The organism is Shimazuella soli (assembly GCF_022511585.1).
Lineage (GTDB): Bacteria > Bacillota > Bacilli > Thermoactinomycetales > Thermoactinomycetaceae > Shimazuella > Shimazuella soli.
Window position 1 is genome coordinate 115,344 of sequence record NZ_JAKWBN010000006.1, and the last position, 50,926, is coordinate 166,269.

A 50,926-nucleotide genomic window follows, 5' to 3' on the forward strand; every position below is an offset into this window, starting at 1 on the left:
ATGCTTACAAGCTTCCTAAAAAAGTTCGTCGTCTTGCGATCAAATCTGCTCTATCCAGCAAAGTAGAAGATCAAGACGTAGTTGTTTTGGATGCATTAAAGCTATCTGCTCCAAAAACAAAAGAAATGGTTCAAGTTTTGAAAAACTTGGGTGCTGAAAAGAAAGCATTGGTTGTAACCAATAATTTGGAAGACAGTGCAGTTCGTGCTGTTCGCAATATCCCAGGTGTGAAATTGATTGCTGCTGAAGGAGTAAATGTACTTGACGTGTTAGCGCATGACAAGTTGATCATTACTACTGACGCAGTAAGTCGTGTAGAGGAGGTGTTTGGCCAGTGAAGGACCCACGTGACATAATCCGTCGCCCCATCGTAACAGAAGCATCGACTGCAATGATGGAAGAAGGAAAGTATGTATTTGAAGTTGACATTCGTGCGAATAAATTTCAAATCCGTCAAGCTCTAGAAGCGATTTTTGATGTGAAAGTGGACCGTGTAAACACAATGCGCGTACCAGGTAAAACAAAGCGCTATGGTCGTTACTCCGGTCGGACACCAGAATGGAAAAAAGCAATTGTAAAACTTGCTGAAGGCAGCAAGCAAATTGAAATCTTTGAGAGCTAAAAATCCAAAGAGCAAAGGAGGGAAATAGCAATGGGTATTAAAAAGTATAAACCAACTACACCTTCACGTCGTCATATGACTGGTTCTACCTTTGAAGAGATTACCACTTCTACACCAGAAAAATCTCTTACTACTTCTTTAGTGAGAAAAGCTGGTCGTAACAACCAAGGTCGTCTAACAATGCGTCACCAAGGTGGCGGACATAAACGTAAATACCGCATCATTGACTTCAAACGTAACAAAGATGGTATCCCAGGCAAAGTAGCTACGATCGAGTATGATCCAAACCGCTCTGCTAATATTGCACTCATTCATTATGCTGATGGTGAAAAACGCTATGTATTAGCGCCTAAAGGTTTAAAAGTTGGTATGGAAATTATGTCTGGACCTGAATCCGATATCAAAGTGGGTAATGCATTGCCGCTTCGCAATATCCCAGTTGGTACAGAGATTCACAACATCGAGTTGAAACCAGGTCGTGGCGGACAGTTGGTACGTGCTGCTGGTACTTCCGCTCAATTGTTGGGTAAAGGTGCGCACAAAGGCGAAGAAGGAAAATATGTTATCATTCGTTTGGCTTCTGGTGAAACACGTATGATCCTTGCAGACTGCCGTGCTACCATCGGTCAAGTTGGTAACCTCGATCATGAATTGATCACAGTAGGTAAAGCAGGACGTAGCCGTTGGAAAGGTATTCGTCCAACTGTACGTGGTTCTGTTATGAACCCTAATGACCACCCACACGGTGGTGGGGAAGGTCGTGCTCCTATCGGACGTAAGTCACCTGTGACTCCTTGGGGTAAACCAACTCTTGGCTACAAAACTCGTAAGAAAAACAAGGCTTCGGACAAATTTATCGTTCGTCGTCGTAAGAAAAAATAATAACCTCTTCCTATCCCGCGGAAGGGATCTTTCGTGGGAGCGATATGTTGGATGATTATGGTATGAGAGGAGGCGTATCGCATGGGTCGTAGCCTGAAAAAAGGGCCTTTTGCAGATGCTCATCTACTGAAAAAAGTAGAGGTTTTGAACGAGAAAAATGAAAAGAAGATCGTGAAAACATGGTCTCGTCGCTCTACCATCTTCCCTGATTTTGTCGGTCACACATTTGCTGTTCATGATGGACGCAAACATGTGCCTGTATATGTAAGCGAAGATATGGTTGGTCACAAACTCGGCGAATTTGTTCCTACCCGCACGTACAAGGGACACGCTGGGGACGATAAAAAAACTCGCAAGCGCTAATTATTCTTATGTAAAGAAAGGAGGGTAAACATGAACGTCGTACGCCAACGCAAGATTAAAAAGCTGATTAAAGAACATGACATCGCAAGCGTTGCTGAGTTGACTGAGCGTCTTCAAGATGCAGGTATCAAGGCAACTGAAGAAGCAGTAGCGAAAGATGTTGCAGAACTGGGTCTAATCATCGCTTCTACCAAAGGTGGTACAACGAAATTCGTTTTCCCGCCATTTGCAGTTGCTAAGAACATAAGAATCGCTCCTCGTAAAGTTCGTCTGGTTATCGATTTGATTCGTGGTAAATCGATTGATGAAGCAGCAGCGATTCTAAAATTCACACCTCGTGCTGCATCTCCAGTTATCGAGAAGGTACTGAGTTCTGCTGTAGCAAATGCTGAGCATAACTTTAACCTAAATCAAGGTAACTTAGTTGTAAAAGAAGCTTATGTGGATGAAGGACCGACATTGAAACGATTCATTCCACGTGCACAAGGACGCGCAAGCCGCATCAACAAACGTACTAGCCACATCACAGTGGTTGTATCCGAAAAATAATTTTTCAATAAGGAGGGAAGAACTTTGGGTCAAAAAGTTAGCCCAGTGGGACTGAGAGTCGGGATTATTCGTGATTGGGAATCCAAATGGTACGGTGGCAAAGATTACGCTACACTACTTCATGAAGATATCCGTGTTCGCGATCACATCAAAAAACAATTGAAAGATTCCTCAGTTTCTAAAGTAGAGATCGAACGTGCAGCCAACCGCCTAAACGTATCCATCTATACAGCGAAACCTGGTATGGTTATTGGGAAAGGCGGTACAGAAGTAGAAAAACTTCGTAACCAACTTACCAAAATGACTGGTAAAAAAGTTCACATCAATATCAATGAAATCAAAAACCCTGAGTTGGATGCTTATCTTGTAGCTGAAAACATTGCAAGTCAGCTAGAGCGCCGTGTTTCTTTCCGTCGCGCTATGAAACAAGCAATCGGACGTACCCTTCGTTCCGGTGCAAAAGGGGTTCGTACACTAGTAAGTGGTCGTCTTGGTGGTGCTGATATCGCTCGTAGTGAGGGATATAGCGAAGGTACGGTTCCACTTCATACTTTACGTGCTGATATCGATTATGGTTTTGCAGAAGCACATACCACTTATGGTCGTATCGGAGTAAAAGTATGGATTTACCGTGGTGAAGTACTGCCTACCAAAGGGAAAAAAGGAGCAGTCGAAGGAGGCGAGTAACGCATGCTAATGCCAAAAAAGGTCAAGTTTCGTCGTCCTCACCGTGGTAAAATGCGTGGGAAGGCGAAAGGCGGAACAGAAGTTGCTTTTGGTGAATACGGCCTGAAAGCATTGGAACCATCTTGGATTACCAACCGTCAAATTGAAGCAGCGCGTATTGCGATGACTCGTTATATCAAACGTGGTGGGAAAGTATGGATTAAGATTTTCCCAGATAAGCCAATTACTCAAAAACCTCTTGAGGTTCGTATGGGTAGCGGTAAAGGTTCCCCTGAAAAATGGGTAGCTGTTGTAAAACCTGGTAAAATCATGTTTGAATTGGCGGGAGTACCAGAGGAAGTTGCACGTGAAGCAATGCGTCTAGCAGCTCACAAACTTCCAATCAAAACAAAATTTGTAAAACGTGAAGCAGGTGGTAACGAATGAAAGCAGCAGAGCTAATCGAGTTGACCACCACTGAGATCGAACAAAAACTGACGCAGTACAAAGAAGAATTGTTTAACCTACGTTTTCAATCTGCAACAGGGCAATTGGAAAACCCAAACCGCTTGGGTCAAGTACGCAAAGACATTGCCCGTTGTAAAACGGTCCTTCGCCAGCGTGAACTGGATAGCGAAAGGAGGAATCAGGGTTGAGCGAACAACGTACAACACGTCGGAAAGTACGTGTCGGTAAAGTGGTCAGCGACAAAATGGATAAAACAGTTGTAGTTGCAGTTGAAACCTACAAAAAGGATCGTCTGTACGGCAAACGCGTAAAACATACCAAAAAGTTTAAAGCCCATGATGAGAACAACCAAGCCAAAACAGGTGACATCGTAAGAATCATGGAGACTCGCCCATTATCGAAAGATAAAAATTGGCGTCTCGTAGAGATTGTAGAAGAGGCTGTCATCATCTAAGGAGTTCTCTTAAGGAAGGAGGAAAGACCGATGATTCAACAACAGACACGTCTTCGAGTTGCAGATAACTCCGGTGCAAAGGAAATCATGTGTATCCGTGTGTTAGGCGGATCGAAGAAGTCTACTGCTGGTATCGGTGATATCATCGTTGCTTCGGTGAAACAAGCTACACCCGGAGGCGTTGTTAAGAAAGGCGATGTAGTGAAGTGCGTAGTAGTGCGTACTGTTCGTCCAAACCGTCGTCCTGATGGCTCCTATATTCGTTTCGATGAAAATGCAGCAGTCGTGATTAAGGATGACAAAAGCCCACGTGGTACCCGTATCTTTGGACCAGTTGCCCGTGAGTTACGTGATCGCGACTTTATGAAGATTATCTCCTTAGCACCAGAAGTGCTTTAAGGACAGATCGTGAGAGATAAGGAGGTGCGCGTAAGTGAAAAGCGAAAAACGCCCCAATAAACTTCACATCAAAACTGGTGATACGGTTATCGTGATGCGTGGGAAAGAAGCTCCATACTTCCAAGATGGCAAAAAGGTGTACACGAAAGGTCGTGTCATCAAAATGCTTCCTAAAGAAGGTAGAGCACTTGTTGAGGGAGTCAACATGGTGAAGAAACACTCCCGTCCAACACAAGCAAATCCTCAAGGTGGAATTATCGAGAAAGAAGCACCAATCGATGTATCCAACTTGATGATCGAAGACCCAAAAACAAAACAACCAACCCGTATTGGCTATAAGTTTATCGAAGGTAAAAACGGTGAACAGAAAAAAGTACGGTTTGCGAAAAAGTCAGGCGAAATCCTGGATAAATAGTATGAGGAAGGGAGGTACATTCCTTGACTGCTCGGTTAAAAGAACAATATACAAATGAAATTATTCCATCTTTGATGAATAAGTTTGAGTACAAGTCTGTTATGCAAGTTCCAAAAGTGGAGAAGATCGTTTTGAACATGGGTGTTGGTGAAGCTGTTCAAAACTCCAAAGTGTTGGACAACGCAGTAGAAGATATGACAGCTATCGCTGGTCAAAAACCAGTGATTACTCGAGCAAAAAAATCAATCGCAGGTTTTAAACTTCGTGAAGGCATGCCAATCGGAGTAAAAGTTACCCTACGTGGTAAGCGTATGTATGATTTCTTAGACAAATTGATCAACATCTCGCTGCCTCGTGTCCGCGACTTCCGTGGTATTTCCCCTAAATCTTTTGATGGACGTGGAAACTATACTCTAGGGGTTAAAGAACAATTAATTTTCCCAGAAATCTCGTACGATAAGGTAGATAAAGTGCGCGGTATGGATGTAGTTATCGTAACTACTGCTAACACCGATGAAGAAGCATTTACACTACTTTCTGAAATGGGAATGCCATTTCGTAAATAAATGAGGCAAAGGAGGGAATCCGTTGGCCAGAAAATCGATGATCGTCAAATCACAGCGTAAACCGAAGTTTGAGGTACAAGGGTACACTCGTTGTGAACGTTGTGGACGTCCTCACTCTGTATTACGCAAATTTCGACTATGTCGTATCTGTTTCCGTGAATTGGCCTACAAAGGGCAGATTCCCGGCGTAAAAAAAGCAAGCTGGTAATGCTTCTGAAAGGAGGGCTCACACATGGTGATGACAGATCCCATTGCGGATATGCTGACTAGAATTCGTAACGCAAACATGGTTCGCCATGAAAGTGTTGAACTACCTGCTTCTCGTGTGAAACGTGAGATTGCAGAAATTCTAAAACAAGAAGGATTTATTCGCGATGCTGAATACATTGAGGATAGTAAACAAGGAATCCTTCGTATCTTCTTAAAGTACGGTACAAACAACGAAAAAGTAATCACTGGTCTAAAAAGAATCAGTAAACCTGGACTTCGTGTATATGCCAAATCTAATGAAGTACCTCGTGTGCTGCGTGGACTTGGAATCGCGATTCTATCTACCAATAAAGGAATCATAACCGACAAAGTAGCACGTCAACAACGCGTTGGTGGAGAAGTGCTAGCATACATCTGGTAATGATGGAGGTGAACCAAACATGTCTCGTATCGGGAAGAAACCTATTACCGTACCTGCTGGTGTAGAAGTAAACCTAGAAGGCAATCAGTTGACGGTAAAAGGCCCCAAAGGTACATTGGTCCGCAATTTGCACGCTGATATGAAGATCAATATCTCAGATAACGAGTTATTGATTGAGCGTCCTAGCGACAATCGTACACATCGGGCACTGCACGGAACAACTCGTAGTATCATCTCCAACATGGTGGAAGGTGTATCTACTGGTTTTGCGAAAACACTTGAACTAGTCGGTGTAGGTTACCGTGCATCCAAAAAAGGATCAAATATAGTATTAAACGTTGGATATTCTCATCCAGTTGAGATTACTCCAATTGAAGGTATCGAACTAGATGTTCCTACCCAAACACAAGTTGTTGTCAAAGGTATTGACAAAGAAAAAGTCGGTGCTATGGCAGCTAATATTCGTTCCGTTCGTGAACCAGAGCCTTACAAAGGCAAAGGGATTAAATATAGTACAGAACGAATTCGTCGTAAAGAAGGTAAAACTGGTAAGTAGAATTTTTAAATCAGAAGGGAGTGAACCAGACCGTGATTCAAAAAGAAGATCGCAATCAAAAACGGAAAAAGCGTCACCTTCGGGTTCGGAAAAAACTTTTTGGCACGGCTCTTCGTCCTCGCCTCAATGTATTCCGTTCATCCAAGAATATCTATGCACAACTTATTGATGATGAAGCAGGCGTAACCCTTGTTTCGGCTTCTACGGTTGATAAAGAGTACCAAGGTGCAGGTGGCGGAACTGTTGAAGCAGCAAAAAGTGTCGGTGAGTTAATTGCCAAACGTGCTATCGAAAAAGGATTCAATAAAGTTGTGTTTGATCGTGGAGGATACCTCTATCATGGTCGTGTACAAGCCTTAGCGGATGGGGCAAGGGAAGGAGGTCTTGACTTCTAATGAAACAGAACAAAGGTAATAGAAGAGATAGTGCACAGTCCGAGTTCACTGAAAAACTTGTCAACATCAATCGTGTAGCGAAAGTTGTAAAAGGTGGACGTCGTTTCAGCTTTAGCGCACTAGTTGTTGTTGGAGACGGAAAAGGACGAGTTGGCGCTGGCATCGGTAAAGCTGCAGAAGTACCAGAAGCAATCAAAAAAGGTGTAGAAGCAGCGAAGAAAAACTTGATCACTGTTCCTCTAACTGGAAACACGATTCCTCATGATATCGTAGGACGTTTTGGAGCAGGGAAAGTTCTTTTGAAACCAGCTAGTCAAGGTACCGGTGTTATCGCTGGTGGTCCTGTGCGTGATGTTTTAACAGTTGCTGGTGTTGGTGATATTTTGACGAAATCAACCGGTTCCAATAATCCAATTAACATGGTGCGTGCAACGCTCGCTGGTCTTTCTAATCTAAAACAAGCAGATCAAGTTGCAAAACTACGTGGCAAAACTGTTGAAGAGCTACTCGGATAAGGAGGGATAACCGTGGCAAACAAATTAGCGATTACCCTCAAACGGAGTATGATTGGGCAGTCGGAGCGCGTTCGGGTAACCCTTCGTACATTAGGCCTAACCAAACGTGAACAAACTGTAGTCAAGCCAGACAATGCTTCGATTCGAGGTATGGTAAATAAAGTTGTTCATCTTGTAGATGTAAAAGAAGTAACGGAATAATAGCATTGACTTAGTACAAGAGGAGGTGCAAAGCATGAAATTAAACGAGCTAAAACCAGCACCTGGTTCTCGCAAAGAGTCAAGACGTGTAGGTCGTGGAATGGCTTCTGGTTCTGGTAAAACTTCTGGTCGTGGACATAAAGGTCAAAACGCTCGCTCAGGTGGTGGAGTTCGACCTGGTTTTGAGGGTGGTCAAAATCCAATTTACCGTCGTTTGCCAAAACGTGGATTTACTAGTCCGAATCGCAAAGAGTATGCGATCGTAAATCTTGATACTTTGAATCGTTTTGCTGAGGGTACAGAAGTTACTCCTGAGCTACTCACAGAACTTGGTGTTGTCAAAGATACGAAGTCTGGAATTAAGATTCTTGGAAATGGTGAGCTTCAAGTAAAGCTTTCTGTTAAAGCTCATAAGTTTTCCGAAACTGCAGCTGAGAAAATCAGAGCCGCTGGCGGAGCAACGGAGGTAATCTAACATGTTTGCGACCCTTGGTAACATTTTTAAGGTAGAAGATCTCCGCCGTCGAATACTATTTACTCTTATCATGTTGGTAGTTTTTCGGATTGGTAGTTTTATACCAGTTCCAAATACTAATCCAGCTGTGCTTCAGCAACTTGCTGATAAAAGTCAAGGAGTATTCGGCCTGATCAATGCTTTTTCTGGTGGAGCTTTTCGTAATTTCTCTATCTTTGCGATGGGAATTATGCCTTACATTACTGCTTCGATTATTGTTCAGCTACTCACGATGGATGTAATTCCTGCATTTGCTCGTTGGGCAAAAGAAGGAGAGACAGGTAGACGTAAAATTACACAAGTTACACGTTATTTTACGATCGGTTTGGCGTTAATCCAATCCATTACTTTGTCCTTGGGATTTGATCGTCTGCTAGGAAGTGGATTTATACAAAATCCTAACTTTTGGACTTATGCACTTATCTCTCTTACACTTACTGCGGGTACAACTTTCTTGATGTGGTTAGGGGAGCAAATTACAGAAAAAGGGATTGGGAACGGAATCTCTATTCTTATTTTTGCTGGTATCATGGCTAGCATCCCTAATCATATCAGTCAGGTATACAGTAGCTTGTTTACCAAGAATGCACCTATTGCCATTGGTGTAATAAAAACTGTCGGATTACTTGTTGTAATTGTGATTGTCATCGCGGGCGTTATTTACATCCAACAGGGTGTACGTAAAATTCCAGTCCAATATACCAAAAGAGTTGTTGGTCGTAAGATGTACGGGGGTCAGTCGACACACTTGCCATTTAAAATCAATGCTGCTGGTGTTATCCCTGTGATCTTTGCACTTTCCCTCTTGCTTTTCCCACCTACTATTGCGAGTTTCTGGGCGGGAAATGCAGTAGCGGACTGGATTCGCGTCAACTTTGACTATACGCAAGCTCCACTCGGTATGATTCTTTATCTGCTTCTCATTGTTGGGTTTACGTACTTTTATACTTTTGTACAAATTAACCCAATGCAACTTTCTGATCAGATGAAGAAAAATGGTGGTTTTGTTCCTGGTATCCGTCCTGGTAAAGCGACAGAATCTTATCTCACAAAAGTATTGAATCGCCTTACGCTTCCAGGGGCATTCTTCCTTGCAGCAGTTGCTATTCTTCCAGTCTTTATCATTTCTATCTCAGGTCTTCCACAGTCTGTACAGATTGGTGGTACATCCCTTTTGATCGTTGTAGGGGTAGCACTTGAGACGATGAAGACGATCGAGAGCCAACTAATCAAGCGCCACTACAAAGGATTTATGAACAGCTAAGACAAAGAAATTGACATACACATGCGACCATAGGTCGAACTTGATACGTGTGGCCGTCCTTCCGGAGGGATGAGATGTGAATATCATACTGATGGGATTACCCGGTGCAGGAAAAGGAACACAAGCAGCGCTTATTGTTGAGAAACTGCATATTCCTCATATTTCCACTGGGGACATGTTTCGTGCCGCTGTAAAAGAAGAAACACCTCTTGGAGTAGAAGCTAAATCTTACATGGATCAAGGGGCTTTGGTCCCTGACCGTGTGACGATTGGTATCGTCCGGGACCGGTTAGGCAAAGATGATTGTGAGAGTGGTTTTCTATTAGATGGATTTCCACGTACTGTTCCACAGGCGGAAGCACTTGATGAGTTACTTTCTGACCTAGGTAAAGAGATCGATTATGTTATCTATATTGAAGTATCACAACAAGAGCTGATCAGTCGTTTAACTGGACGCCGTATTTGCAGTAATTGTGGGACTACATTCCATCTTCAGTTTGCTCCACCTAAAGTAGCTGGAGTTTGCGATCGCTGTGGTGGTTCTCTTTACCAGCGTGAAGATGATCAAGAAGAAACTGTAGCGAAACGTCTACAGATCAATCAGGAACAAACAGAGCATTTGATTCGTTACTATACTGCAAAAGAAAAGTTAGTACGAGTTGATGGTGAACAACCGATAGAGCAAGTAACGGAAACTATCTTCTCTAAAATTCGGAGTAGAACTAGATGATTACCATAAAATCAGCGAATGAAATCGAAAAAATGCGCCAGGCAGGTAGGTTAGTCGCCCTTACGCATCAAGAATTGAAAAAATATATTCATCCCGGCATTACAACGATGGAATTAGATCAGCATGCAGAGAAGTTTATTCGTAGTTTTGGAGCAACGCCATCCTTTAAAGGGTATAATGGCTTCTCAGGAAGTGTGTGCACTTCTGTAAATGAAGAACTGGTGCATGGAATTCCAGGTCCGAGAAAGCTAAAAGATGGAGATATTATTTCAATTGATATCGGTGTGTATTATGAAGGTTTCCATGGTGATTCTGCTTGGACATATCCAGTTGGGACAATTTCACCTGAGGTTTCCCGTCTTCTAGCAGTGACAGAAGCCTCATTATTCGAAGGGTTAAAAGTACTGAAGGCAGGTATACGTCTTGGTGATATGGGCAGCCGCATTCAAGCAGTAGCGGAAGATGCTGGTTTTTCTATTGTTCAAGAGTATGCTGGACATGGTATTGGACGTGAGTTGCACGAACAACCTACTATTCCAAACTATGGTATTGCTGGACGTGGACAAAGAATAAAAAGTGGGATGACACTGGCGATTGAACCGATGGTGAATATGGGAAGTCGATATGTTCATACACTTGATGATGGATGGACGGTAGTGACTGATGACGGTTCTTGGTGCGCTCATTTTGAGCATACTACCCTGATCACAGATGAAGGCTATGAGATTCTTACCCTAGCAGAAGGTGACTTCGAATGAAGGCCTTACACGAGGCAGCAAGTCGAATTCATTTAGGGCAGATAATAATGGTCTTATCTGGACGGGAAGCAGGAAAAAATGCTGTCGTTGTTCGTTTAGATGATTCTTATGTTTGGTTAGCAAATGGGCAAGAACGCAAATATGCTAACCCAAAGCGTAAGAATAGACGTCATATACAACCAACGAGATTTATTGCAGATGAAGTAAGTGATGCGATACAGTCTCATGGATTTGTAGATGATGCGAAATTGGTGTTTGCCCTAAATCAGTACAAAAAGCTGAATTTGAAGGGGGGGAAATCTGCAACAAAACATAGGAAATAACCTATTAAAAACAGGTTAAAAATGGCTGTAGCTTGACTAAGGTGCATGATTAGGTTAACTTAGTTGTGATCTGAAAGTCATTTTAGTCAAAAGGACTTTCTCATTTGAGGCGATGAGGTAAAGCTCAGCTATTTGCTATGTTTTCGTGGCAGAGTAACTCTATTGGCCAAAGAAGATGTGATTGAGGTTATGGGTGTTGTAAGAGAGCCCCTGCCTAACGCCATGTTTAAAGTGGAGTTAGAGAACGGTCATGAAGTGCTCGCTCATGTATCGGGTAAGATTCGCATGCACTTCATTCGGATTTTGCCAGGAGACAAAGTGACAGTTCAACTTTCTCCATACGACTTATCCCGTGGGCGTATTACCTTTCGGCATAAATAGTCTAAAGTTAGAGGATCAGAGACTAGATGTTCATTTTAGAAAAGATTCTACTTTGATTCCTCTAAAATAGGAGGTTTGGAGAAGTGAAAGTTCAGCCATCAGTTAAACCCATCTGCGAAAAATGTAAGGTTATTAGACGCAATGGAAAAGTCATGGTAATTTGTGAAAATCCAAGGCACAAACAAAAGCAAGGTTAGGAGGTGTAGAGATAGATGGCACGGATAGCAAGTATTGACTTACCTCGTGAAAAACGGGTAGAGATCGCTCTCACCTACATCTATGGTATCGGTCGCCCAAAAGCTAATGAAATTTTGGCTGCGACAGGCATTAATCCAGATACTCGTGTACGTGATCTAACAGAAGAGGAAGTATCCCAACTACGTACTTACATTGATAAAAATGTAGTGGTAGAAGGAGACCTCCGCCGTGATATTGCACTTAACATCAAACGTTTGATGGAAATTGCATCTTACCGTGGTATTCGCCATAGAAGAGGTTTACCTGTTCGTGGTCAAAGTACCAAAACCAATGCTCGTACACGTAAAGGTCCACGTCGTACAGTAGCGAATAAGAAAAAATAATAAGTAAGGAGGGATACTTGTGGTAAAACGTAAAACATCCAACCAACGTGTGAAACGTCGTGTGAAAAAACACGTTGAATCTGGCGTGGTACACATCCGCTCCACTTTTAACAATACTATCATCACGATTGCTGATCCACGTGGTAATTCCATCGCTTGGGCTAGTGCTGGTACCATGGGCTTCAAAGGTAGCCGTAAAAGCACACCATTTGCAGCTCAAATGGCTGCAGAACAAGCTGCAAAAACAGCAATGGAAAGTGGCATGAAAAACGTAGAAGTAATGGTTAAAGGCCCAGGAGCTGGACGTGAAGCAGCGATTCGATCATTACAAGCTGCGGGATTAGAAGTGAGCTTGATTAAAGACGTAACTCCTATCCCACACAATGGTTGTCGTCCACCAAAGCGTCGTCGTGTATAAGCGTGTCGTGCCTGTTGGTTTATTTTACCGGTAATTTGTGTATAATGGATGAGACAAGTTCTGATCTGTTTATTTATTAAATACCGAATAATGCCCGGAACGCGACGTTCTAAAAGGAGGGGCCGTATGATAGAAATTGAAAAACCTAGGATCGAAGCAGTTAAAATGAGCGACGATCATCGATACGGAAGATTCGTGGTGGAACCCCTAGAACGTGGATACGGAACAACATTGGGTAATTCGCTGCGCCGTATCTTGCTCTCCTCTTTACCCGGCGCTGCTGTCACATCTGTGCAAATCGATGGGGTATTGCACGAGTTTTCCACCATTGCGGGTGTGGTAGAGGATACAACGGAGATTATTTTAAATCTAAAAAAGCTATCTCTGAAGATTCATTCCGATGAGGAAAAGGTTTTAGAAATCGATATTGAGGGCGGTTCTGGGGGAAGAGCTGTTCTTGCTGGAGATATCCGTGCGGATAGCGATGTAGAAATCTTAAATCCAGATCTTCATATTGCTACGCTTGCAGGGGATGCACACTTACATATTCGTATGACTGCGAATCGTGGACGTGGATATATTCCTGCTGAGCGCAATAAGTCAGAAGACATGCCAATCGGAGTTATCCCTATTGATTCTATTTATACACCAATCGACAGAGTGAACTTTCAAGTTGAGAATACACGTGTTGGACAAGTTACCAACTATGACAAACTGACATTGGAAGTTTGGTCTGATGGTAGTTTGCATCCAGATGAAGCAGTCAGCCTTGGTGCTAAAATCTTAAATGAGCATCTTATGTTATTTGTTGGTTTGACAGAAGAAGCACAAGGTGCAGAGATTATGGTTGAGAAAGAAGAGGATAAGAAAGAGAAAGTGATGGAGATGACCATCGAAGAACTTGATCTATCTGTCCGTTCTTATAACTGCTTAAAACGTGCTGGCATCAACACCGTACAAGAGCTAACTCAAAAATCAGAAGAAGATATGATGAAAGTGCGTAACTTAGGACGTAAATCGCTAGAAGAAGTACAAGAAAAGCTAGTGGAACTCGGACTTGGATTACGTGAAGAAGATTAATCCTAAGTAGCGGGGGAGGGAAAAAATATGGCATACTCCAAGTTAGGACGTAATAGTAGTGCGAGAAAAGCACTTCTTCGTGACCTTGTGACAGACTTGATTCTAAATGAAAGAATCGAAACAACCGAAGCAAAAGCTAAGGAACTTCGTTCTATCACAGACAAGCTGATTACACTTGGAAAACGCGGCGATCTCCACGCTCGTCGTCAAGCAGCAGAGTTTGTTCGTACCAATCGTTCCTACACAGAGAACGAAGGGGAAGAAGCAACTCATCATAAAAACGTTGATGCAGTTAAAAAATTGTTTGAAGATATCGCACCACGTTACCAAGAGCGCAATGGTGGGTATACTCGTATCTTGAAACTAGGACCACGTCGTGGTGATGGTGCACCAATGGTTTTTATTGAACTTGTAAAGTAAAAAAGAATTGACAAAGGGGAGGGCAGGATCGGACCGGTCCACCCTTTTTTGTTAGAAAAAGTTATATGACTCTATAATGCCTACAAGCTTATCCATCGACAATGTTTTCTATTTCGGATAAAAAGTATAACTTTATCTGTTAGCATGAATGGATAAGCTTTTGTGGGTTGTTTTTCTTGATTAGGAGCGTTTTTATGGGAACGGAAATTACATTAAAAGATGTATGGTTTCATTACTATCCTCAAACAGAATCCCGTGAAAATTGGGCAGTTCAAAATGTGAGTTTAGATTTTCAACAAGGCGAATATGTCAGTATCATTGGTTCCAACGGATCAGGAAAATCATCTTTAGCTTGTCTCTTAAATGGGTTATTTATTCCAACTGAGGGAGCATTTTGTATTAATGGGCAGCCTATTACTACGGATCAAGACCGCTGGGAATTAAAACGCAGAGTGGGCATGATTTTCCAAAATCCAGATAACCAAATTGTTGCACCCTCCGTTGTAGACGATATTGCTTTTGGTCTAGAAAACCTGGGAGTAAGCCGAGAAGAAATGAAATATCGTATTCCTCTTGTTTTGGAGCAAGTTGGTCTATCAGGATTAGAAAAAAAAGAACCACATCATCTATCAGGCGGGCAAAAACAACGTCTCGCTATTGCAGGTATTTTGGCGATGCAACCAGATGTCATCATATTCGATGAATCTACATCGATGTTGGACCCAGATGGGAGAAAACATATCCTTCGACTGATGGATGAATTGCATAAATCGGGTATTACTATTATCCATATTACCCATCAAGCTACTGAGGCGTTTCTTGCTGAGCGGCTGATTGTGATCCATCAAGGCCGAATCATGATGGATCAAAGTAGTAAAGAATTATATGCAAATGCGACTCTACTAGACCAATGGGGGTTAGATGTACCAATTGGTATTTTGCTGCACCAAGCATTACGAGATAAAGGTTGGAAACTTTCAGAGAAGATGGAGAGTGAAGAACAATTGGTGAGTGAGTTATGGACATCCATGTAAATGACATATCATATGTGTATCAGAAAGGGACACCTTTTGAAGAGGAAGCTTTGTCAAATCTCTCCCTCTCCATACAACATGGGATTATACAGGCGATTATTGGGAAGACAGGTTCAGGGAAATCAACTTTAATCGGGCTTTTATCTGGTTTATTGCGTCCCTCTAAAGGAAGTATTACAGTCGGTGAGGATAAAGTTACTGCAACCACTAAAAAAATTCCTTTTCGCTCTAAGGTGGGCGTTGTTTTTCAATATCCAGAGCACCAATTATTTGCGGAGACTGTTTACAAAGATATTTCCTACGGACCTACGAATCAAGGTATCCCAGCTGAGGAAATAAAAAATCGAGTTTATCATGCTATAGATTTGGTTGGATTGGATGAATCGTTACTTGAGAAATCCCCCTTCAGTTTAAGCGGTGGACAGATGAGAAGAGTTGCACTTGCAGGTGTTCTGGCTATGGAACCATCTATTCTTATACTGGATGAACCTACAGCCGGTTTAGACAGAATAGGCAGTGAGCAACTCCTGAGTCTTATTCATCATTTACATCAGCAAAAACAAGTAACCATTATTTTGGTTACCCATCAAATGGATGAAGTAGCGAGACTCGCAGGTCAAGTTCTTGTTTTAGAGAAAGGACAAGCTGTTTTTAACGGTTCTCCAGTTGAGTTGTTTTCAGAACGGTCAAGGCTGGATAAACTTGGTATGGAACCTCCAAGCCTAACAAAACTAATTGATCGTCTTAATGAGCGTATTCATCCGCCTATTCCTACTTCTTTATTTGAACTCGACCAGCTTGTTGCTCATTTAGAGCTTCGAAGGAAGGTGGGAAATAATGAGTAGGATTGTTATCGGGCAATACATCCCAGGGGACTCTTTCCTGCATCGGCTTGATCCAAGAGCAAAACTCCTCTTTGTTTTTCTGTTTTTCTTTCTCATTTTTTTAGCAAATAATATATCTACTTATCTCATACTCTATTTATTTGTCGCTATTTGTATCCTTTTATCGCAGATACGAGTACGTCTCTTTCTTGGATCTATCAAACCGGTCTTGTTTATTATTATTCTTACCTCTATCTTGCATTTGGTCATGACCAAAGGGGGAGCAGCACTTCTTACTACACCTTTATTTACCGTATATGAAGAGGGAGTACGTCAAGCTGCTTTTATCTCTTCCCGGTTTCTCATCCTGGTAGTTATGGCGTCTATATTAACATTTACGACATCATCACTCGATTTAACAGATGCTTTAGAACAATTACTAGAACCACTGAAAAAAATTCGTGTACCTGTTCACGAATTAGCACTGATGATGTCTATTGCGCTGCGGTTTATCCCTACCCTGTGGGAAGAAACAGAAAAAATCAAGAATGCGCAGCTCGCTCGTGGAGCGAATTTGGAAAGCGGTAATATTTTTAAGCGTCTAGCAGCCTATATACCTATCTTTATCCCATTGTTTCTCTCTTCTTTCCGCAGAGCAGAAGAGCTAGCGATGGCAATGGAAGCACGGGCTTACCGTGGCGGGATTGGTAGAACCAAATATCGATTGTTGCAGTATAAGGGAAAAGATTATAGTCTAATCGTGATCTTTCTCCTGTTAGTAATCATGATAGGATGGCTTCGTTCATGAGAAAAATAAAGATGATTATCGCTTATGATGGAACGGATTTTTCCGGTTTTCAACGGCAACCGGGTCGCCGTACGATCCAAGGCGTTTTAGAGGAAACTCTGAGTAGGATACTGAAAGAAAACATCATTATTGAAGGCTCAGGCAGAACGGATGCAGGCGTACATGCTTTGGGGCAGGTATGTCACTTTATCACGAGTAAACCCATCCCGGCAGAACGCTTTCCTTATATACTTCGACACTCGTTGCCGCCAGACTTGATCATCAATAGCAGTGAGGAAGTAGAGATGGACTTTCATGCCCGGAAAAGTGCTCACTGGAAGACCTATCGTTATCAAGTTGAAACACAAGCAGTTCCCAGGCTTCATATGAGGCGTTTTGCATATCACTATCCTGTTGACGTCGATCTGAAGGCGATGAAACAAGCAGCTGAATATTTGCTGGGACAACATGATTTTACTTCTTTTTGCTCAGCAAAAACAGAGATAGAGGATAAAGTACGTACTGTTTATGATGCAGCAGTTTGGGAAGAAAATGGGTTTCGTTATATAGAAGTTACAGGAAGTGGCTTTCTTTATAATATGGTGCGAATTATCGTGGGCACCCTTCATGATGTGGGAAAAGGAAAGATCAAAGCACTTGATATTCCATCTATTATAAACGCATGTGACCGCCAGGCAGCAGGCTCTACGTTTCCACCAGAAGGACTGCATCTTTTGAAAGTGGGTTACCAACCTATAGCAAAGGATTTTCTTTATGTAGAATAAACAGGAATCCCTTGATTTTATATTTTACGTACATACTATTTTCACTAATAGATGAATGTTTTGATCATTCCTATACTATATAATTGTGTTAAATGGAAATCTTACTACTAGATGGGCTATTATTATACTACTTAATCGCACTTTTTCCACAACTTTTATCATTTATAGATAGATAGGGAGTGTGAGCACATGAACCTAAAAAAATGGCGTGTAGGCTTATTGAGTGCAGCAGTGGGAGTTGCAGGTCTGTTTGTAGGAATTTCGGATACACATGCAGCAAATTATCAGTTTGATGGAAAAAGTCCAGTAGCTACCCATTGTAATAAAACTGGAGTTGCGGAAAAAACAAAACCTTTTTCCTTGAAACTAAAAAATGGACAAAAAGTAACCGGGAAAATATACCTAATGTACAGTACAAAATGTAAAACAGCTTGGTCCTATGTTAAATTGGATAAATCCCTCCCCTCCAACATGGAAATAAATGGTATTGTAAAACGCAAAAACGATAAGAAAACTTACTCCTGTTACTCCAAAGGTGGCAATGGCATGATCGAACCAGGGCAGAGAAATTGTTATAGTGCGATGGTATATGATTATAAACCAAACACTTCTTATGCAAGTGCAACTGCCTATTCTCCAAAAGGTTTTTATAATACAGGTAAACCTCTAGATAATACTGATCCTTATTAAGATAAATATATTTTTTTAGAGAAGGGTACTAGATAACTAGTACTCTTTTTTATATTGCATTTTGATATATCCTTAATCTAATACTTGTAGGTATAATGGAACATTAAAGGTAGTTCACATCTTAGTGAAAATAACTTTAGGAATATTCAGTAAGTAATTTCCCTTTGTTTAACCTAGTATCTCTTTTATTCTATTACGATGCTAGGGTAACGCTTCACATTTTGATGAAACAATTTACATTTTGGAAACATTCTGTATCGCTTTTGGAAAACTTTGTCCTTTAATCTATAGGTACAAAGGAATGAAAATAAGAGTAAACAGACAGTCTTTTATTATCCAAAAGATAACATGACGGTGGATCATCCACCTTTGAAATTGGAAATTATGAACTTATGTTTGAGTTTAATTGTTATGGAAAGTGTGTGGACTCAGGCAAGCCAACACCAACAGTTGTAAAGGTTAATATTACTCAGAAAACCGGTTCATAAGCTATTTTCCAAATCAAAGGCTTGAGTATAAAAACTCAAGTCTTTTCTATAAAGAGTCATTTTCTTTATTTCACCTTTATTTGTTATTTTCAGAATAAGGACAATATTCATTTGGGAGTAGAGAGATTATGCAGACAAAAGTTTTAATAGCGGATGACGAAAGCAGTATTACGGAGCTCCTTTCTTATGCTCTCCTAAAAGAAGGTTTTCAGGTAGAAGTAGCCTCAGATGGAGAAGAAGCTTACGAAAAAATGTTGCAATTTCAACCGCATATGGCAATTTTAGATGTGATGATGCCAAAAATGAGCGGGTTTGAAATTTGTCAAAAGATAAATGCTGATAAAAATGTAGGCATTATTTTAATTACCGCAAAAAATGATATTTCCGATAAAGTAGTAGGTTTAGAGCTTGGGGCAGATGATTATATCACTAAGCCGTTTGACATTCGGGAAGTATTATTGAGAGTGAAATCCCTTTTGCGTCGATTATCTCAACAGCCGTCTGTTACAAATAATGAAATCTATCGAATATCAAATTTAGTAATTGATAAAACAGGACGGAAAGTTACCATTGGAGGCAAGCATATAAGCATTACACTCAAAGAATTTGATTTATTGGTTTTGTTGATGGAACATACGGAAAGGGTTTTTACCAGAGAAGAGTTGTTGGACCTAGTATGGGGAATGGATTATATTGGAGGAACTCGAACCGTAGATATTCATATTCGGCGATTGAGGCAAAAACTTGGCCAGCCTTATGACCAATTACTCCAAACATTGTATGGCGTTGGGTATAAGATAGCGGGGTTGGACATTCATCATGAGACATAATTTAAAATTAAAAATAAGTACTTTCTTAGCCCTTCTTTTGCTTACAACAATTGGGACGTTATGTTTTTTTATCATAGGAGAAATAAAACAAGACCAGCAGCAAAAGCAAAAAGCTTACTTATTGGAACAAAGTGGGATTGCCAATGAGTATATCGAACAGGTCATCCAATCTGATCCAACTTATCAGAATAATATGAGTTTACGGTACTCCATCCTGAAAAAAAAGAAAAGCGAACTAATTTCCTATCTAGAAGTGAAAACTTCAATGAAAGTATTCCTTTATTTAACCAATGAGCGTGCAGAATTAGATATGGATCTACCCTTGACTTCTTCCAAGGTACAAGATCAGAAGTTACTGCAATATGCAAAAAATAATCAAATAGCATTACTCAGAGAAGGAAACAGTTTGTATTATGCAGCTCCACTAAATAATGGTTATGATGGTGTTATTGCTTTTGTTTATGAGGTAAAGGATGATCAAGCTCTTCTCCAAAAGATAAAACTTTTATTTGTTCAAGTGGGATCAATTGTTTTGCTTATCAGTTTCCTCCTTGCATATCTTTATTTCGCTAAAATAGCCAATGAGATTTTGAAATTAAAAAACATATCCGAGCTGATAGAACAAGGGATATTTTGCTCTTTTTCTATCACAAATCGATCAGATGAATTAGGAAAGTTAAGCCGTGGTATGTATTCCATGAGTAAGAAAATCGAAGAAAATATAGTGGATATGCAGCAAAAACAAGCATCATTAAATCTGGTAGTGAAAAAATTAAAGCATTTGGAAAGCCAACAAAAGACGTTTATCGGCAATATCACTCATGAATTTAAAACACCATTGACTGTTATTTTAGCTTATATGGATTTACTGGAGATGTACGAACGTGATCCGACCTTAATCCATAAAGCTCAAGAAAATGTAAAGAAAGAAGCAAAACGATTGTATGATTTAGTAGAAAAAGTATTGCAATTAGCCTCATTTGAGAAATATGATTTTGAATTACACCAAGAAAAGATAGATTCGCGGGACATACTAGAGGAACTAGTCGAACGTATTCGGGGGAAAGCACAAAAATTTGAAGTACAAATTACAACCGAGCTCCAACCAGCTTCTTTGTTTCTTGATAGGGAAAGCTTTACATTGATTTTTATAAACTTACTGGACAATGCGATCAAATATAATGTTTCCGGTGGTACAGTTACCCTAACTAGCAGCATAAGGGATGATTCTTTGATGATAACCGTTACAGATACGGGCATTGGTATCCCTCCAGATGCAAGAGACAAAATATTTGAAGCATTCTATACGGTGAGCAAAGATCGATCGAAAAAAACAGGAGGGACAGGATTGGGTCTAGCATTAGTGAAGCGATTGGTAGAGGATCAACAGGGAACGATTACAATTGATACAAATAAAGAAGAGCAAGGGACAGTGGTGGAGATTATATTTCCTCTATACAACGACAATGAGAATCAAACATAATAAGGGAGTTATTTCGTTGAAAAGAAGAAAAATTGGAGTAAAAACTTGTCTACTTACCACTTTCTTTTTCTTATTGTTATCCGGTTGTGGACCCAAACCGGGTGAGATTGAAGTATTGGAAAACAAGGATACTTCCTATAATAAATTTTCGTTACAAAGGATGGATACCTACAAAAAAATATACGCAGTAGATTGGATCACTGATAACCTTTTTTTAGATTCTCGTTTTCGTTTGTATAATGTGAAGACCAATAAAGCTCATTTTCTTGTTCATGATCGTAATGCAAGAGAAGCATTGGTTTCTCCTAATAAGAAATATTTATTTTATCGAATTAGTAAGTTTAACCAAGCTGGGAACTATTATATTCTTAATCTGCAAACGAAGAAAAAAATAGTCCTGCCAATAAAAGAACAAGTCTGGGAGCCGAGTTGGGTAAATAACGAAACCATTCTATTTCTAACTAATCAAGGAGATGCGTATTATGTGAATACTTCTGGAGAGGTTACGAAGATAAATCATTCTTTTCAAGCCACAGGGGATGGGGTGGAAGATCAAATATTTGAACTAATCCAAGTTGGAGAGCAATTTTTCTATTTAGATGGATATAAGTTGATGGTTTGGAGCCGAAATACGAATCAAACAAAACACTTGATGGATAATATTGTTGACTTAGTATTGTCTCCAGATCAAACCAAACTTGCTTTCATAAAACAAGTACCAAAAGATCCAAGAGATTACGATAAAGAGGGTTTTATTGGTTATGAAGTGTTGATGGTGATGGATGTGAAAGGAAGTCGCCAGAAAGTAGTAGCACAAGGGGATTCGATTCTTGGACTGAATTGGTCTGGTGATTCAAAGAAATTGAGTTATCTCATTTCGAAGAGTAGTGCTACAAACCAATCGGAGTTATATATAGCAGATATCATAGGAGGAGATATAACGTTACTTGCCACTAATATTGGACCCTATTATAAGCAAATGGAGTGGAATCCTTCTGGCAATGGTCTTCTTGTAAATAGCCTATTTTATGATGCTGATGAACCACACCCAGTCTTGTATATTCTTCATCTCAAAAGCAATGATAAATCATTTCAGAGATACTAGGATGTGTCTGAAAACAGATCTCAGACCCCCTTATGAGGCTTACCATAACCCATAAATATCGATGAACGAATTTGTCAAAAATCCTTAATTGCAACCATTCAACTACATCAGATCTAAGTTCATTAATCGTTATCGATATTTTGTGCAACCAAATCAGTTGATTTTAAGTCGAAAAAGTGACGGAAACAACACTGGAAAAGTGGAAAAACTACTTGATATTACTGGATTTTCGTCCTTTTAGACTTATGGGTAACGATAAGCTCATGAGGGGGTCAAACAGCATGGCGTACTTTCTGTGCTGTTTGGGGGGAGTATCAAAACAGATCGATCTCAAGAAGTGTGGTGTGTTAAGTGATGGATTCATAGACGTATACTTGTTATCAAAGAAAATTCGTATTCCCTCCAACTCTCTCAAGAGGGGATCTGGCAGATTCCGATTAGAAGTTTTCAAACACAACCTAGAAATACTTGATATTCTATTTATCTAAACTAGGACAGGAAAGCTTTTCTCATCAATTTCAAAGTCTTGTATCTTTGGGGATTTCATTGACAATCACCCCTTTATTAGGGTATGATCGTATTTGGTATTTTCCGCTAGCCCCGTGGAAAATCATGTTCGGCAAAAAAGGGATTTCCCAAATAGATATGAACCTTCTAACCCTTTGCTTCGAGGGATAGAAACCTACTTTATTCAAGGAGTGAATACAATGCGCACCACTTATATGGCTAAGCCACAAGACGTGGATCAAAAGTGGTATGTGGTAGATGCAGCAGGTAAAACACTCGGTCGCCTAGCAACTGAAGTAGCTACCTTGCTTCGTGGAAAACACAAACCAACTTACACCCCTCATATTGATACTGGAGATTTTGTTATCGTTATTAACTCTTCTCAAATCAACTTAACTGGTAAAAAGCTAGAACAAAAACGTTACTATCGTCACTCTGGATTTCCAGGTGGATTGAAATCAATCACCGCTGGAGACCTGCGTGCTAGCCGCCCAGAACGAATGATTGAACTAGCTGTAAAAGGAATGCTTCCTAAAGGACCTCTTGGTCGCAGTCAGTTGAAAAAATTAAAAGTATACGCAGGTAGCGAACATCCTCATCAGGCTCAACAACCTACCCCGTATGAGCTACGTGGTTAATAGAAGGAGTGAAAATGTAAATGGCACAAGTACAATATCGCGGTACCGGACGCCGTAAAGAATCCGTAGCACGTGTACGTCTTGTAGCTGGTGATGGTCGTATCGTCATCAACGGACGTAGCATTGATGATTACTTCAATCTAGAAACCCTAAAAGCAATCGTTCGTCAACCATTGGTATTAACAGATACAGCTGGTCGTTACGATGTATTGGTTAACGTTGACGGCGGTGGATACACTGGTCAAGCTGGAGCAATCCGTCATGGTATTTCCCGTGCGCTTCTAGAAGTGGATAACGAGCTTCGTCCAGCATTGAAAAAAGCAGGATTCCTAACTCGTGACCCAAGAATGAAAGAGCGTAAAAAATATGGATTGAAAGCTGCACGTCGTGCACCTCAGTTCTCCAAACGTTAATGATCGAAACAAAGACTTCCAATCACATGACTGGAAGTCTTTGTTTATATGTGTTTTTGTTGTTAGACTGGTGAGCTGATGTTGTCTCTAATCTGCTTCTTTATTTATTTCTACTTTAGCAGTTGGCTTCTAGCGTAATTTTGTTAAATTGCGCAGAGTATCCTCATAGTTATAAAAGAGTTCTTTCATACCTTCTATAAACTCTTGATTTATATCTTCAAATTCTTCCATATTTACCCCATGATTTTTCTGGAAAGAAACTTTCCCTTGCTCCAAGTTAAAAACAATTTTATCCCCTTGTTTTATTTTCAGATGTTGTAAGACTTCTGCTGGCAAAGTTATTCCAAGGCTATTGCCGATTTTTGTCACTTTCCTCTCTACTTCTACCGTTGACACTTTGTCTCATTTTCCTTTCCTTCATTATTTATTTATGTATTCATCTGATCACTATTGATTTCATTGTTATTACAATTATACATGGTATTTTGTTTCTGTAAATGAAAAGCAGTATATTTCTACCAGTTTCTATTTTACCTATCGTCCGATCAAGTATGAGAACCTTTCATTCCATCCAAACTAACCATACGATATCTGTTTAAGGAGATTTTCTATGAAAGTATTAGGGATCTGGCTACTTTTATTCGTCTGTTGTATTTCTTTGAGTGTAGGCTTGGACATTCTGATAGGAAAATCATTTTGGCAAGCTATTGATAGCTTATGGACTTCTTTTAGTGTAATGAGAAAAGGGGAAATGAGCATATTTGCCCTCTTTCTATTCTTAAATCTTATCATACCGTATATAAACTACCGTAAAAGCAAAAAAATCTAATCCTAGGTTTTTTTTAGAGAAAAGTGTTTTCGGAGTAAAGAAACACATAACATAATGATTGGAATTCCCATCTGCATCGGAATATGGACATAATAAGGGACAATATCAAGCCCTTCTTTGAAGTGTTCCGATGTATTTTCCGCGATCACACACGATAATATCAAAATGATTGTAGCAAGTGGAAGGGCTACTTTTTTGTGAGGAATTTTAAATAGATCAGCACTTCCGATTACAGTTGCATAAGCATAAATAGTGATTTTGAAAAAACCTCCCATCACAAGAATGATACAAGCTAAAATATCTAATCTTTGAATAAAGGAATGGAAGGAATGGATGGAGACTTCCCCCATTGTTGTGAGGAGAGGAAATGGAGAACGGCTCACCATCGTTCCACCTAAAGCAGCAATGTCCATCGCAATGGTGAAGGAGATGACAATGCCAGCGATTATCATGGCGATAAAGCAATAGTGAAATCCTTTTTTTTCATTATTTAAATATGGAAATATCATGGTAAAGGCAATCATTTCTCCAAATGGAAAAGTAGCAACTATAGGAAAGGCAGTATTTGCTAATATTACCGATTTGCAGTGATTTCACATGCAGATTAGGACTTTTCAACCGGCGGCGAATTAAGGCTTGGTTGGTTTGGATGGATTCTGTGAAACTATCTTTTGGACCTCGGATAACAGTTTGTGATTGAGGAGGACTTACATCGCGAACGTTACCACCGGCTACACTAAGCACAAGTGCACAATCCCATCCATCACCTAAGACGACTAAATATCCAGATAGCAGGGATTTTATTGTTTGTTCTATATCAATGAGTTCTTTCGTGTCTCCAACTGAGATAATATCTTTTAAAGTTTCCATTGTATCGAGTTCTACGGATTTTTGCTTCAAGTACGTATTTTCCATCTTTACTGCCTTTAGAACAGACTTAATATCCTTTTCATCTACGAGTCCTGAGATATAAAGAAATGCCAATTGATGTTGAAGAAACGTCAATTGCTGAATAACTAAGTCCGAGCTATTTCCTAGAAATTCTTTTATTTTTGTTATATTGGAGATTAAGCTGTTTTGAATTGACTTAGAATTATAATCTTTGTTTTTCTGGAAACTTATATTTTCTGGGCACATGGGACGAGTTGCTCCATTTCTTTTATCTGGGTATTTTTAACATGAGATGGAAAGAGTTATTTTATACGCCAAAAATGAAATGAAATAAAACTACTATTGCTTTGTTTATGGTTAATGTTGAAACATCACAATAAATAGAATACCTATTTATTGTTGACGAAGCTGTATTTCATTTGTTAACAAAAATTCTTAGTATAAAGATGTTTTTGAATAGGATTGTAGTGTAATCTAAAATGTAAAGATAAAATAATGTAATAGGAGGTGTAGTGATGTACAAGCTAATGATTATCTTCAAGGAACCAGAAAATGCAGAAGAATTTGAGCAATTTTATTATGATGATCTTATTCCAACAATTGTGAATGTGGATGGGTTAGAAAGAATGGAACTTACCAAAATCAGGGTTCCTCTTGGATTTACGCGGGACACGCCAACCCCTTTTGATCTTCAGATTGAAATGTATTTTCAAACCAAAAAGTCATTTGAATTTTTCTTAAACGAAAGTGAGATTGGACAAGAATTTCAAGAAAAGTTATCGTCATATAGTGAACCAATCTATACATTTGCTTGGGGCCAAACAGAAGTAATTAGTAAGTCAGAGATAGTCTCCCGCTACAATGACTTTGTGATTAACTTAACTTCCTAATAGGCAGCAAAGGATGATGATAAATGATAAAAATGGAAGCATTGTTTCATACCCCCGCTGACAAAGCATTGTTTAAAAAGCAGATTCAGGAAGAGTTTCTTCCAAAGCTCTATCAAATGCCATACATAGAAAAAATTGAACTGACTCCCTTTTCAGATACCCCTGATGAACTCCAAGAACAATTTCTAGATCATCCCATTTATTATCAAGTTGGTATTTTTGTGAAAGAAGAAGATATAAAGAAATCGTTTGAGACAGAAGCTGGTATAGCTCTTGCCCAATATTTGAGATCTATGGGAGCAGGAGTAACTACTGCATATGGAGATACAAAAATTTTTTATCGCTGGGATTTGGAACAACTAAGAGGATAACTCTTGATTATTTTCATATATTTTGTACTTTTCATTCCTTTTACCTTAGAAAACACCTTTTCGATCGAAAAGGTGTTTTTTGCGTAATCAGAACTATGGATAAAGATTTGATCATACATCTAAAGTGATCAAACAAAAAAAGAGGGATAAAGATGGACAAAGCGAGACTAAGCGCGAATAATCAGATTACCTTGCCTGAAACCATTTGCGATAAGCTTCAACTTGAACCGGGGGATGTATTGGATTTTCTGGAAAATGAACAGGGAGAAATTATTATTAAAAAGGGAGCACGAATAGAGGGTTTATTTGCCGTTTTAGATGAGATAAATCATGAAGCACAGCAAAAAGGAATAAAAGAGAGCGATCTATTGGATGAGTTGTCTATAGTGCGGAGGAACAGACGCCTTGGAAAAGAATAAAAAACTCCGTGTCTATGTTGATACCAATATCTTTATCTCTTTGCTTGCATTTAAAAGCCAAAGAATGCGCCATTTTTTAGAAGTGGTGCAAAGGAAACACACTTTATTACTGTCTACAGCTGTTTTAGATGAGATTGATGAAGTATTGTCGAGAAGATTCCCAAAAGCGATACCTTTAGTGAGTCGAATGCTCCGTTATCTTCAATATGAATTGATCCCCACTCCTGCTCCTAATGATTCCATATACAAACAGATTGTAAAACAATTGCCGCCGATCAAAGACCCAGATGATGTCATTATCTTTGTTGGTGCGTGGATTGGTAAATCAGATGTGATTGTTTCCCATGATAAAAAGCATTTTCATACAAAAGAAGTAAAATCTGTATTTACGGTGATGACAGTTTATGATTTTTTGTTAATATATGATGTAAATCCCTAAAATTTACTTATATTGCCATATAAAATAGACAATTACCTATTTTATATGATAAAATAATTCAGTAATAAACAAAATAATCGAACAACAAGGGATGTAATGATGCGAAATTTTACAAAAATCTTAGTTACTACCGCTCTTGCGGTAGGAGTGACGATTACGGGTTTAGCACCATTAACCTATGCTGCTCCATTTACAAAACAAGTAGAACCAGAACAAGATCATAGAACTACTATCTTGCAGACGGAACAGCTGGCTACACAAGGAAAAGCAATCAACAGTGAAGACTTTGCGATAGGTACAAAGGGGCAGGATATCCAAAAACAGTGGGGAAAGCCTGATCCAGAAAGCTCCAGTGAAGATGCATATACGTACAGCAAACGAAACATAGCGTTTTTCTTATCCAATGGTCTGGTTACTCACATCGTCTCCTATGACAAACGATACGAGCCCATCACCTATAAAGAAGTGAAAAAAACATTAGGTGAACCATCCAAAGAAACAAGGGGCGATGATGGTGTTTATACCACTTATGAGTGTGGAAGAAAACTGCTTGTCATCTCTTATTACTACGATAAGACAGGAAAAAATCCAGATACGATAAACCAAGTTGTCGTGATGAATCAATACAAAGATATGACAACTGAAGAAAAACAGCAATATAGGTTGAAATGGCCTTCTTTGTTTAAATGAGAACCCTGAAATGAAAATGGATGAATTAAACAATCCCCCTTCTACTCTAAGAAGGGGGATTTATATGGTATTGCATTATTTACTCGGGGTACAGCATATGAATTAGCTGCACCGTACGGTCCCCGCTGGCCGCGGCCGACTCATCTCGAGGAGGTCGGTCGCGGTCAGCGGTACCTAATCTAGGTCCTTACCGCCCGGGTGTCACCACGGGCTCAACGTCTTCGCATCGTTTCCTTTCGGGTAGATAGCGGATACGTATGATAAGATAATTTTATTATAATTATGAATATACAGATTGTCAATTAATTTATTTTCCTCGAATTTGACTCCACATCGTAACCATATCGATCCAACCTCGGTGTTCGGTAATTCTCCCATCGACTACACGGTATTGACGGTAGAGGGTAACATCAATGGTATTGCCAGTTGGTGCAGTTCCAAAGAACATCCCTTGATGTGTCCCTTTTACATTCATTCTGACCAGCACTTTATCGTCTTTTGCCATGATCTCTTCGATGGTATAGCCTTTACCAGAAAAGGATTCCAATATGGTGGCAGCAAACTTTTTTAACCCTTCTTTCGATTGGTAAGTAAGTTCTTGATAATCCTCCGATAAAAATCGATCGATACAATCAAAGTCATTTTTGTTCCAAAATTGCTCCACAAACGCCCTTACTACTTCTACATTTTGCTGTTCTACTGTATTCATCCAAAACATCTCCTTTGGGTTTTTATTTTTCTATCATTAGCCTTGGATTTGAGGTAAAAGGGTACCAGTGTCAAACCAGCCTTTATGTTTGATTATCTTTCCATCTACTACTTGGAATTCGCGATATTGGGTTATTTGTACTGATTTTTTGGTAGGTGCGTTTCCAGCGAAAACTCCATCATGTACAGCAGTGATGATGATTCTTGCTATTGCTTTTTCTTCTCGGACAAAAACTTCATCAATTTCATATTCTCGATTGGTGAATGCTTCGGCTATTTGCGGAGAGAAAAACTGATCTGTCTCATTTAGTGTGTTTTCATTTGCTCGATCTTGAATAAATGCAGTTACTGGGATGCGATCACTGATCCAGAGAAAACGTCGAAGTTTTGGTTCAACTGTGCAGTGCGGTCTACTTGGGAAGAGGAATCCTCCTTTGAGCTATGGAATCAAGATGAGAAAAAAGCGGAAGGTATCATCTTAGACATTGCCCCTCCGCACAAACTTGTGCTGAGTTTCCGATTTCATTCTTTTCCAGGCACAGAAAAAGACACTCCATCACGCATCACATGGGAAATACAAGAACATGAAGCGATCCCGGGTACCACGCTTGTGACGGTGATTCATGATGAATTTGCACAAGCGGAAAATACAGCAAAGATCTTGGAAAATGGGTTGCCAATTGTCATTTCTGGTTTAAAAACTTTGTTGGAAACAGGGGAACCGCTAGCTAGTAAGGAAAATTCACGGTAGCAAAAAGCCTCTTAGATTCTCCTAAGAGGCTTTTATGTATAGGAAAACAACTATGCTTAGACTCTATTCTGCTGGATAAGGGATAACACCATAGCTGTTAAGTTAATTTCAAAATAGTTCCTCAAAATAAAATGGTTTATTTTATTTTTAGAAGATTATAAAATAAGGGAGCACAGGTAATCCCCTATTGTATTGGCCTAGAAGAAAAGAGAAATCTAGAAAATCTCACCATGCCGCGATCGGCACAACCGAAGATCTACAAGACCTACTCCTTAGGAGCAATGGTGAAACTTCCAAAAATTTCATGGCTGGAAGGCCGCTCAACACAGGCAAGGCGGTCACTGCTGATCCTCAGCATCGCCTCGATCCTGCTATCATCGATGGGACAGCTTGTATTCCCTGGACTGGGAATCAAGCTGGAAAAACAAGGCCATATCTTCCATTTGGGTTTGATCCTTATGGATGTTATGGCTTCTCAGATTGTGTTCACTCTGTTCGTACGGCGTTTGATCAGACGCTGGGGAGCCAAACACCCAGTACAGGTATCGCTACTGATCACTGTGGTACCTAGTGTACTGCTAGTCATCGCAATGCAGTACGGCAACTTGCTCTGCTACTATCTGGCATTTGGCACCTCCCCAGGTATTGGGAGCCTATGCTCAACGATCGTTTCCCTAATGCTTCGCAAGCAGCTCGGTGAAGATCACATCAAGGGAACCAGCCAGATTGGTCTTCTCACAACACTGGCAACGGCTGGCTGCACGTATCTGGGCTTTCAGGCACCTATGTTTATCTGGGTGATCATGAACGCAGTGCTCCAGTGGGCCATTGCGTTCATGCTGTGCTTCTGCCTCCCAGATGCCGACGAACCCAAGGAGCAGTCGCTGAAGGGCATGCTGCGTGATCCAGCAACGCGCATTAATGCCGGAAACTTCTGCATGCTGTTTGTGCTCTACTGTTTTGGCAAGCTGCTGCCGATCGCTGAGGTAGTGGACGAAAAACACGTGGATGTCCTGCTTCTGATGATCTCACTGCTGTCAGGGATGGCTCAGGTCACTTTGAGCAGTTATGTCAATAAGTACCGGTCGATGAGCAGCTGGATCATTCTGATCTGCCGATGCTGCGTGTGGGTTGGTCTTGGTCTGATCCTGTTCAGCGGAGGTTCATGGATTACGATCGGCATCGGTGGCGCCCTTTGGGCCTTGGGGCTTTGCAGTAATTCCATCGTCAGGCACGCGAGCTACGCCAACGCGTCAGACAGGGTGTTGGGCGGCACTCTCCCTAATGTGAACTGGAACATCTCAGGACTCATTGGAGGAGCCTACATTTGGCTCGCGGAGTCTGCCCATGTTTCCCACCGAACTGCTATGGATTGGCTCCTTGTTCCTGCGGGGATTTCCATCTTGTGCGCGGTGGTTACTCGGAAGCTTCACAAATTGCCGCCTAAGGACGAGTAGGACGAGCTGGTGCGACAGACTAAACAAACGAGTAGAAAGGCTGAATATTAGGGGATTGCCCGATGACCCACTAGTCCAACAGGGCTTGGGTCATCGGCAAATATGGTAAGGGTAAACGGCATTCGGTTCAGGCAACACAAAAGCACTCTATATCTTACCTCGACCACTTGATTCCTCCATCAAGTCACCAAAAAGCTCTGTTGTTTCATCTATGTTGTTCTCTCTGTGTTTTTTGGCAATATGTTTTCCTTCATCGATGATTTGTTCAAAGGCATGCTTCACATTTTTCCGATTTTTACGGAATTCTTCTACTAAATCTTCAGTTGGTATTCCTTGTTTCAGTAAATCTTCTAAAATCAGGTCGGAGAAATCAAAGAAGTGATCTTCATCTACAGGACGAATAACTAGTTCACCATCTTTTAAGATACAATCAACTTCCGTTTTGATTTGGAGTTTGTTAAAGAAGGATTGTGGAATGGTAATTTGTCGCTTGGAAGATACTTTAATTCTTTTTCTTTCCATCAGAGAAGCCTCCTCCAAAGAAAAAAGAACAAATTACATATGTTTCTTGTGTTATTATTATTGATCATCAGGCGGTCCTGGGAAGTCCATTTTTTTATCTCCTATCATTTAATCTCAAAAACAATGGGGCAATCTAATCTAATTAATCAGCATCAGGTGGTCCTGGAAAGCTCATTTCTATGTACCTCCCATCATTAATGGTTTTAAAAACAATAATTCATTTATCTAATCAGCATCAGGTGGACCTGTGAAATCCATTTTTACCTCCTATTTTCACTGTAGATTTGATGATACTCATCCAACAGTTCATAGTATTTTGTTCGATTGGAATCTCGATAACAACTAGCAATTTTCAAGAGTAGGTTTCTAATATTTCCTTGTTTTCCAAGTCGCTTATAGTTTTCGAGCGATTCTTCATAAACTTTTCTGGCTTTTTCTATTTTTTCATATTGAATGTAGTAGTCCCCAACACATTCTAATGATTCAGCTAATACTATCTTATTTGAAATTTCCTTCGATTTGTAGATAGCAGTAGTAAACATTTCATATGCTTTTTGAGAAGCGTTAACGTGTTGGTACAATTTCCCCATTTGGATAAAGATTTTTGGAACGAAAAACTTATTTTCCATGTGTGAACCCATTTTTATAGCAGATTGAAAGCAAACTTCTGCATTTTGAATTTCATTTTGTTGTTGGTAACACTCCCCTAAGGCTACCCACAGATAACTAGCGTGATCATACATCCGATTTATTCTAGCCATTATAAGGCCTTCAGTAGCTAGTGTTACCGCTTGTTCAAATCTGGATAGCTTGGTTAAAAGCCTTGTCTTTATTTCATACATACTAAGAATAACTTGTCGACTGTCAATATTATTTCTATTTGCCCATAAATCCTCTATTTCCAGCAATGCTTCCTCATAGCGTTTTAACTCTTCTAAATAGATAACTTTACTAATCAGTAAGTAGTGATAGATATGTTGTTTTTCACCTTCTTTATAAAAACTGTCGAGTCCTTTTGCTGCAAACTCCATCGCTTTATCTGCACAATCTTCATAAAAACTAATTCTTCCTAATGCATGATAACTTGCAGGAATAAAGTTATATTTTCGTAGTTCTGGGTCATCGTTTTCCACAACTTGCTGATAGACTACTTTTGCTTTTTCTTTTTTTCCTTTGCATTCCCAATATCTCGCCTTTAAATACAGTGCCCAAATACGATGGTATTCGCTTTCCGGCTTTATTTTCCGAAGTTCTTCCCATGCTTCATCAGGGGAGACCATGTTAAGGTGGTTTTCAATCGAGAGCAGTTTTAACGCGATATCTACTTCATCTGCTTCGTCGGCTTCCGTTTGGTATTTTTGAATTTCAACTCCAAGTTGTTCGCATAAGAAGATGACTTTTTCCCTGCTGACGGAAACACTTCCCCTTTCCATTCTGCTGATCGTACCAGTGGACAAAAACCCTTCTAAGGTAAGGTCTTCTTGGCGGTATCCTTTTTTCTTTCTCGCTTCTCGTATCTCGGAAGCTAATTCCGCAGTGACATAGAGATGAGTTTTCATATCAACACCTCAAAAAAAATTTTTTGGATAGTTTGTATGACAAACGCTTAATTTTAATGAAGCGTATGCTGTTTACAAAGAAGTCTCATTAAAATTCGGGCTTTTCCCCGGAATTTTAACGGTTTTCATAGGTTATTATTCTTTGTTGGAATTAATTTCATAATTGGTAAAATTCATTATACTATGCGAAGATGTGCTTGAAAATCATATTTTTTAGGAGGTATTTCGATGATTCAATTACAAATCACAGGAGAAGTAGCAGAAGTACAAGCTTTTGTCCACTATTTGGGAGAACAGCCTATGTTTCAAGTAGAGGAGAAAGAAGAAGAGAAGGGGTATGATCATGATTATTTTTCGCTCACTTGCGTGGTGAAAACAAGTCTATTAAAGCCATCTTTGCGGACTGTACATAAAGTGCATCTTGTCACCCCTGATCGAAAAAATATGGTGATTGAGCTGTTAGATGCGAAAGTGAAGAAGGTTGGAAGCAGTGTGACCATCACAGGTCGAAGCTACGATATTTTTACTTGAGATAGAATATTATTCAAATTATAATTATTTTGCCCTCCTATCTGAACAGGAAAGAGAGCTGCAAGAGCTGATGGACGATCCAGAAGAGCGAGTTATCCAACTCGCAGGAGAGTACCGCACTCTCTACAGCGAAATGACTCAAGCTGTTTGTGAACAGCAGAGAAAGATCAATCAGCTTGATGGCAAGGAGCTGACACAGGCACAAACAGACATGCGGAACATGAGCTCGAACTACTTTGTGTGTTTCCGAGCGATCTTTGACGCCATTCCTGAGGATCAGAGAGCTCTTTTTCGGAAGCATGCGTAGTAATCCGCCCCACTCTGCCAGACTGGTGGAGGAGGGGCGGAAACGGGAGATCATTATTTGGAATATTAAAAATAAATCGTAAGTGAAGCATAGCTATGCTATAATTTTTACGAAAGCTCAGTACAAGAGAAAGGCTACCCGTATGAGTGCACCTAGGCTTGTACTTGTAGCAAATCCCGGTGGCGAAGTGAATCCCATGGATGTGACGGAGGAAACTGCCGAAGAAACTCTAGAGGAACTCCGGGAAAGGTTCATCGAGATCCGTGACCGATACGCGGAAGTATGTGAGGCAAGTACTCGCTTGTGCGATCGCATCGGTGATGGTCTTGCCTCTCAAAAAGAGATGGACGAGCTCCAAGCCGGAAAGTTCTCAGATAGAGAACAGGTTTATGAGGACTTCATGAACAAGATGGACAAGAAGCCATACGAAATACAAGCTGCTGTGTTTGGTTGGTGAAAAAGCAGTGTTACAAACGCCAGCCAAAGCACCCCCCTGTCCAAGTTGACGAGGGGGGTGCTGTGTTTTGTGCGTATATTTTTCCCATTCCCTTGTCGACAATGGAGGTAACATGAGACAAGGAGCCGTTACATGGGGAGACTTATTCAGTTTGAGACACTGCGTGCTACATATGAAGAACAACTTCGCGATCGGGCGTTAAACTACTTTCCATGGGATGAGATGGATAACATTAAGAAAACACAGGTGTTTCCAATTGTGCGTTATTGGTCGCGTGTGAAGCAAAATATCGTATTAGAGGCAGTCTATCGATTGGTATATGACGCTTATGTGTGGGGGATGCGGTCTGCAAAAGCAGCTCGTGCTATTCGAATGCGCGAATTTGCTGATGAATCTTGGGAACGTATTTATGCAAAACACTTTACAGAAGAAGGATATGAGTTGGTTAAGTCTTGTATGGCTCAATTCGCTGTTGAGCATTGGCTGGATGAACGAGCACTGACGGAGATATATCTACTAGGGGAAGGACTTGTTATTCATTGGTTTTGCCAAGGTGTAGAAGCAGAGTGCAAACGAAGTCGACATCGATAGTGTGATAAGCCTGTCTTTATATGCATACACATAGGAAATAATAGTGAGAATCTGGGCGGTGAAGATATTGTGGGAGAAACTTCATGAATCGTTGCGGGAGCAAAAGTTTTTGTGGCTGGCAATCTCGTTTCTGTTTGGATTTCTTACCATTCCTATGTGGTTTCACTTGGATTTGCAGCAATCTTGGTATACATGGACGATGCCTTTATCCAGCAAAGTAATTGTGATCGATGCTGGGCACGGTGGAATCGATGGTGGTGCCGTAAGTAGGGAAGGACTAGAAGAAAAAGAAATCACCCTAAAAATAGCCTCATATTTGCGTGACTTTCTTCAGCAGAGTGGTGCGTATGTCGTCATGACACGAGAAACTGATACAGATTTAGCAGGGGAAGGAAATGGGAAGAGCAGATGGAAAGCCAGGGACCTTTCCCAGCGCTTGAATTTTGTAAAACAAGAAAATGCAGATGTGTTTGTGAGTATTCATGGGAATGCCTTTCCCGGAAAGTCACGTGGAGCACAGACTTTTTACAATCCTACTCGTGAAGCAAATAAGAAGTTAGCTACATTTATTCAAAATGAATTAATTCATAATTTGGAGAATACACACCGAGTGGCAAAAGCGAAAAATGATGTATTTTTATTAAAATATTCCCCTGTTCCTACAGCTTTAGTAGAAGTTGGTTTCCTCAGTGATGCCGAAGAAGCTAGATTGTTGGGTGACGAAAAATATCAGCGAAAAATAGCTGCCTCGATCTACTATGGCATTTTAGCATACCACTCAGATATAATGAAAAACGAATAATATATACGAGTGCCCATTTTCCTTTTTGGGTGGAGTTAAAACGAGGTGTCCACTTCCATGATAACGGCAGAGCAAGTATTAGAGGCTTTAAAAGGGGTAAAAGACCCAGAAATCGATCGAAGCCTCGTTGAGTTAAATATGATTCGCAATATCCAAATCGAGGGTACTACCGTTTCCCTCGATGTGATCTTAACCATCCAAGGATGTCCTTTGAAGGTGAAGATCGGGGAAGATGTAGAAGATGCGATCAAAGCTTTGGGAGCTGAAAAAGTTCATGTGACATTCGGTTCGATGACAGACGAAGAACGAGCAGCTCTTTCGCAAAAGCTACGAACTCCTCAGCAACAAACAGGTACTTCAGACTTACTATCTCCAACTTCTAAAACAAAGTTTATTGCAGTTGCAAGTGGAAAAGGCGGAGTAGGGAAATCAACTGTCACCGTAAATCTCGCGGTATCTTTGGCTCGACTTGGCAAAAAAGTCGGAATCATCGATGCAGATATTTATGGATTTAGTGTTCCCGATATGATGGGTATTGAACAAAGACCGGTTGTCATCGATGAAACCATTTTACCTGTAGAGCGTTTTGGAGTAAAAGTCATGTCGATGGGCTTTTTTGTTGATGACAATGCACCAGTAGTCTGGCGCGGGCCGATCCTCGGTAAAATGCTGCGCAACTTTTTTCATGAAGTTCATTGGGGAGAGCTTGATTATTTGCTGCTCGACCTGCCTCCGGGAACAGGAGATGTTGCTTTAGATGTTCATCAAATCATCCCTCAAAGCAAAGAAATCATAGTGACCACTCCTCATGCAACGGCTGCTTTTGTCGCTGCAAGAGCAGGAGCAATGGCACTGCATACAACCAAGCACGAATTGCTCGGAGTTGTAGAAAATATGTCATGGTATGAAACAAGAGATGGCGAGCAAGATTATGTGTTTGGACGCGGCGGGGGGCAAAAACTGGCAGAAGAGCTTGATGTCGAACTGCTGGCACAAATCCCGCTCCGTGCTCCAGATACACTTGATCCTAATGATCCATTGTTCTCTCCATCTATTTATGATGAAAAGCATCCCACAGGGAAAATATATCAGCAACTTGCCGAAAAAGTAATTGCCAAAGCGTAAACAAAAGGAGAACCGATTAATCTCGGTTCTTCTTTTTGTTTATTGGTGCAAAAGCACTCTGCCCTTGTTCTCCACCTTGTCCTCCCCCTTCTTCTCCTTCCCCTTCTTCTCCACCTTTCTCTCCTTCTTTTTTCTGCCCCCCTTCTTTTTGCTGTTCTTGTGAGAGTTTCATCAGTTTATCTTTGATAGTGGGGATTTGCAGGGACTCAGCGATCACTTTCATCACTTCTTTTCGGTATTCGCTGCTTTTTGTTAACTGAAGTAGCTGTTTTTCAAATTCTGGGTCTTTCATGATGTCCATCATCGATTTTTGGTATTCCGGATCTTTCATCAGAGCTTTCATCATTTGCTGCTGTTGTTTTTCTGTCGCTTTGGAAAAGCTTTCAGCTACCTCAGGTTTTGCCATCATCGTTTCTAATTTTTTTTGCATTTTAGGATCAGCAAATGATTTTTGCATCATCGCTTCTATCTTTTGATCATCCATCAACATCTGCTGTTTCACTTCTGGCGTACTGAGTACATCTTGAAATACTTTTTCCCCTTCTTTGGAATGAAGAATATCGAGCATCATTTGTTTCATTTGCGGATATTGAATTTCTTGTTGGGATTGTTGTGATTTCTGGCTGCAAGCTGTAAGACCTATTACGAACAACAGGAGCCAAGTTATATATTTTCGATACATGATAATTCCTCCGACAACACTGTTTACTGCTTAATATGAGATGAAAAAGCTTTGGTTATGCGGAAATATGGGTAATTTCCAATAGTTTCTTTTTGGAGGAATAAAAAAGACCAAAGCATGTCTTTTGCTTTGATCTATGATCTATGAGTATATCATTATATGCTCGGGGCGGCGGGGACAGGGTGTTGCATCCTGTCTCCGCCACCGGACGGAATCTACTGGGGGAGGGAACGGTGGTAGGTGATCATTCGGACGGGTTTCCCCTCCACTGCCATGCGAACCACGGGTTCTCAGTATCGCTGGAAGCCTGAGTCACAGAAGTCGGAAGCTGAGTGGTGTGTCCACCAACGACGTGAAGATCCCGCGTTGTGGGAGCCGGACGCTGAGCGGGATAGCCGCCAGAGACCCGACCATCCTGAGTTGCGGGAGCCGGACACTGAGCGGGGTAGCCGCCATGCATCCGATCAGTCTGCGTTGCAGGAGCCGGACGCTGGGCGGGGTAACCGCCAGAGACCCGACCATCCTGAGTTGCGGGAGCCGGACGCTGGGCGGGGTAACCGCCAGAGACCCGACCATCCTGAGTTGCGGGAGCCGGACGCTGAGCGGGGTAACCGCCATGCATCCGATCAGCCTGCGTTACAGGAGCCGGACGCTGAACGGGATAGCCGCCGGCGACGCGAATATCCTGAGTTGCAGGATCCGGAAGCAGAGCAGTGTTGATGTACCGGCCTTGCATGTTGCCCCGGTGTCGGGAGGGGTCCGGAACCGCCCTTTCTTCCCGAATCCGTTCTTGCTCCTCAGCGTGAAGTTTCTTTCCGGTGTCGTGCAACAGCCTGAGAGTTCCCATCAGCGGGAAGTTGCGCCCCGTCAGAATGGAGCTCCTCACGGTCTTGTTCTTCTGTTCTTTCTGGAACCGGAGCTCCTCCTGGATGTGCATGAGCAGCTCATTGCAGCCGATGAGCAGGTTATGGAGGGTCGAGCCGCTGGTCTTGTTGTGACACAGCTTCCTCAAGTTCTCCCGAGCGAGTGCCAACTGCTCGTCGCTGTTCTGGGGGATGGACTTACATCCGTCCTCGTAGCCCTCGTCGTAGCCCTTGTCCTCTCCCTTCAGGAAGGTCCTCTTCTTGTCGATGAACCATGCAGCGATGAAGGCGAGGAGAGCGACGAGCACCAGGAAGATCACTTGAAGAGGGTTGCTACCCATCTCCCGGATCGATTCCATGTAATCCACTACTGTGTTCCCTTCCGGGGTAGATTTCGCTTATCCTCATTCTACCAAGAAGGATTTTCCAAGAGAATTCCTTTTTTTCTCTAAAGTGAAAATTTTTTTGGAATAGGGTGACATGTGAAAGAGAAGGGGGAATGTGCTACAATCTTAGACGAAGCAAGGGAGTGACGAAACAGTACACGCTTTTGTAGAAAAATAGAAAACAAGTGAAAAGATATACGTACGAAAATTCTTTTCGCAAACAGGAGTTCGTCTTTTTCTGTCGAATAAGGAAGACAGAAAGGAGGAGGAACATGTTTCTCGCATTTAAAACCGAACTCAAACCGACTCCCGAACAATGCACGAAAATCGCCCAAACGATTGGTGTTTGTCGCTTTCTATACAATCGCTTTTTGGCACTGAATGTTGATCGTCATCGAACCGGTCAGTCGTTCATGAGCGGTTATGATTTCGACAAATATGTGAATCACGAACTCGGGGAAGAACAACCTTGGATCAAGCATACTTGTGGTAGTAAAGCAAGAAAAAAGGCAATTATGAATGCACAGACAGCGTTCCAGCGTTTTTTTCAAGGGCTATCTAAAAGGCCGCGTTTCAAGAAGAAACAACGCCAGGATACTGGTGCATATTTTCCCAAAAATAACAAAGGAGACTTACTCGTCGAACGCCATCGGATCAAGGTTCCAACCATCGGTTGGATACGGCTCAAAGAATATGGTTATATCCCAACGGATGAGAAAGTAATTAGCTGCACCCTGACACAAAAAGCAGATCGGTATTACATCTCCGTGCTAGTGGAAGTAGGGAGTACGCCTGCTACTACTGATCTACATGGGTCGGGTCTTGGTGTTGATCTTGGCATTAAAGGCTTCGCCTTCACCAGCAAAGGGGAGTCATTTCGTAACATCAACAAGACTTCCACCGTCAAACAAGACGAGAAACGTTTAAAACGCGCACAGCGCGCGTTATCTCGTAAATACGAAGCAAAGAAACGAGGTGAAAAATCTGCTACTGAAAGGGGAAGCAACATCAGAAAAAACATCCTACGCGTGCAAAAACTGCATCAGCGCCTAGCCAATAAACGCAAAGCATACCGTGCGTGGGTGGTGAGTCAACTGGTGAAAACCAAGCCAGCTTACATCACCATCGAACAGTTACATGTGCGTGGCATGATGAAAAACCGTCATTTAGCAAAAGCGATTGCTGCTCAAGGATTTTATGACTTCCAACAACAACTCCAACAAGCATGTGTAAAATGGAAGATCGAACTAAGAGAAGTCGGATTGTTCTATCCTTTCAGCAAGCTGTGTTCGTGTTGTGGTAGGAAAAAAATCAAACTTTCGCTGTCGGAACGGACTTTTCACTGCGACCACTGTGGCTATAAAGGCGATCGGGATATCAACGCAGCGATAAATTTGGCGCAAGCGCGCGAATATGCGATACTCACCTAACGAGTACGTATATGTGTACCGATGGCTAATCGGGAATTTACGCCTGTGGACAGTTATACAAACTATAGTAGCGAGCTTTTGGCGAGATAGGACTGGTTGAAACAGGAAAAATCTGGACATAGGATGTTTTTCTATGTTTTTAGTAGCAGTGCTCATACATATGACATTAAAAAAATTGTTCTTTTGGATTGTTTCTACCCTGATCGTCGGAGCTGTGCTGTCCATTGTATTGGTTTATGGAATCCGTGCAGTGACAGGAACGAATCTGGGAGAGTTTACTCAGATACTATTGACAGGATTAACATTTGCGGCGGTTGCCGAACTCGGATTTTTCTCTTATTTGGTCTTCAATTGGTTAGCAAAAGGCTTTTTGCGCAATCCAAAGCTCTTTTCGTCGATTCAAATTTTTTTAATCCTCATCCTGCTGTTTAATTTGATTTATTTAAATACAAGTAAATTTGCAGGGTCATCTCTGACAGCTCATTTGGTTGTACCGCTTGTGATTTTGCTTGTTTCTCTAGCAGTTGCTTGGTGGAAGTCAGCAAAAAGTGTTGCCGGGGCATTTGTCCCGACGTTATTTTTTATGGTGGCGGCAACAACATTGGAAGCGATCCCTTCGATCAATTCCAAAGCTGGGGAAGTCCCGTTGCCATTTGTCGTTTTTACTGTATTGATTTTACTCGTTTGTAACAGCTATCAGATTTTACAGCTTTCTTGGCTGGTCACTCGTTCACAAAAAAATAACGAAACTGTTAGAAAGAGGTCCGATTCATAGCGGCCTCTTCTTTTATTTTGCTTATATAATCGGAATGTAGCCGACAAAACCTCCGAAGAGGGGAATTATATGACGAGAAGAAACACATTGCTGATTGGAAGCATGCCTTTTTTAGACGAGAGGGATGCGATGACCAAAGCAATTCAAATTCTAGGTGACTCGCTTATTTCCTTGCCGGATGGGGAGATTGGAGAGAAATCAGAAGAATATCCAAATGGAAATCGGTCTGCTTGGATTAATTCCGTTATTGATAGTTGTCTGAAAGATAAAGAACACTGGGACACACTAAAAGAGGCAGAGCGCGGTTCTAATGGGTTTCCCTTATCATATCAAGATGCCGTGAAATTACAGCCTAAACATTCGGCAGCAGATATAGACCAGTATTTAAATTTTGGATACTTGGATTACTTTAAGCAGAGTTATCCGATATTCCAGCAGTTGCGGACAGAATATGGTTTGTCTGGATTAAAGTTTCAAGTGGGGATCCCAACGGGTCTTGCGCTTAGTTTGATTATGCTGCGGCCTCTTCAAGCGTTCCGTTATCAAGAGGCATTCAACCGACAATTGGCATATGAAGTAAATGAAATGATCCGTATCGCAGAAGATGACGTCATTATTCAGATTGAAGCGCCTGCTGAAATAGCGCTGGCACAGCAACTTCCAAAAATGATGAATGGGATCGCTGTAAATAGTTTACTTTCACTGGTTGAAAAGTTAGATACAACAACAACTATTGGTCTGCATTTTTGTTGGGGAGACCTAAATAATAAAGCACTGACCCATGCGAAAACATTAGATAAAATGGTTCACTTTGCAAATAAATTAATCGAAAAATGGCCGGAGATCTATCGACTTGAGTATGTTCATTTCCCTTTAGCAGAAGGGGAAGTTCCTCCTTCCTTAGAATTGGAGTATTACAAGCCTTTGAAGTATGTTCATCTGCCAGAAAATATAAGATTTGTGGCTGGTTTTATTCATGAAAAGCGGAATTTTGAAGAGTCTAAGAAAATTTTAAAACATATCGAATCCGTTCGCAGTCATACTGTCGATATCGCATGTTCATGTGGATTAGGCCGTAGAAATCCGGAAGTAGCAATATATTTGTTAAAGTTAACTGGGCAATTGCTCGAAGTAGACGGTTTTGGGGTATAAAAAAGAGATGCTGACTTTGTAGTTAGCATCTTTTTTGGCTGGAAGTTTAGTTTACTGATTTTTGCTTAACATCTGACCCTGCTAGTAACTCGGATACTGTCACAAACTCATAGCCTTTTGCTCGAAGTTGGTCGATGATCTGAGGAAGGGCATCTTTTGTTTGGCGGCAGGAGTCACTGGCATGGAGCAAAATAATATCTCCTGGGTGTGCTTTGGTTACAACACGTTTTACAATCTGATCGACACCAGGATTCATCCAATCGCGTGAATCGGTATCCCATTGAATCGATTTATAGCCCAGTTCATCGGCAATTTTTAGTACCCGTTTGTCAAAATCGCCATTTGGATATCGTATAAGATTGAGCTGTTTGAGACCTGTTACCTTTTTTAAAATGCTGTCTGCTTTGGTGATCTGGGTTCTAATCTGTTCGTCGGATAAAGTGCTGTAGTTTTCATGTTTATGACCATGACTGCCGATCTCCCACTTGGCATCGACGATTCGTTTTACGATATCAGGGTGACCTTCTGACCAAGGAGAAGAGAGGAAGAAGGTAGCTTTTTTTATCCCTTTTTGCTCAAGTACATCAAGAATCGGGCCGGTTCGCTCTTCCCCCCAACTGATATCAAAGGTGAGTGCTACTACTTTTTTATCGGTTTTCACACTATAAATCGCAGAAGGTCCATTATTGTCTAATGGGAGAAATACATCAACATTTTGTCGCTCGGCATAGACGATACCCGCTGCAAAAACCATTCCAAGAGCTAGTAAGCCGACTTTTTTTAACTGTTTGGCTGATAGTATCCAGAAAAAGTTCATTTTAAAATTGACCTCCATCCGTTTGTCCTATTTTCATCGTATGGGCGGTCGGGACAACTTATGTCTTTTTCTTGAAAGGATAGAGGTGCAAATTTTCCTTGATCGATTTTCTGAGTGGGATAATAACGAGTGTGAAATGAGATTAAGCCAAATATTGCTGAATAGAATCTTCCCAGCTCCAACCATCTGTCAACATCTGTTTCACAATTTTAGAGATGTTCCGTGCATCATCCATTCCTCGATGGTGCGTTCCTTCTAGTTCCAATTTAAGGTGGTACATGGCACCTTTCATCCCCATTTTCCTCACTTGATAAAAATCACTATGGGCTTCTTTGAGATTGATATGTTTGGTGGAAAAAGGATAGTCTACATGAAACCGCTGACACTGTTGTTTCAATTGTTTTCGATCGTAATGACCCCAAGAACAAAAAATTGTCTGATATTTACTAGATAGCTTTTTTAAATTAGGGATAGCATCTACAAAGGATATTCCTTGATCTACTTGTTCTTGACTAATCGAAGTTAGCTCTGTGCAAAATTCACTGAGAATTGGAAACAAAACAGGTTGAACAAATTGCTGGTATTCTTTCACGATGCTATGTGTTTGAGTATCGAAAATAACCCCGCCAATTTCGATTATTTCACTGAAAAAGTTTCGTGGGGGATTTTTTTGATGGCAAGTAGCTTCTAAGTCGATAATAAATAAATTCATCAAGACACCCTTTTAGTTTTTTATTATATAAAAACACCTCCATCCTCGTATAGATTCAGGTAGGTGTTCTTGTCGATTATTCCTACAAAAGCTCTTTGATTTTATCGGTCATTTTTTCTGGTTCCGTATTTGGGGCGAAGCGTTTTGCTACTTTACCATCCCGATCGACGAGAAATTTTGTAAAGTTCCATTTGATCGCTCCGCCAAGGATTCCAGAAGCCTCCTTGGTGAGGTGTTTGTATAGAGGATGAGCACTTGCTCCATTGACATCTATCTTAGCAAATACGGGGAAGGAGACACCGTAGTTCACTTGGCAAAAGTCTTGGATTTCTTCGTTTGTTCCGGGTTCTTGTCCAAGAAATTGATTACAAGGGAAACCGAGGATTTCTAATCCTTGATCTTTGTATTTCTCATATAGCTCTTGTAAGCCTTTATACTGAGGTGTAAATCCGCATTTGCTCGCAACGTTTACGATTAATAATACTTTTCCGCGGTAGTCGGCGAGTGATTTCTCATCGCCTGTGGCGGTGGTAACGCTGATATCATATATGCTCATGTTATGTAATCTCCTTTTTGGTTGGAATAACTAACTATAGTTTAGCAGAGTAGGAGAGAGAAGCAAAAAAGTAATTTTGAAAAAATGAGAAGTACATCCCTTTTCATTTAGAATGACAAGGGCATATAATAAATATAGACGGATGGTCCGTCTAGAATAGGAGCATCTTTTCTGATGTTGGGAATCCAAATCAATCCGGATGACGACAACGAGGGCGACAGGACCGCGGGCAACCGTGGAAACAACGGAGGCCGCGGCCCCTGGAACGACTGACCTCTGCTCCTCGGCCCTGCTCCCCTATCCTAGTGGTAGGGGAGCAGGGTCCCAATTTTATATCCGTCAGCTTAAACTCATGCTATAATGACCTCTCAGAGGTGATTTCGATGGGCACGAAAGGAACAAAAGTGGTAGCTCGGAATAAAAAAGCTACACATGACTACCATATAGAGGAGACTTATGAAGCAGGGATTGTTCTTACTGGAACCGAGATCAAATCGATCCGAAAAGGAAGAGTAAACCTGCAAGATGCTTATGCAAGAGTGACTAAAGGGGAACTCTTTGTTGTTGGCATGCATATCAGTCCATTTGAACAAGGAAATCGATATAATGTCGATCCTACCCGCACCCGAAAGCTGCTGATGCATAAGAAAGAGATCAATAAATTGATCGGACAGATCAAGGTTAAGGGACTTACGTTGATTCCCCTTGATCTCCATCTGCGGGATGGATTTGCCAAGCTGCAACTGGCTCTTGGCAAAGGAAAAAAATTGTACGATAAACGTGCATCTGCGGCAAAACGGGATGCCGATCGCATGATCGAACGAAAGTTAAAAGAACAAAACCGCTAAGCCTATACAAAAAAGAGTAAAGGTGTTATAATCAAAAGTCGTTATTGCTCTTTTTGATATGGGGGCGTTTTTGGGATTCGACGGGGATGATTGTCCCACGAGGAGCGAGCCGAGGGGCTGCGTATCTCGTTAAATACGCGGAAGCCAATAATAACTGGCAAAAACGAAAATCTTGCTCTAGCTGCCTAATAGTGCAGTTAGGATCCACTTCTCCATCGCCTATGTGGAGCTGCTGGGTCTCAAACTTTAGTAGGCTAGCTGATCGATAGGCCACGATCGATTTAGCGAACTGTAGTGGCTGGTCTGATAAGTCGCCTGTCGCTGGGCAGCTTGTCAGATGAGACTCTAATACAGCGACTGCGCTCGGAGTGCCTCGTGGGGTGGTGTCTTCGGACAGCGGTTCGACTCCGCTCGCCTCCACCATACTATAAGAGAAAACCGTAACCTGATATGGGTTACGGTTTTCGTTATTTATATAAAGTCTTGGATATTCAGGTCCGTCCGGGCATCATGAGGATGTCCGGACGGCGAGACAACGGGAGCTGCCTCAGCGCTCAGGCCGAAGGCGACGGGAACGCCCGCGTCCAGTACTCCGCCGTGAGGAGCTCCTCGACGGGCCGCCTGTTCCGGCGCGCGGACCGGATCTGGTCCTCGACCGTGAGGTCGAACTGCTCCGGGTCGATGGTGGCGCCGGACTTCCGGGCCACGTCCTTGATCTGGGCGATCATGTCGTCGGTCAGTCCGAACACCGTCTTGTCGCGCTCGCTCAGGTTCTGCATGGGTTTAGGTATCCCTTCGGGCTTCTTCGGTTGCTGATATTAAAATTATAACAATTATTATAATTTCGGACAAGGGATACCTGATTTATGAATGAATCAACGATATTATTTTGTTTTCTGCTATAACAAAAGAGTATAACTTTTCCATTTGTTTGCCGATCTGATGGAGAAACTCCATTTTTTCACCTAATGATTTTTGTTATGATAGATTTACCACATACATAGTTTAGTTGATGGATTATAGAAAAGTAGGTGAGAACACAGATGGACCCAATTAGAGAACGAGTGATTCGTCTTTTCCAATATCTGAAAGAGACGAAAAGTCTGCAAGAGAAAATTGTCCGAACCGTCGAGGAATACGAAACTGTTTGGTGGCAGTCTGATCTGATGGGTATGAGCGGAGTAGATATTTATGATATTTATAGTAATGATGAGGTTTGGATGAGCGTTGAGCGACCACATCTGAGCGAAGCTCCTACACCGCCATCAAAATTGCTCGGTTGGATCAGCGATTGGAAGCAGCCAGATAAGAAGCCAAAACCGATTGCGAGCAAAGGAAAAAAAGAGTTCGAAAAAGATACAGAGCGCGTAGAACTTCTGGAGAATTGGCTAAACGATGAGTGGAAACCTTGGGCTGGGGAAGTTGCCTCCAAGTATAAAGTGAAACGTGTTTATGATGAGTTGTTTTCTCTTTATAATCGTCTGCAAGCAGAGGGAGACAGCATAGAAATCGTTTGGGGACACGGCTTGCTCAACTGGGAAATTGGTGATGTGCGTATTTCCCGCCACTTGATCGTCACCCCATTGGAGCTGCATTTTTATCCGGAAAAAGGGGAGTTTCGTCTCGCGTCTACTTCCAAAGGAAGTTATATGGAGACAGATATGCTCACATCTACTTCCTTTACCCATACCAATCAAATTCATGAGTTGGTACAAGAGCAGGGCGGACTGTACTCCCCGCGACAAGAAGATGAGATATCTCCTGTGCTCCAGCGGGTAGTGCATGTGATCAGCCCGGATGGTCGATATTCTTCGGAGATTGGTCCTGTTAATAAGGCGACAGAACGGCCATTTGTCACCTATAGTCCAGCTGTTTTCATTCGTCGTAAAGGGGCACTAGCGTGGGATCAGGAGCTTCGCGATGTCCTCGATCGTTTGCAGGAAGGATACCCCATTTCCCGCGTGCTGTCTCGCTTAGTTTGGTTGGAAGACGAAGATTTATTTACGTTTGAAAGAGAACAAGAAGAAGATCATATATTAAGTGAGCATTTACTTTTCCCACTGCCTGCTAATCAACAGCAAAAAGATATCGTGGAGAAGCTCAACCACGAAGATGGTGTTGTCGTTCAAGGCCCGCCTGGAACAGGAAAAAGCCATACGATCGCTAACTTGATCTGTCATTTGCTCGCTCAAGGGAAGCGGGTACTTGTGACTAGTGAAAAAGAGCGGGTTTTAGATGTATTACGCGGGAAAATTCCACAAGAGATTCGATCTTTATGCGTGAGTTTGCTCGGTGGGGATGCAAAAAGTGTAAAAGAGCTGGAAACTTCCATACGTTCCATTTCCGAACAATTATCTACCAAACAATTGTCTGATTTGGAGCAAAACATCAACGAATTTAACCAAGAGCTGAGAAATGTTCGCAATAAAATCAATGATATTGAAGAACAGATGAGCAAGATTGCGATGATGGATAACCAAACAAAAGAAGTCGATGGCGAGAAATGGACGCCGCTTTCAGCTGCCAAATGGTTGCATCAAAATCGTGAACATAACTGGTTACCAGACTCGATTTCACCAGATGTTGTTCTGCCGATGAGTGGACAAGAAGTACAGGATTTGGTGGAAGGTTTGTCTCATTTTAAAGCGGAAGACCGCATTTCGTTAACAAGTGTACGTCCTGAACTTTCCCAACTTCCAAACCCTATTAATTTTGCTGCATTGATGCAAGAATTGCAGGTTGTGGAACAAAGTGTGGAACAAAATAGAGTGTTTTATCAAGAATGGAATATTTCTGGCTCCGTTGCCCACTTGCTGCCGCCCGCTACACGGGTTGTAGAGGAAGCAATCCTCGAGTTGCAAGAGATTTATCGTGATGCTTGGCAGATGAATATTTTGCAGCAAACAAAAGAAGAACATGATTGGCCAGAGTTGATCGAAGAATTCCGTGATCGTTTGAGTTGGATCAGTGCCTACGATAAAGCTTTGTTAGAGTTTGATGTGGAATTACCAATTGGGAAATCAACAGCAACCATCAAGCAAGATGTGGCATATGTACTGGAAAGAATGAAACAGATGAAGCGCACAGGTCGTGTATTCCGTCGTATTACTGGGCGTCAATACTCGTATTTGTTTAAAGAATGTACCATCAATGGCAAAGTAGCCAAAGAACGAGAAGATTTTGAGATTATCCAAGACTATATCGAACGTAATGATCTGCGAAATCGCGTTGTACTAAAGTGGAACCGTTTGATGGAAGATATCAATGGCCCGATGGTGGAAGCTACTACGCCAAGGTTGGTGCATTTATTGACAGAGTGCTTGGAGCAGATTGAATATTTGTTAGCATGGCCTTCACGTGTAGAACAGCAACTAAGTCCAATCGTAGAAAAACTAGGAGTACCGCAAGTGGATTATGTCCGTATTGAATGGTACGAAGACTTTATTCACGCTCTGCAAGCCCTGCAAGACTATTTCCAGTGGGAAAAACTAAACCAAAACTTCAAGCAGCTGCATCATATTTTAGTAACGGGAAGAGATTCTGAGTATGCTCACCCATATTGGAATGATTTGCTTATGGCTTTGCAAGAAGCAGATACAGATCGCTGGGAACAAATCTATAGCGATCTAGAGCGTCTCGAAAGCCTGCAAACTGTCTATAGTCGTTTCCAAGAGAAATACGAACAACTTCGTAAGTTTGCACCACAGCTTGTTTCCAAAATGGAACAAGAAGAAAACTATCCTTATGCTAACTTTGCTGAAGCTTGGAAATGGAGTCAACTCAAGCATTGGTTGAACCAATTTGCACCGACAAATGACTTGGATTCATTAGAAAAGGAATTGCACAAACATCAAGACAGAGAAGCTTTTATCATTCGTCAGTTAGTTGCAGATGCTACTTGGAAAGAACGGTTGGAGAAAACAACAGAAAGAGAAAAACGCAGTTTGATTTCGTGGTTGCAATTGATAAAGCGGATTGGTACGAGTTCTGATAAACAATTGGATCTTTACCGCAAACAGGCAAATGAGGAACTCAATGTATGTCGTGGAGCTATCCCCGTTTGGATCATGCCAATTCAACGTGTTATCGAAAATATTAAATTAGATGATGATCGTTTTGATGTTGTCATTGTCGATGAGAGCAGTCAGAGCAATCTATATGCATTAAGTGCGTTGCTCCGCGGGAAGAAAGCAGTTATCGTGGGAGATGATGGTCAGATCGTCCCAGATATGGTGGAGTTTGATCGTGAGTTGAATATGGAATTGATTAAACGTTACCTGTATGATATTCCTCAATCCGGCCATCTTGATATTTCAACCAGCTTATATGACACAGCAAACCGGATCATTCATAACAAAGTAATTTTAAAAGAACATTTTAGAAGTGTCCCAGATATCATCCAATTTAGCAACCAATTGAGTTATGACAATGAAATGATCCCGCTGCGACTGCCTAGCTTACAAGATAATCTCACCCCATCGATTGTGACTGTTCCGGTTCAAGTAGACAATCCTAAGGAAAACGCCAAGGGGCTAAATGAACCAGAAGCAATTGCTGTCGTTGAGCAGATTTTAAAATGCTGCAATGATGAACGATATGCCAATAAAACATTTGGTGTTATCTCGTTGGCTGGGGGAGAACAAGCAAAACTGATAGAAGATCGTCTTCGTATGGAGTTAGGGGAGCTGGAAATGATGCGCCGTCATATTATTTGTGGTGACCCTTATCGTTTCCAAGGTGATGAGAGAGATATTATTTTCTTATCACTTGGTGTACTTCCTGGTGTGAAGCCGAAAGCTTTAACTTCGGATGCGGATCGGCGTCAGTTTACAGTTGCTACGAGTCGGGCAAGAGATCAGATCTTTTTATTCCATTCTGTAGAGCTGACAGGGTTATCACCTGATGATATTCGGTTCTCTTTGCTGAAATATAGCCAGAGCATCACTTCTGGTCAAAATACCGAAGCGATTGAAGAGGACAAGCTATTTGCTTCTCAACTGGAGCAAGATGTTTATCAGTATATTGTGGATAAAGGTTATAACGTTAGTGTCAAAGTCCAGATCGGGATTGGAAAGAGTTTAGATATCGTGATTGAAGGAGAAAAGACGAGACTCGCTGTCGAGTGTGATGGAGATAAGCTACTTTCGATGGAGCAATGGAAGCAAGAATTTGAGCGTCAATCTTTACTGGAACGAGTGGGTTGGCATTTCCACCGGATTCGTGGGAGTTATTTCTATCAAGACCCAGAACCCGCAATGCAGGCTGTTTGGGAGAAGTGCAGGGAACTACACATTTTCCCGAAACAATCTTCTGATAGTCGAGAATTAGAAAAAGTATAACTGAAAACTAGGTGTAATCCATTTGGGGTTACACCTTTTCTTCATGAGGGATATCTATTATGGAAGTGAAAATAGATTTTATGATAAAAAGCAAAAAAAGGTGTTGACTATTTAAGTCTGTCCATGCTATATTATTTCTTGTCGCCGCGACAGTAGCGGAGAGACAACAAAAAAGAAGTTGTTCCTTGAAAACTGAAGAGTGAGATCACAAACCTGTTAATTTTTTAAAAGCTAGCAATGAGCAATCAAGCTTTTCTATCATGGAGAGTTTGATCCTGGCTCAGGACGAACG

71 protein-coding genes, 1 other RNA gene and 2 pseudogenes (1 of these 74 running past the window's edge) are annotated in these 50,926 nt (G+C 41.2%); 61 read left to right on the plus strand and 13 right to left on the minus strand.

The genetic code is table 11. The features are described from left to right. The 40 genes and pseudogenes from rplD to rpsI form a co-directional block, all read left to right on the plus strand. Nucleotides 1-338 carry the 3' portion of a 50S ribosomal protein L4 gene (rplD, locus tag MK805_RS13500; RefSeq protein ID WP_240876411.1) on the plus strand. 289 nt of this gene lie to the left of the window's left edge, so only the last 338 of its 627 coding nucleotides appear in the window; its start codon lies beyond the left edge, outside the window; it ends in the stop codon at nucleotides 336-338. Then, the gene (rplW, locus tag MK805_RS13505; protein WP_240876412.1) at nucleotides 335-622 is read left to right on the plus strand and encodes a 50S ribosomal protein L23; all 288 of its coding nucleotides are present in this window, start codon (nucleotides 335-337) and stop codon (nucleotides 620-622) included. The genes rplD and rplW overlap by 4 nt, the downstream gene beginning before the upstream one ends. Before the next feature lie 30 nt (nucleotides 623-652). Continuing rightward, the gene (gene rplB, locus MK805_RS13510; protein ID WP_240876413.1) at nucleotides 653-1,504 is read left to right on the plus strand and encodes a 50S ribosomal protein L2; all 852 of its coding nucleotides are present in this window, start codon (nucleotides 653-655) and stop codon (nucleotides 1,502-1,504) included. 81 nt (nucleotides 1,505-1,585) lie between these two features. Further along, nucleotides 1,586-1,867: a 30S ribosomal protein S19 gene (gene rpsS / locus MK805_RS13515; RefSeq protein WP_028777703.1), complete on the plus strand. Its 282-nt coding sequence runs from the start codon at nucleotides 1,586-1,588 to the stop codon at nucleotides 1,865-1,867. 30 nt (nucleotides 1,868-1,897) lie between these two features. Continuing rightward, nucleotides 1,898-2,077 (plus strand): annotated as a pseudogene (locus MK805_RS13520) (hypothetical protein); the annotation flags it as partial. A gap of 18 nt (nucleotides 2,078-2,095) precedes the next feature. After that, a pseudogene (gene rplV / locus MK805_RS13525) lies at nucleotides 2,096-2,416 on the plus strand (50S ribosomal protein L22); the annotation flags it as partial. 24 nt (nucleotides 2,417-2,440) lie between these two features. Next, on the plus strand, nucleotides 2,441-3,103 hold the full coding sequence (gene rpsC, locus MK805_RS13530; protein WP_240876414.1) for a 30S ribosomal protein S3: 663 nt from the start codon (nucleotides 2,441-2,443) through the stop codon (nucleotides 3,101-3,103). A 3-nt stretch (nucleotides 3,104-3,106) separates the two neighbouring features. Then, the gene (gene rplP / locus MK805_RS13535; RefSeq protein WP_240876415.1) at nucleotides 3,107-3,529 is read left to right on the plus strand and encodes a 50S ribosomal protein L16; all 423 of its coding nucleotides are present in this window, start codon (nucleotides 3,107-3,109) and stop codon (nucleotides 3,527-3,529) included. After that, nucleotides 3,526-3,738, plus strand: coding sequence for a 50S ribosomal protein L29 (rpmC, locus tag MK805_RS13540; RefSeq protein WP_240876416.1), 213 nt, complete (start codon nucleotides 3,526-3,528; stop codon nucleotides 3,736-3,738). The genes rplP and rpmC overlap by 4 nt, the downstream gene beginning before the upstream one ends. Continuing rightward, on the plus strand, nucleotides 3,735-4,004 hold the full coding sequence (gene rpsQ / locus MK805_RS13545; protein WP_240876417.1) for a 30S ribosomal protein S17: 270 nt from the start codon (nucleotides 3,735-3,737) through the stop codon (nucleotides 4,002-4,004). Before rpmC ends, rpsQ begins: the two co-directional genes overlap by 4 nt. Before the next feature lie 30 nt (nucleotides 4,005-4,034). Continuing rightward, on the plus strand, nucleotides 4,035-4,403 hold the full coding sequence (rplN, locus tag MK805_RS13550) for a 50S ribosomal protein L14 (protein ID WP_240876418.1): 369 nt from the start codon (nucleotides 4,035-4,037) through the stop codon (nucleotides 4,401-4,403). Nucleotides 4,404-4,437: 34 nt separating this feature from the next. Then, entirely contained in the window at nucleotides 4,438-4,818 is a 381-nt protein-coding gene (gene rplX / locus MK805_RS13555) for a 50S ribosomal protein L24 (RefSeq protein ID WP_338057510.1), read from the plus strand. A 23-nt stretch (nucleotides 4,819-4,841) separates the two neighbouring features. Continuing rightward, nucleotides 4,842-5,384 (plus strand): 50S ribosomal protein L5, encoded by a 543-nt coding sequence (gene rplE, locus MK805_RS13560; RefSeq protein WP_255724652.1) that lies wholly within the window; start codon nucleotides 4,842-4,844, stop codon nucleotides 5,382-5,384. Nucleotides 5,385-5,406: 22 nt separating this feature from the next. Next, nucleotides 5,407-5,592, plus strand: coding sequence for a type Z 30S ribosomal protein S14 (locus MK805_RS13565; protein WP_028777712.1), 186 nt, complete (start codon nucleotides 5,407-5,409; stop codon nucleotides 5,590-5,592). A 24-nt stretch (nucleotides 5,593-5,616) separates the two neighbouring features. After that, nucleotides 5,617-6,015, plus strand: a complete 399-nt coding sequence (gene rpsH / locus MK805_RS13570) for a 30S ribosomal protein S8 (protein ID WP_240876419.1) — start codon at nucleotides 5,617-5,619, stop codon at nucleotides 6,013-6,015. A gap of 19 nt (nucleotides 6,016-6,034) precedes the next feature. Continuing rightward, a complete protein-coding gene (rplF, locus tag MK805_RS13575) occupies nucleotides 6,035-6,571 on the plus strand; it encodes a 50S ribosomal protein L6 (protein WP_240876420.1) in 537 nt (178 codons plus the stop codon). Between the two features lie 32 nt (nucleotides 6,572-6,603). After that, nucleotides 6,604-6,966, plus strand: a complete 363-nt coding sequence (rplR, locus tag MK805_RS13580) for a 50S ribosomal protein L18 (RefSeq protein WP_240876421.1) — start codon at nucleotides 6,604-6,606, stop codon at nucleotides 6,964-6,966. Further along, nucleotides 6,966-7,481, plus strand: coding sequence for a 30S ribosomal protein S5 (gene rpsE, locus MK805_RS13585; protein WP_240876422.1), 516 nt, complete (start codon nucleotides 6,966-6,968; stop codon nucleotides 7,479-7,481). The genes rplR and rpsE overlap by 1 nt, the downstream gene beginning before the upstream one ends. A gap of 12 nt (nucleotides 7,482-7,493) precedes the next feature. Continuing rightward, complete coding sequence (gene rpmD / locus MK805_RS13590) at nucleotides 7,494-7,682, plus strand: 50S ribosomal protein L30 (protein ID WP_338057511.1); 189 nt, start codon at nucleotides 7,494-7,496, stop codon at nucleotides 7,680-7,682. A gap of 34 nt (nucleotides 7,683-7,716) precedes the next feature. Further along, the gene (gene rplO / locus MK805_RS13595) at nucleotides 7,717-8,157 is read left to right on the plus strand and encodes a 50S ribosomal protein L15 (RefSeq protein WP_240876423.1); all 441 of its coding nucleotides are present in this window, start codon (nucleotides 7,717-7,719) and stop codon (nucleotides 8,155-8,157) included. 1 nt (nucleotide 8,158) lies between these two features. Continuing rightward, nucleotides 8,159-9,460, plus strand: coding sequence for a preprotein translocase subunit SecY (gene secY, locus MK805_RS13600; RefSeq protein ID WP_240876424.1), 1,302 nt, complete (start codon nucleotides 8,159-8,161; stop codon nucleotides 9,458-9,460). Between the two features lie 76 nt (nucleotides 9,461-9,536). Continuing rightward, complete coding sequence (locus tag MK805_RS13605) at nucleotides 9,537-10,190, plus strand: adenylate kinase (RefSeq protein WP_240876425.1); 654 nt, start codon at nucleotides 9,537-9,539, stop codon at nucleotides 10,188-10,190. After that, nucleotides 10,187-10,948 (plus strand): type I methionyl aminopeptidase, encoded by a 762-nt coding sequence (map, locus tag MK805_RS13610; RefSeq protein ID WP_240876426.1) that lies wholly within the window; start codon nucleotides 10,187-10,189, stop codon nucleotides 10,946-10,948. The genes MK805_RS13605 and map overlap by 4 nt, the downstream gene beginning before the upstream one ends. After that, complete coding sequence (locus MK805_RS13615) at nucleotides 10,945-11,271, plus strand: KOW domain-containing RNA-binding protein (protein WP_240876427.1); 327 nt, start codon at nucleotides 10,945-10,947, stop codon at nucleotides 11,269-11,271. The genes map and MK805_RS13615 overlap by 4 nt, the downstream gene beginning before the upstream one ends. A gap of 162 nt (nucleotides 11,272-11,433) precedes the next feature. Then, a complete protein-coding gene (gene infA, locus MK805_RS13620; RefSeq protein ID WP_240876486.1) occupies nucleotides 11,434-11,652 on the plus strand; it encodes a translation initiation factor IF-1 in 219 nt (72 codons plus the stop codon). A gap of 83 nt (nucleotides 11,653-11,735) precedes the next feature. Then, nucleotides 11,736-11,849, plus strand: coding sequence for a 50S ribosomal protein L36 (gene rpmJ / locus MK805_RS13625; RefSeq protein WP_240876428.1), 114 nt, complete (start codon nucleotides 11,736-11,738; stop codon nucleotides 11,847-11,849). Nucleotides 11,850-11,864: 15 nt separating this feature from the next. Then, nucleotides 11,865-12,233 (plus strand): 30S ribosomal protein S13, encoded by a 369-nt coding sequence (rpsM, locus tag MK805_RS13630; protein WP_240876429.1) that lies wholly within the window; start codon nucleotides 11,865-11,867, stop codon nucleotides 12,231-12,233. 19 nt (nucleotides 12,234-12,252) lie between these two features. After that, entirely contained in the window at nucleotides 12,253-12,651 is a 399-nt protein-coding gene (gene rpsK, locus MK805_RS13635) for a 30S ribosomal protein S11 (RefSeq protein ID WP_240876430.1), read from the plus strand. A gap of 126 nt (nucleotides 12,652-12,777) precedes the next feature. Next, nucleotides 12,778-13,731 (plus strand): DNA-directed RNA polymerase subunit alpha, encoded by a 954-nt coding sequence (locus MK805_RS13640; protein WP_240876431.1) that lies wholly within the window; start codon nucleotides 12,778-12,780, stop codon nucleotides 13,729-13,731. A 27-nt stretch (nucleotides 13,732-13,758) separates the two neighbouring features. Then, nucleotides 13,759-14,151 (plus strand): 50S ribosomal protein L17, encoded by a 393-nt coding sequence (gene rplQ / locus MK805_RS13645; RefSeq protein ID WP_240876432.1) that lies wholly within the window; start codon nucleotides 13,759-13,761, stop codon nucleotides 14,149-14,151. Nucleotides 14,152-14,345: 194 nt separating this feature from the next. Next, the gene (locus tag MK805_RS13650) at nucleotides 14,346-15,185 is read left to right on the plus strand and encodes an energy-coupling factor transporter ATPase (RefSeq protein ID WP_240876433.1); all 840 of its coding nucleotides are present in this window, start codon (nucleotides 14,346-14,348) and stop codon (nucleotides 15,183-15,185) included. Next, nucleotides 15,170-16,030: an energy-coupling factor transporter ATPase gene (locus MK805_RS13655; protein WP_240876434.1), complete on the plus strand. Its 861-nt coding sequence runs from the start codon at nucleotides 15,170-15,172 to the stop codon at nucleotides 16,028-16,030. The genes MK805_RS13650 and MK805_RS13655 overlap by 16 nt, the downstream gene beginning before the upstream one ends. Then, the gene (locus MK805_RS13660) at nucleotides 16,020-16,817 is read left to right on the plus strand and encodes an energy-coupling factor transporter transmembrane component T family protein (protein ID WP_240876487.1); all 798 of its coding nucleotides are present in this window, start codon (nucleotides 16,020-16,022) and stop codon (nucleotides 16,815-16,817) included. The genes MK805_RS13655 and MK805_RS13660 overlap by 11 nt, the downstream gene beginning before the upstream one ends. Beyond that, complete coding sequence (truA, locus tag MK805_RS13665) at nucleotides 16,814-17,581, plus strand: tRNA pseudouridine(38-40) synthase TruA (RefSeq protein WP_240876435.1); 768 nt, start codon at nucleotides 16,814-16,816, stop codon at nucleotides 17,579-17,581. The genes MK805_RS13660 and truA overlap by 4 nt, the downstream gene beginning before the upstream one ends. Before the next feature lie 189 nt (nucleotides 17,582-17,770). Beyond that, nucleotides 17,771-18,271: a DUF2690 domain-containing protein gene (locus MK805_RS13670; RefSeq protein ID WP_240876436.1), complete on the plus strand. Its 501-nt coding sequence runs from the start codon at nucleotides 17,771-17,773 to the stop codon at nucleotides 18,269-18,271. Between the two features lie 616 nt (nucleotides 18,272-18,887). Then, nucleotides 18,888-19,589 (plus strand): response regulator transcription factor, encoded by a 702-nt coding sequence (locus MK805_RS13675; RefSeq protein WP_240876437.1) that lies wholly within the window; start codon nucleotides 18,888-18,890, stop codon nucleotides 19,587-19,589. Then, nucleotides 19,579-21,072 carry a sensor histidine kinase gene (locus MK805_RS13680; RefSeq protein WP_240876438.1) on the plus strand — a complete coding sequence of 498 codons (1,494 nt, stop codon included), beginning with the start codon at nucleotides 19,579-19,581 and terminating at the stop codon, nucleotides 21,070-21,072. Before MK805_RS13675 ends, MK805_RS13680 begins: the two co-directional genes overlap by 11 nt. Nucleotides 21,073-21,088: 16 nt before the next feature. After that, nucleotides 21,089-22,177 carry a hypothetical protein gene (locus tag MK805_RS13685; protein ID WP_240876439.1) on the plus strand — a complete coding sequence of 363 codons (1,089 nt, stop codon included), beginning with the start codon at nucleotides 21,089-21,091 and terminating at the stop codon, nucleotides 22,175-22,177. A gap of 707 nt (nucleotides 22,178-22,884) precedes the next feature. Next, nucleotides 22,885-23,322, plus strand: a complete 438-nt coding sequence (rplM, locus tag MK805_RS13690; protein ID WP_240876440.1) for a 50S ribosomal protein L13 — start codon at nucleotides 22,885-22,887, stop codon at nucleotides 23,320-23,322. A 20-nt stretch (nucleotides 23,323-23,342) separates the two neighbouring features. Then, nucleotides 23,343-23,735, plus strand: coding sequence for a 30S ribosomal protein S9 (gene rpsI / locus MK805_RS13695; protein ID WP_240876441.1), 393 nt, complete (start codon nucleotides 23,343-23,345; stop codon nucleotides 23,733-23,735). Between the two features lie 129 nt (nucleotides 23,736-23,864). Here rpsI and MK805_RS13700 read toward each other — a convergent pair whose 3' ends face one another. Further along, nucleotides 23,865-24,131: an AbrB/MazE/SpoVT family DNA-binding domain-containing protein gene (locus MK805_RS13700; RefSeq protein ID WP_240876442.1), complete on the minus strand. Its 267-nt coding sequence runs from the start codon at nucleotides 24,129-24,131 to the stop codon at nucleotides 23,865-23,867. 214 nt (nucleotides 24,132-24,345) lie between these two features. Here MK805_RS13700 and MK805_RS18210 point away from each other — a divergent pair, with 214 nt between their 5' ends. Continuing rightward, on the plus strand, nucleotides 24,346-24,564 hold the full coding sequence (locus tag MK805_RS18210; protein WP_476712903.1) for a YczF family membrane protein: 219 nt from the start codon (nucleotides 24,346-24,348) through the stop codon (nucleotides 24,562-24,564). 2 nt (nucleotides 24,565-24,566) lie between these two features. Here MK805_RS18210 and MK805_RS13705 read toward each other — a convergent pair whose 3' ends face one another. After that, nucleotides 24,567-25,088, minus strand: a complete 522-nt coding sequence (locus tag MK805_RS13705) for a GerAB/ArcD/ProY family transporter (RefSeq protein WP_338057512.1) — start codon at nucleotides 25,086-25,088, stop codon at nucleotides 24,567-24,569. Beyond that, a complete protein-coding gene (locus MK805_RS13710; protein WP_240876444.1) occupies nucleotides 25,051-25,701 on the minus strand; it encodes a spore germination protein in 651 nt (216 codons plus the stop codon). Before MK805_RS13710 ends, MK805_RS13705 begins: the two co-directional genes overlap by 38 nt. Nucleotides 25,702-25,970: 269 nt before the next feature. Here MK805_RS13710 and MK805_RS13715 point away from each other — a divergent pair, with 269 nt between their 5' ends. The 5 genes from MK805_RS13715 (at nucleotide 25,971) to MK805_RS13735 (ending at nucleotide 28,264) form a co-directional block, all read left to right on the plus strand. Further along, nucleotides 25,971-26,345 (plus strand): EthD family reductase, encoded by a 375-nt coding sequence (locus tag MK805_RS13715; RefSeq protein ID WP_240876445.1) that lies wholly within the window; start codon nucleotides 25,971-25,973, stop codon nucleotides 26,343-26,345. 23 nt (nucleotides 26,346-26,368) lie between these two features. Continuing rightward, nucleotides 26,369-26,716: a hypothetical protein gene (locus tag MK805_RS13720; protein WP_240876446.1), complete on the plus strand. Its 348-nt coding sequence runs from the start codon at nucleotides 26,369-26,371 to the stop codon at nucleotides 26,714-26,716. Nucleotides 26,717-26,868: 152 nt separating this feature from the next. Next, nucleotides 26,869-27,135: an AbrB/MazE/SpoVT family DNA-binding domain-containing protein gene (locus MK805_RS13725; protein ID WP_240876447.1), complete on the plus strand. Its 267-nt coding sequence runs from the start codon at nucleotides 26,869-26,871 to the stop codon at nucleotides 27,133-27,135. Then, nucleotides 27,122-27,574, plus strand: a complete 453-nt coding sequence (locus MK805_RS13730) for a putative toxin-antitoxin system toxin component, PIN family (RefSeq protein ID WP_240876448.1) — start codon at nucleotides 27,122-27,124, stop codon at nucleotides 27,572-27,574. The genes MK805_RS13725 and MK805_RS13730 overlap by 14 nt, the downstream gene beginning before the upstream one ends. Before the next feature lie 96 nt (nucleotides 27,575-27,670). Beyond that, nucleotides 27,671-28,264: a DUF4309 domain-containing protein gene (locus tag MK805_RS13735; protein WP_240876449.1), complete on the plus strand. Its 594-nt coding sequence runs from the start codon at nucleotides 27,671-27,673 to the stop codon at nucleotides 28,262-28,264. A gap of 307 nt (nucleotides 28,265-28,571) precedes the next feature. Here the strand turns inward: MK805_RS13735 and MK805_RS13740 are convergent, their stop codons facing one another. After that, the gene (locus tag MK805_RS13740; protein WP_240876450.1) at nucleotides 28,572-28,973 is read right to left on the minus strand and encodes an ester cyclase; all 402 of its coding nucleotides are present in this window, start codon (nucleotides 28,971-28,973) and stop codon (nucleotides 28,572-28,574) included. A gap of 36 nt (nucleotides 28,974-29,009) precedes the next feature. Continuing rightward, nucleotides 29,010-29,339 carry an ester cyclase gene (locus tag MK805_RS13745; protein ID WP_338057513.1) on the minus strand — a complete coding sequence of 110 codons (330 nt, stop codon included), beginning with the start codon at nucleotides 29,337-29,339 and terminating at the stop codon, nucleotides 29,010-29,012. Between MK805_RS13745 and MK805_RS13750 the strand changes: the two genes are divergently transcribed. The 3 genes from MK805_RS13750 (at nucleotide 29,304) to MK805_RS13760 (ending at nucleotide 31,180) form a co-directional block, all read left to right on the plus strand. Further along, the gene (locus tag MK805_RS13750) at nucleotides 29,304-29,723 is read left to right on the plus strand and encodes an SRPBCC domain-containing protein (RefSeq protein ID WP_255724654.1); all 420 of its coding nucleotides are present in this window, start codon (nucleotides 29,304-29,306) and stop codon (nucleotides 29,721-29,723) included. The two genes, MK805_RS13745 and MK805_RS13750, sit on opposite strands and share 36 nt — an antisense overlap. Before the next feature lie 187 nt (nucleotides 29,724-29,910). Then, nucleotides 29,911-30,294 carry a hypothetical protein gene (locus MK805_RS13755; RefSeq protein ID WP_240876452.1) on the plus strand — a complete coding sequence of 128 codons (384 nt, stop codon included), beginning with the start codon at nucleotides 29,911-29,913 and terminating at the stop codon, nucleotides 30,292-30,294. Nucleotides 30,295-30,400: 106 nt separating this feature from the next. Further along, entirely contained in the window at nucleotides 30,401-31,180 is a 780-nt protein-coding gene (locus MK805_RS13760; RefSeq protein ID WP_240876453.1) for a hypothetical protein, read from the plus strand. 147 nt (nucleotides 31,181-31,327) lie between these two features. On the opposite strand, the gene MK805_RS13765 is transcribed toward MK805_RS13760, so the two are convergent. Both MK805_RS13765 and MK805_RS13770 read right to left on the minus strand, forming a co-directional pair. Further along, nucleotides 31,328-31,702 (minus strand): AbrB/MazE/SpoVT family DNA-binding domain-containing protein, encoded by a 375-nt coding sequence (locus tag MK805_RS13765; RefSeq protein WP_240876454.1) that lies wholly within the window; start codon nucleotides 31,700-31,702, stop codon nucleotides 31,328-31,330. A 260-nt stretch (nucleotides 31,703-31,962) separates the two neighbouring features. Further along, complete coding sequence (locus MK805_RS13770) at nucleotides 31,963-33,261, minus strand: helix-turn-helix domain-containing protein (RefSeq protein ID WP_240876455.1); 1,299 nt, start codon at nucleotides 33,259-33,261, stop codon at nucleotides 31,963-31,965. A 228-nt stretch (nucleotides 33,262-33,489) separates the two neighbouring features. Between MK805_RS13770 and MK805_RS13775 the strand changes: the two genes are divergently transcribed. The 6 genes from MK805_RS13775 (at nucleotide 33,490) to MK805_RS13800 (ending at nucleotide 37,074) form a co-directional block, all read left to right on the plus strand. Next, entirely contained in the window at nucleotides 33,490-33,792 is a 303-nt protein-coding gene (locus MK805_RS13775) for a hypothetical protein (protein ID WP_240876456.1), read from the plus strand. Between the two features lie 70 nt (nucleotides 33,793-33,862). Beyond that, entirely contained in the window at nucleotides 33,863-34,099 is a 237-nt protein-coding gene (locus MK805_RS13780; RefSeq protein ID WP_240876457.1) for a hypothetical protein, read from the plus strand. A 196-nt stretch (nucleotides 34,100-34,295) separates the two neighbouring features. Next, the gene (locus tag MK805_RS13785; protein ID WP_240876458.1) at nucleotides 34,296-34,556 is read left to right on the plus strand and encodes a hypothetical protein; all 261 of its coding nucleotides are present in this window, start codon (nucleotides 34,296-34,298) and stop codon (nucleotides 34,554-34,556) included. A 132-nt stretch (nucleotides 34,557-34,688) separates the two neighbouring features. Then, on the plus strand, nucleotides 34,689-35,147 hold the full coding sequence (locus MK805_RS13790) for a hypothetical protein (RefSeq protein ID WP_240876459.1): 459 nt from the start codon (nucleotides 34,689-34,691) through the stop codon (nucleotides 35,145-35,147). A 58-nt stretch (nucleotides 35,148-35,205) separates the two neighbouring features. Beyond that, nucleotides 35,206-35,949, plus strand: coding sequence for an N-acetylmuramoyl-L-alanine amidase CwlD (gene cwlD, locus MK805_RS13795; RefSeq protein ID WP_420833080.1), 744 nt, complete (start codon nucleotides 35,206-35,208; stop codon nucleotides 35,947-35,949). A gap of 57 nt (nucleotides 35,950-36,006) precedes the next feature. Then, nucleotides 36,007-37,074 (plus strand): P-loop NTPase, encoded by a 1,068-nt coding sequence (locus tag MK805_RS13800; protein ID WP_240876461.1) that lies wholly within the window; start codon nucleotides 36,007-36,009, stop codon nucleotides 37,072-37,074. A gap of 16 nt (nucleotides 37,075-37,090) precedes the next feature. Here the strand turns inward: MK805_RS13800 and gerD are convergent, their stop codons facing one another. Together gerD and MK805_RS13810 are read right to left on the minus strand one after the other, a co-directional pair. Beyond that, entirely contained in the window at nucleotides 37,091-37,756 is a 666-nt protein-coding gene (gene gerD, locus MK805_RS13805) for a spore germination lipoprotein GerD (RefSeq protein WP_240876462.1), read from the minus strand. A gap of 244 nt (nucleotides 37,757-38,000) precedes the next feature. Beyond that, on the minus strand, nucleotides 38,001-38,987 hold the full coding sequence (locus MK805_RS13810; RefSeq protein ID WP_240876463.1) for a hypothetical protein: 987 nt from the start codon (nucleotides 38,985-38,987) through the stop codon (nucleotides 38,001-38,003). Between the two features lie 290 nt (nucleotides 38,988-39,277). Here MK805_RS13810 and MK805_RS13815 point away from each other — a divergent pair, with 290 nt between their 5' ends. From MK805_RS13815 to MK805_RS13825, 3 genes are all read left to right on the plus strand, one after another. Further along, nucleotides 39,278-40,435 (plus strand): RNA-guided endonuclease InsQ/TnpB family protein, encoded by a 1,158-nt coding sequence (locus MK805_RS13815; RefSeq protein ID WP_240876464.1) that lies wholly within the window; start codon nucleotides 39,278-39,280, stop codon nucleotides 40,433-40,435. A gap of 133 nt (nucleotides 40,436-40,568) precedes the next feature. Further along, entirely contained in the window at nucleotides 40,569-41,210 is a 642-nt protein-coding gene (locus MK805_RS13820; RefSeq protein WP_240876465.1) for a KinB-signaling pathway activation protein, read from the plus strand. 69 nt (nucleotides 41,211-41,279) lie between these two features. Further along, entirely contained in the window at nucleotides 41,280-42,362 is a 1,083-nt protein-coding gene (locus MK805_RS13825) for a polysaccharide deacetylase family protein (protein WP_240876466.1), read from the plus strand. Nucleotides 42,363-42,408: 46 nt separating this feature from the next. On the opposite strand, the gene pdaB is transcribed toward MK805_RS13825, so the two are convergent. The 3 genes from pdaB to MK805_RS13840 all read right to left on the minus strand — a co-directional run bounded on the left by pdaB (nucleotide 42,409) and on the right by MK805_RS13840 (nucleotide 44,447). Next, the gene (gene pdaB / locus MK805_RS13830; RefSeq protein ID WP_240876467.1) at nucleotides 42,409-43,179 is read right to left on the minus strand and encodes a polysaccharide deacetylase family sporulation protein PdaB; all 771 of its coding nucleotides are present in this window, start codon (nucleotides 43,177-43,179) and stop codon (nucleotides 42,409-42,411) included. Nucleotides 43,180-43,321: 142 nt separating this feature from the next. Continuing rightward, nucleotides 43,322-43,891, minus strand: coding sequence for a 3'-5' exonuclease (locus MK805_RS13835; RefSeq protein WP_240876468.1), 570 nt, complete (start codon nucleotides 43,889-43,891; stop codon nucleotides 43,322-43,324). Between the two features lie 82 nt (nucleotides 43,892-43,973). Beyond that, nucleotides 43,974-44,447, minus strand: a complete 474-nt coding sequence (locus MK805_RS13840; protein ID WP_240876469.1) for a glutathione peroxidase — start codon at nucleotides 44,445-44,447, stop codon at nucleotides 43,974-43,976. Nucleotides 44,448-44,830: 383 nt separating this feature from the next. Between MK805_RS13840 and smpB the strand changes: the two genes are divergently transcribed. Continuing rightward, nucleotides 44,831-45,295, plus strand: a complete 465-nt coding sequence (gene smpB / locus MK805_RS13845) for an SsrA-binding protein SmpB (RefSeq protein ID WP_240876470.1) — start codon at nucleotides 44,831-44,833, stop codon at nucleotides 45,293-45,295. Between the two features lie 60 nt (nucleotides 45,296-45,355). After that, nucleotides 45,356-45,718, plus strand: a transfer-messenger RNA (tmRNA) gene (gene ssrA, locus MK805_RS13850). Between the two features lie 131 nt (nucleotides 45,719-45,849). Here the strand turns inward: ssrA and MK805_RS13855 are convergent. After that, nucleotides 45,850-46,074 (minus strand): hypothetical protein, encoded by a 225-nt coding sequence (locus MK805_RS13855; protein WP_240876471.1) that lies wholly within the window; start codon nucleotides 46,072-46,074, stop codon nucleotides 45,850-45,852. A 264-nt stretch (nucleotides 46,075-46,338) separates the two neighbouring features. On the opposite strand from MK805_RS13855, the gene MK805_RS13860 reads away from it, so the two are divergent. Then, on the plus strand, nucleotides 46,339-50,634 hold the full coding sequence (locus tag MK805_RS13860; protein ID WP_240876472.1) for an AAA domain-containing protein: 4,296 nt from the start codon (nucleotides 46,339-46,341) through the stop codon (nucleotides 50,632-50,634). The last annotated feature ends 292 nt before the right edge of the window (nucleotides 50,635-50,926 follow it).

Excerpts from the sequence above, each read along its gene's own strand:
- rplB (WP_240876413.1), top strand. The coding sequence starts at position 653 with ATGGGTATTAAAAAGTATAAACCAACTACACCTTCACGTCGTCATATG.
- rpsS (WP_028777703.1), top strand. The coding sequence starts at position 1,586 with ATGGGTCGTAGCCTGAAAAAAGGGCCTTTTGCAGATGCTCATCTACTG.
- rplP (WP_240876415.1), top strand. The coding sequence starts at position 3,107 with ATGCTAATGCCAAAAAAGGTCAAGTTTCGTCGTCCTCACCGTGGTAAA.
- rpmC (WP_240876416.1), top strand. The coding sequence starts at position 3,526 with ATGAAAGCAGCAGAGCTAATCGAGTTGACCACCACTGAGATCGAACAA.
- rplN (WP_240876418.1), top strand. The coding sequence starts at position 4,035 with ATGATTCAACAACAGACACGTCTTCGAGTTGCAGATAACTCCGGTGCA.
- rpsH (WP_240876419.1), top strand. The coding sequence starts at position 5,617 with ATGGTGATGACAGATCCCATTGCGGATATGCTGACTAGAATTCGTAAC.
- rplF (WP_240876420.1), top strand. The coding sequence starts at position 6,035 with ATGTCTCGTATCGGGAAGAAACCTATTACCGTACCTGCTGGTGTAGAA.
- rpsE (WP_240876422.1), top strand. The coding sequence starts at position 6,966 with ATGAAACAGAACAAAGGTAATAGAAGAGATAGTGCACAGTCCGAGTTC.
- rplO (WP_240876423.1), top strand. The coding sequence starts at position 7,717 with ATGAAATTAAACGAGCTAAAACCAGCACCTGGTTCTCGCAAAGAGTCA.
- secY (WP_240876424.1), top strand. The coding sequence starts at position 8,159 with ATGTTTGCGACCCTTGGTAACATTTTTAAGGTAGAAGATCTCCGCCGT.
- map (WP_240876426.1), top strand. The coding sequence starts at position 10,187 with ATGATTACCATAAAATCAGCGAATGAAATCGAAAAAATGCGCCAGGCA.
- MK805_RS13615 (WP_240876427.1), top strand. The coding sequence starts at position 10,945 with ATGAAGGCCTTACACGAGGCAGCAAGTCGAATTCATTTAGGGCAGATA.
- rpsM (WP_240876429.1), top strand. The coding sequence starts at position 11,865 with ATGGCACGGATAGCAAGTATTGACTTACCTCGTGAAAAACGGGTAGAG.
- MK805_RS13640 (WP_240876431.1), top strand. The coding sequence starts at position 12,778 with ATGATAGAAATTGAAAAACCTAGGATCGAAGCAGTTAAAATGAGCGAC.
- rplQ (WP_240876432.1), top strand. The coding sequence starts at position 13,759 with ATGGCATACTCCAAGTTAGGACGTAATAGTAGTGCGAGAAAAGCACTT.
- MK805_RS13650 (WP_240876433.1), top strand. The coding sequence starts at position 14,346 with ATGGGAACGGAAATTACATTAAAAGATGTATGGTTTCATTACTATCCT.
- MK805_RS13655 (WP_240876434.1), top strand. The coding sequence starts at position 15,170 with ATGGACATCCATGTAAATGACATATCATATGTGTATCAGAAAGGGACA.
- truA (WP_240876435.1), top strand. The coding sequence starts at position 16,814 with ATGAGAAAAATAAAGATGATTATCGCTTATGATGGAACGGATTTTTCC.
- MK805_RS13670 (WP_240876436.1), top strand. The coding sequence starts at position 17,771 with ATGAACCTAAAAAAATGGCGTGTAGGCTTATTGAGTGCAGCAGTGGGA.
- MK805_RS13675 (WP_240876437.1), top strand. The coding sequence starts at position 18,888 with ATGCAGACAAAAGTTTTAATAGCGGATGACGAAAGCAGTATTACGGAG.
- MK805_RS13680 (WP_240876438.1), top strand. The coding sequence starts at position 19,579 with ATGAGACATAATTTAAAATTAAAAATAAGTACTTTCTTAGCCCTTCTT.
- rplM (WP_240876440.1), top strand. The coding sequence starts at position 22,885 with ATGCGCACCACTTATATGGCTAAGCCACAAGACGTGGATCAAAAGTGG.
- rpsI (WP_240876441.1), top strand. The coding sequence starts at position 23,343 with ATGGCACAAGTACAATATCGCGGTACCGGACGCCGTAAAGAATCCGTA.
- MK805_RS18210 (WP_476712903.1), top strand. The coding sequence starts at position 24,346 with ATGAAAGTATTAGGGATCTGGCTACTTTTATTCGTCTGTTGTATTTCT.
- MK805_RS13705 (WP_338057512.1), bottom strand. The coding sequence starts at position 25,088 with ATGATTGCCTTTACCATGATATTTCCATATTTAAATAATGAAAAAAAA.
- MK805_RS13710 (WP_240876444.1), bottom strand. The coding sequence starts at position 25,701 with ATGTGCCCAGAAAATATAAGTTTCCAGAAAAACAAAGATTATAATTCT.
- MK805_RS13715 (WP_240876445.1), top strand. The coding sequence starts at position 25,971 with ATGTACAAGCTAATGATTATCTTCAAGGAACCAGAAAATGCAGAAGAA.
- MK805_RS13720 (WP_240876446.1), top strand. The coding sequence starts at position 26,369 with ATGATAAAAATGGAAGCATTGTTTCATACCCCCGCTGACAAAGCATTG.
- MK805_RS13725 (WP_240876447.1), top strand. The coding sequence starts at position 26,869 with ATGGACAAAGCGAGACTAAGCGCGAATAATCAGATTACCTTGCCTGAA.
- MK805_RS13735 (WP_240876449.1), top strand. The coding sequence starts at position 27,671 with ATGATGCGAAATTTTACAAAAATCTTAGTTACTACCGCTCTTGCGGTA.
- MK805_RS13740 (WP_240876450.1), bottom strand. The coding sequence starts at position 28,973 with ATGAATACAGTAGAACAGCAAAATGTAGAAGTAGTAAGGGCGTTTGTG.
- MK805_RS13760 (WP_240876453.1), top strand. The coding sequence starts at position 30,401 with ATGCTTCGCAAGCAGCTCGGTGAAGATCACATCAAGGGAACCAGCCAG.
- MK805_RS13765 (WP_240876454.1), bottom strand. The coding sequence starts at position 31,702 with ATGGAAAGAAAAAGAATTAAAGTATCTTCCAAGCGACAAATTACCATT.
- MK805_RS13770 (WP_240876455.1), bottom strand. The coding sequence starts at position 33,261 with ATGAAAACTCATCTCTATGTCACTGCGGAATTAGCTTCCGAGATACGA.
- MK805_RS13775 (WP_240876456.1), top strand. The coding sequence starts at position 33,490 with ATGATTCAATTACAAATCACAGGAGAAGTAGCAGAAGTACAAGCTTTT.
- MK805_RS13780 (WP_240876457.1), top strand. The coding sequence starts at position 33,863 with ATGGACGATCCAGAAGAGCGAGTTATCCAACTCGCAGGAGAGTACCGC.
- MK805_RS13785 (WP_240876458.1), top strand. The coding sequence starts at position 34,296 with ATGGATGTGACGGAGGAAACTGCCGAAGAAACTCTAGAGGAACTCCGG.
- MK805_RS13790 (WP_240876459.1), top strand. The coding sequence starts at position 34,689 with ATGGGGAGACTTATTCAGTTTGAGACACTGCGTGCTACATATGAAGAA.
- MK805_RS13800 (WP_240876461.1), top strand. The coding sequence starts at position 36,007 with ATGATAACGGCAGAGCAAGTATTAGAGGCTTTAAAAGGGGTAAAAGAC.
- gerD (WP_240876462.1), bottom strand. The coding sequence starts at position 37,756 with ATGTATCGAAAATATATAACTTGGCTCCTGTTGTTCGTAATAGGTCTT.
- MK805_RS13815 (WP_240876464.1), top strand. The coding sequence starts at position 39,278 with ATGTTTCTCGCATTTAAAACCGAACTCAAACCGACTCCCGAACAATGC.
- MK805_RS13820 (WP_240876465.1), top strand. The coding sequence starts at position 40,569 with ATGTTTTTAGTAGCAGTGCTCATACATATGACATTAAAAAAATTGTTC.
- MK805_RS13825 (WP_240876466.1), top strand. The coding sequence starts at position 41,280 with ATGACGAGAAGAAACACATTGCTGATTGGAAGCATGCCTTTTTTAGAC.
- pdaB (WP_240876467.1), bottom strand. The coding sequence starts at position 43,179 with ATGAACTTTTTCTGGATACTATCAGCCAAACAGTTAAAAAAAGTCGGC.
- MK805_RS13835 (WP_240876468.1), bottom strand. The coding sequence starts at position 43,891 with ATGAATTTATTTATTATCGACTTAGAAGCTACTTGCCATCAAAAAAAT.
- MK805_RS13840 (WP_240876469.1), bottom strand. The coding sequence starts at position 44,447 with ATGAGCATATATGATATCAGCGTTACCACCGCCACAGGCGATGAGAAA.
- smpB (WP_240876470.1), top strand. The coding sequence starts at position 44,831 with ATGGGCACGAAAGGAACAAAAGTGGTAGCTCGGAATAAAAAAGCTACA.
- MK805_RS13855 (WP_240876471.1), bottom strand. The coding sequence starts at position 46,074 with ATGCAGAACCTGAGCGAGCGCGACAAGACGGTGTTCGGACTGACCGAC.
- MK805_RS13860 (WP_240876472.1), top strand. The coding sequence starts at position 46,339 with ATGGACCCAATTAGAGAACGAGTGATTCGTCTTTTCCAATATCTGAAA.